Below are 53,779 nucleotides of genomic sequence, written 5' to 3' on the forward strand. Positions count from 1 at the left end.
CGGTTCCGGGTGCTGGAAAAGCACTACTGGCGGGGGCTCAACTTCCAGTTTCAGGCCCAGGAGATAGAGCGCATCGCCAAGAAGTTTCGGGTCACGTATCTGGGGGTCGATGTGTCCGGTATCGGTGCCGGGGTCTATGACCTCTTGAAGCCAGTCTTCAAAGGTGTGTGTCACCCCATCAACTACAGCATCGAGAGCAAGTCGCGGCTGGTACTCAAGATGATCGACGTAGTGGAGGCGAACCGCATCGAGTGGGACAGCTCGGACAGGGATATCCCGCTGGCGTTCTTGGCCATCAAGCGCAGTACCACCGGTGGTGGCCAGATGACGTTCCGCGCGGCGCGCGACAACGTGACCGGACACGCCGACGTGTTCTTTGCCATCGCCCACGCCGTGGCCAACGAGCCGCTCGATACCCACCGCAGACGCAAATCCACCTGGGCAACCAGTCAAGAGAAGAAGGCCGTATGACCAAACAACGCAAACAGCCACAGGCCCAGGTGGCCGCCTCATCCAACCGCGGCGCCGTGGCATTCAGCATGCCCGAAGCCATCGACCCCACGGCCTGGATGACCAATTACACCGGGGTGTTCTACAACCCCTATGGCGAGTATTACCAGCCACCCATCGACCGCAAGGGGCTGGCCAAGGTGGCCCGGGCCAATGCCCACCACGGGGCCATCCTGATGGCGCGGCGCAACATGGTGGCGGGGCGCTTTACCAACCAGCGCGCCACCATCACGGCGTTCGTGCACAACTACCTGCAGTTTGGCGATGCGGGGCTGCTTAAAATTCGCAATGGTTTTGGCCAGGTGGTGGGGCTGCACCCGCTCTCGAGTGTTTATCTACGCCGCCGGGAAGATGACTGCTTTGTCTACCTGCAGCAGGGCAAGCCGAACCTGATTTACCAACCGGAGGATGTCATCTGGCTGGCCCAGTACGACCCCGAGCAGCAGGTCTACGGAATGCCTGATTACCTGGGAGGCCTGCAGTCGGCCCTGCTCAACCAGGATGCCACCCTGTTTCGGCGCAAATACTTCCTTAACGGCGCCCACATGGGCTTCATCTTCTACGCCACCGACCCGAACATGGACGACGACACCGAGGCCGAGATGAAGGAGATGATCGCCAGTAGCAAGGGGGTGGGGAACTTCCGCTCCATGTTCGTGAACATCCCTGACGGCAAGCCGGATGGCATCAAGCTGATCCCGGTGGGGGACATAGCGACCAAGGATGAGTTTGCGGCCATCAAGGGGATCACCGCCCAGGACGTATTGACCAGCCACCGGTTTCCGGCGGCGCTGGCGGGTATCATCCCGACCAATGGCGGCGGTGGTTTGGGTGACCCCGAGAAGTACGACGCCACCTATGCCAGGAACGAGGTGTTGCCGTTGTGCGAGCTTATCCAGGATGCCATCAACAGCGCGGGACTCCCTCGCTCCCTTATGGTCGATTTTCGGGAAACAATGGGCGTGACTGTATAAACAAACAGTGTTTGATATGGCAAAATAGTACGTTGATTTTTATGGGGAAGGGGGACGTGATGCGGGTTTATTGCAAAGTGTGTGGCCAGCGGGGCCGCATAACCAAGACCAACAAGCTGAGCGATGATGTCTCCGATCTCTATTGCCAGTGCACAGATGCAGAATGTGGCCACAGCTGGGTGGCCACCTTGTCGTTCGCCCACACCTTGAGCCCCTCGGCCAAGACCACAAACCAGCTGGTGTTGAGCCTGATGGGGTCGCTGACGCCAGAGGGGCGGCAGATGGTATTGAAAGGTATTGGGGTTCAATAAAACTCATAGAGGAAGCATATGAGCATACAAGGCCACTCATATGCATCTCCACAATTCGAGTAATCTCGCTGTAGCGAAAGCCACAGGTTACAGGCGGATAAAATCTGGGCCGATTATCGCAATGGTGCGACTGGAGCTTGATCTATCCGTGACTCTTATTATGTGGCCATTTTCTAAATTGCGAAGAAGATGTTTAACACTGCGACGAGCGTTGAGTCGTTTTGGTATGTGTGTACGCCCGATAAAGCTTAGTAGTCCATGTTTCGTGGCTAGAGTCTCGAATCGCTTGTGGTGTCCTTCAGACAAAAACGCAGCGTGGCGTGTGGGACTAACCCAGCTCAACGCTTCTAGCATGTCGTCCCATGCTCTCTTAAGTAATCCCAATGAAGAGCTAAGACCATAAACTGGGTTTGTGTAATCAGGCTTTCCTGTAGCCGGATCCTCAAATTGAAACTTCCAGATAGCTTCATGGTGTGCCAAGCGGTTACGAATCTCACGAATACGCTCGAATTTTTTTTCGATCACATGTCGACCAGTCCCAGCAGGCAAGCCTGGGAAAACATATGGTAACAAATGGGGCCAAAGAAGGGAGTTGTTACGGGGCTCTTGATACGCCGGTGTTAACAGGTTTGACCAAAAGCCAAAGTCAAGCCCTGAGATAACCCTGGCTGCGTCAGGTGTTTTTCCTGCTTTTTTGATTCGCTGACTAACTTTACGGACAGAGTCTTCTTCCCATGCTGTTCTGTCGTAGTTTAAGCTGCGTCCACCTTTACCATCCAGTAGATTGCCATATCTGTCTTTCTTGTATCGTTTGTTCTGGCGAATGAAAGATTGATCTCCCATATACCGTGGAAGGTCAAAAATCCAGTTGCTATCAGTACGCCAGCCTGATACCCCTGAATGAGAGTTTGAGCGAACAGCATGGTCTATACTGTTACGTAAGGTAACTTCTAGGCAGTGCATCAGTGGTTGCATGGCGCTACATAGCGCTTTGTTCCAGTTGTAACCACCAAGTGCTTCGTCAGGTCTCAGCTTGAGAATATCAGTGTAGATTCTTAGCCGTTCAGTCGATATGTAGTCTTCCAGAATCACTTAAGCCTCACATTTATTAAAATTTTGCTGATCAGTTGACACCGGTGTCAACTATACAATATATTTATCCCATCAAGGCTCAGACTTCTTCGGACCTGAGCGCAAAAGTTAGTATGGAAAAGCCACCTTAGGGTGGCTTTTCTCATTGTGGTTATCTTGCTTTACATGCGTGAGTGACTCCCTATCCGTAGTTTGTCTCATTCCGCTCTTTTCTGACTTGACGATGGTCAGCCACCACTTGGTGCCGCGATGGCTTGTACAGTGGATTACGCTGGTCGGCAGCGCCCGGGTTTGCTCGGTCAATGAGGCTACCTGGTGCTATCCAGAGAGTGCGGCCCGAGCTGACACAGCGAATGGTGCCGTCGACGTCGATCACGACGGGGGTTAGGCCTGGTACAGCATGGACCTTGGTCAAGAGGCGGCCATCGGCAGAGGTGACCGGCACTGTCGGCCGGTTGACCTGAAACAGATCCGGAACCTCTTCACCGGCTGCCAGCAGGTTCAGTTGTGCGGGCCGTGGATGACGGCGGCGCAAGATGGAACAGGCTATCTGCTGCTGGTGACCCTGCAGCATCTGCACCCAGGCGCTGATTTCATGGGGTGGCCATGCCAGCAGGCAGGTGACGCGATTGTCCAGGGTTCGGTATTCCGTCTTGCTGATCGTGGCTTGTCGGTGGTTCAAAAGTACTCCTCCCTCGTCAGTTCGTCAGTGCGCAACTCGGCGATAAGTTGGTCCAGGCTGCGCAACAGTGGATCGTTGGCGTAGGTATCAGGTGCTCCTCTGGCCTCAGCCGTGAGTATTTTCTCCAATGTCTGCGTGGCCAGCGGCAGATCTGCATCCGCTATGCTGTCAAACCACTCATCGATGCCGACTTTTCCGCAGAGTAACCCCGCCTTGATGCTGGATTTCCAGTGAGTTAGCCGCTCTTGCAGGTTAGCCGCCTCTTCCCGTTGCCACTCCTGCTCTTGCCTGGCGCTCGCATCGTTGGGCCTGCCCTCTCTGCTCGCCTGCAGCTGGCCGTTCTCAAGCCAAAGAGTGAAGCCGTCTGCCGTGACGCTGGCACCGGCCCGCAGACGGTCGATGGAGAAGGGCGATAATCCCCATTGCTCTGCCATCAACTGATCCGCAAACGCCGCAGCGTCTGGCTGCGTACAGTTATTGTCAGAGCTCCAAGGAGCCGGGCTGTCGCCCGACTGAACACCTACACCCCAAGACGAACCCCCGGCGGCCTTGGCTGCCTCATAGGTGCCTGCTGGCACCACTTCCCAACCGGTAAGGCGAGTACGCACACCAAGGCGAGCTGAGTGCAGGCCCATCAGGCGTTTGATGTCCTCGCCGTAAACGTTGGCTTTCTCCTCGATGAGGTGGGCCAGTTTGATAGGATGTTCTATGCGGGTGGCCAGGGCTCCCCCCATGGCGTGGAGGTAGCAGCGAAAGATGCCGTTATCCGCAGCAAAGCGGGCGGCCTCAAAGACAGGGTCTTGCAGCACGGGTTTGGGGGGCCCCACCAGATCACCATTTTTCTTGGCGTTACTGATGCGGCGTAGCTCACGCCAGACGCCGACCGGGGCGCCACCGATCTGTTGGAAGGTGCGAATGCCCCACCAACTGGCCCAAGCGCAAGCATGTTGCGCACCCACATCTGCATCGGTTCCTGCCTCTTCGTCATCACCCACATAGGCGCCGTCGATGTTCTTGGCGATATATTTGGCGATGTAGCCGGTTGCATCGCCCTTGGCCGGGTCGATCAGCTTCCAGTCAAAGCGGGGGGTAAAATCGGTAAAGGTGGGGGCCGCGACTGGTGTTCTCACTAGCTCCTCACGGTCATGGCTCAGGGCGTAGTGCTGCATGATGCCGATCACCCGTGCCCTATCCTTTGGACGCATAAAGAGCAGCATGTGCCAGTGTGGTGTCCCGTCGTGGTGTGGTTCACACACCCGAAAGCCATAGACAGGGGCATCGTTGCGCTTGAGCGCAGCGCGAGTCAGGCTCCACAGTTTGGCCAGATAGGCGCACGTCTCTCGCGGAGTGGCGCCTTTATACCGCTTGTTTTCAATCGCTCGGCCATTACGCTTCTGTGCCCAGGCATGAAATTGGCTTGGTGCCGTCCAGGTGAAAAACACCCCCACATGGCCCTTTTCGATGGAGTAGTCCTCAAAGCCACGCATCCGGGTCATCATCTCATTGCGACGATTGACCGGGTTGGAGGTGCTGGCTTCCCAGCAGTCCTTCATCGAGACCACCAGGTCGTGCTGTTCGTTCATCACTTCCGATTCGGCTAACCAGCGCATCATGGCCCGCTTGCGCTCACGCACCACTTTCATGGTGGCGTTCGAGATGTAGGCAGAGACCCCCTTGCGCACCTTACCGAGCAGGATGTTGATGTGTTCCTGCAGACGATCCCAGGTGCGGTTGATGCGCTTTTCCCACCACTTGGCTGAGAGCAGGCGCACCATCACGCTCAAGATCCAGTTATCACGCACCTCGTCGGTCTTGAACTTGGGCATCACACCGACAAACCCCCACTGATCGGCAGGCTGGCGAATCGCCTCCCAGGTCTGCATCAGATCGGGTTCTTCCTCATCCTTGATACGCCGCTCGACGTGGCTCCAGATAGCGGCTGTCTGGTTGGCAAACTGATGAGCCACCCGCTTGCGGCCATCCTCATCACGGAGGTGATGGGTATCGACCGGGATCACCATGATCAAGCTGCGCACCCACTTGGTTCGCTCACGCAGCCAGATGTTGGCGCTGCGGCAGTTGCTGGCCGAGCCATCCTTGCGGCGACGTACATATGACTTGAACAGCGATTGGGTGAGTAAAGGTGACAAGCCATCGAGCAGCTGCACCGCCCACACCAGGTCATATTGACCGGGGGCACCAATGAATGCGGCGTCAAGATTGACGCCGGGCAGGGAGTTGGAGAGGGTGTCGATACGCTGCCGCAGTGTCCGTTTGGACAGCGGCAGCTTTGCTATGGTGCGGGTCATTGGGGGAACGTTCCGGACAAATCTCTGATGTTGCGTGTGCAGCTAATCACTGTGCTGGCGGCGTGACGTTTCATCTTGCGGGCTGCCGCGCACTGACGTAGCAGCAGCTTGATGCTGGCATGGGGGCGGGCAGGCAGTTGGCGCGTGTTGGCCAACTCCCGCTGGTAGAAGCGCAGCCGGGCTGCGTCTTCACGATGGGTGTCTTGCCAGCGATGAAGCCGGTGAGACATCTCCTGTTGCAGGCGATAGTTCATCGGATGTGCTCCCCCTGGCCATGTAGCGGGGCGCACTCTTGCCACCACTGCCCAATCTCCCGGGCCAGTGCAGTTTCTCCCTGGCCCAGAGCCAACCAGTAGACAGAGCGCACGGCGCCGAGTGCCAGCAGCTCCCGGGAAATATCCCGATCTCCTCTGGCCTCACCACCGGCAGTGATGAACTCGCCCCGGGCAGCCAGCCAGTGGGTGGTCAGTTGGTTGTTAGCGGGGGTCATCGCTGACCCCACGTTTTCTTCATCCTCCTCGTTACCGTCATCACCCAGCAGTGCCGCCGGGTTACTGGTGGCAACCAGCTGGATCTGAATGTATTGCTGACCGGAATAGACGCCGCCGAGACTGATGCGGTTATCCTCTGCGTTGGCGGCGAACATGTCGGCCAGCAGCCCTTCGACCAGCTTGGGAGCTTGGCGAGCAATGGTGATGGCGTCGCTCATTAGTGAGCCCTCCGGTTAAGGCGGATGAACAGCAGATGCCAGCGTTGATGCAGTTGGGCTTGAGCCCGCAAGCCCGGGGCTTCGTTACCGCGATAGGCATTAGCGCGGTGGGCTCTGGCTGCGAGCTGCTTGGGTAGGTCGGCGACTGCTTTTGCGGCCGCCTGCTGGCTGATGGGATGGAAGATTTTGCTCATGCCACCCCCTCGACAATGCGAACGCGGCCAGAGCAGAGGTTTTCCAGGCGAGCATAGTGGCGCTGGCCACGTAGCCAGGTGGTGCCGCAGTTGCTGTATCCCTGTTTGACCAGGTAAGCGCTTGCCTCGGCGATGCTGGGTACGGTATGACGAGTCAAAATGGCGGCCATGGTCATGCCTCCTCTTGGACGGTGGTCGCCGGGGCTTGCCCGGTCAGCAACCAGTCGGTGTGCTGTTTCAACTCGGGGTGCTGAGCCATCAGCAAGAACAGGCCGCCACCAATCTCGCGGTATCCCAGCTCGTAGTTCTTGAGTGTGGTGGGCGGGATCCCCAACTGATCGGCAAACTTCGGACGACTCAGGGCCAGCCGCTCCCGCAATTGGCGCAGACGCTTGGCGGCATGGTGGTTGAGCAGGTTGATCTGGGTAGGTTGTGCATTCATGGTCAGGCTCCTTGTTGAGGGCAGGGATTGATACGGCTGAACAGAGAGACCCAAGCCAACGCGGTGGGGCGCTCGGCGGCTGCAATCCAGTCAGGGTTTCGGATAAGACGGGCGCCATACCGGCCCGCCAGCTTGCGTTGTTGGATGCGAAGGTTGCGCAAGGCGCAGGGGATAGCTAAAGTTGTCATGTCGACTTCCTTGAGAGTTGTTGATACCGGCCCGCTTGGAGTTACCGCTCCTAATGCGGGCTTTTTTATTGCCCGATTGGCCGTGGGCCCTGGACATGACTGATGTTTCGCATGGTGCGGGCTTGTTGCCGCAGGCGCGCTGCAGAGAGCAGTTCACGTTTGTTCTTCTCCGGCGTGGCCTGATCAGCTGCACAGCGAAAGGCGGCTTGCCAGCTGATGGCATCACACCCACCTGAGAACAGGCTCTGCATCCCAAGCGCAATCACGCTTTGGCGAATGCTTTCTCGCTCTGCTGGCTGCATCTCCTCTAGGGTCATTTCGGCATAGGTAGAGGGGCGCAGCTGAGCATCGAAGCAGATGGCGCGGCGCTGGCGCACTGACACTGCCGACCACTCACGGCCAACACTCTTCTTACTGATCTCGAACTGTTCATGCAGATGGTCCAGCCAAGCTGTATTGCGGATGATCTGCTCTTCTTGCGGGGTTAATGGCATCTCGCTCTCCTCACATACTCATGGTTTGCAACAGGATGTCTGACGCGCAGGCCAGAGCCGGTACTGCCTGGAAGCGGGCTTCGACGTCATGGATCAGGATGGCCAGCGAACCCATGGCCGAGGTGGCCACGCTCACCAAAGTGTTGCGCTCGGAGCGGGTGATCCGGCCCCGGTCGGTCAGCTCCAGCGCCCGCTGGCCTATGTTGGCAATCTTGGCGTTCAGATCGATGGCCTGATGGGGCAGGGAAGGGGCCCGGTCTGCATGAGGGATCGCAACAGCCGTCAGGCCACAATCCAGCAGCATGCCGTCCAACAGGGTTTCGTCCCCTTCGGTGGCGTGATACAGCGCTATGAGGTCAGCTGCCGTCAGTTGATGCGGTTGGTCAGGGTTGAGCTTGTTCCTCAACACCTGGGCATCAATACCAGCAGATGGGGCAATCGCGCTTATTTCGTGATTGGATTTGAATCTGCTGCATGCAGATTCGAAGTGCGGATGTTTGCAGTCGCCACTAATAAACATGGTTCTCGCTCCGTGGAGTGCCATAGTAATCAGGAAGTTGCAGGGAGGTAGGCTGCGGTGGCGGCTTTGTGGTAGAGCGCGACCATGTTTATCAGGACGCGATGCTTGGGGCCGGGCTTCGGCATGATCTGCAGCTCACCGTTGGAGATCATCTTCTTAACGGTGCCAACAGGAATGCCGGTATCGGCGCTGTAGCGCTCGATGGTTTTGACTGGTGTGTCGATCTTGAGTGCAATCTCTGACATGATAGATCCCCTTAAACGTTGCTCAATACGGCTCGATATAGCTCTAAAGCTTCAATTCAATCTCACAAAGTGAATTGTTGATCTAAAAAGCTAACAGGTCAAGCGGTAGGGGGTTTAATAGCTTGATAAAGTTCTATGAGGTGCTTTATGACTACGGAGAAAGCTTTTAAGGTTGATTTTGATCAGTCATCCTTCTCAGAACGACTTAATAAGGTGATAGGCAACGAACCACTGCGCGCTTTTGCTCGACGAGCAGACATGAGCGATAGCGGCCTCAAGCGCTATTTGTATGAAGGAACCATTCCCCCTATTGATCGAGCTTTAAACTTGGCGCGCGCAGGAGGAGTCACCTTTGACTGGCTGGTGTTTGGCATCGACGAAGCTTCTAGCGGCACGCGAACGAATTGGCCAATTTCGCCCGCCTTTTATGCTCAAAGCGTTCAATTGACCGACGAGTTCACTACGATCCCCGCATATCAGGTTGAGGCCAGCGCTGGGCATGGCTCACAAATAACAGATGAGCCGATGGCCGAACCGATGGCATTCCGCTCTGACTGGTTGCGCCGTGAGGGGTTTGACCCGGCCAAGATGGTGGTCATCCGCGCTAAGGGTGACAGCATGGAGCCGACTATCAATGACGGCGATGTGATCCTGGTGCGTTTGAAGAATGGAGAAGCCCCACGCGATGGCCTCTATGTGCTGCGTCTCGATGGTGGCTTGTTCGTCAAGCGCCTGCAGTTTGACCTGGGCGGGGTGCGCATCATCTCTGACAACCCCCTGTATAAATCCCGTGACCTGAGCAAAGCCGAGCTGGCCGAACTGGATCTGGTTGGTCGGGTGGTCTGGGCTGGCAAGAAGTTCTGAGGAGTTCACATGCTTTCGTTGATGGCTGCTTTGGCGGCCCTTTTGTGTTTGTTGCTGACTGTGGCTGGTTTGTTTAAACCTGCGTTGCTTGGCCAGACACGCCGCCTGAATGCGTTTTTTATCGGCCTCTATGGAGCCCTCGGGTTCTTTATTCTCGGCATGGTACTGGATGGCAAAATCGAGCTGTCTGGCGGGCTGGTGTTGTTGGCCTTGCTGGCGGCTGCTCATAGCATCTTGCTGTTCATCAGCCATGCGCTGGCCGTGCTCAAGATGAGCAAAGAGGAACGGGCGCAGGTTCGCCCAGGCAAAGCAGCGGCTGGTGTAGTGCTGTTGTTCCTTGCTGCTGGCGCAGGCGCTTGGCTGTCCCGGCCTGCTCCGCTTGATGCCCCCATGCCGCCGATAGAGAGTGCTAAGGAGCAAAGCGTCCAACAACCAGCCCAGGCTATGCGGGTGCTTTCCCTCACTGAACAGTGCCGACTGGAGCAGGATATCTATCAGCAGATGAACCAGGTCACGGATGGAGTGATGGCGCGCTTTGGTGGCCTGCTCGATGGCCAGCAGATCGACTATCACCAGTTCGCAGAGTACCGGTTCAGCACTGTTAATCCGGCGATATCTGCGGTCAGCGATTCGATGAACGGCCTTCGCACCAGCCATATGGATGATGATGTGGTTATCCGGCAGGCGGCTAGCATGGTGCAACGCACTTATGCGTTTGTTGGCCAGCTCTATGCCGCCGCCAGAACTGGCGATGATGTAGCGTTGAAGTCTGCCCGTGATCTGTTGGCACAGGCTATTGCATCTCACAAGCAAGCCCGGGCGGTGTGTGATGACAGTCAAAAAGATTGATGGGCAAGCCAAGCCCTGGCGGGCAGACGTTCGTCCTGACGGAGTGACCGGTCCTCGACTGCGCAAATCCTTCATGACCAAGGGGGAGGCGTTGGCGTGGGAGCGGCACCAGCTGACGAACAAGCCCTGGCTAAAAGAACCTGAACCAGATAGTGAGCAGCAAGAGCAACAACGCCTGCTTGACCTGGTTCGACTCTGGTTTGGTCGCCATGGTCAGACGTTGGCTGATGGGGCGCGGCGGCGGGATAAGTTGATATGGCTATGTGAAGCACTGGATAACCCGGTTGCTACCGAGTTCACCTCTGAGCACTTCTCGGCCTATCGTGAACGTCGACTCGCGGGCGATCTCTATATCCCAGGTCGAAGCAAGCAGGTTACTCCGACCACTATCAACCGAGAGCAGCTTTATCTGCAGGCGGTATTCAACGAACTGGCCCGCCTTGGGGTGTGGAGTGGCGGCAACCCGCTGGCCGACCTGCGCCAGTACAAGGTACAGGAGAGCGAGCTGGCCTATCTCTCCCAGGATGAGATCGAGCAGTTGCTCGATACCTGCAAGGAGCAGCGGGATCTGTGGCTGATAGTGATGCTCTGTCTTTCTACTGGGGCCCGTTGGTCAGAGATCGAAAAAGTCAGCCGCTCCCAAGTCGGCTTGGGTCGGATCACGTTCACTCGTACCAAGGGAAAACGAAACCGGACAGTACCAGTAGCACCCTGGTTACTGGCCATGCTGCCCAAACGCCCTGGGCGTCTATTCAACGATTGCTATGCCGAGTTTGAGAAAGCTATCAAGCGGGCCAACATCACGTTGCCATCCGGGCAGAGCACCCACGTTCTGCGCCACACCTTCGCCAGTCACTTCATGATGAATGGCGGCAACATTCTAGTGCTGCAACGTATCCTCGGCCATACAGATATAAAGATGACAATGCGCTATGCCCACTTTGCCCCCGATCACCTGGAAGATGCCGTGCGGCTGAACCCCATCACGGCCTTGAAAGATGTCCACAAACAGTCCATCCAGCCGCTCCACATTGACTTATAAAGCGTGATATTGAACTTTTCCAACCCTTATGAATCAGTAACTTATTGATTTATAAGGTTGCTTTGCGGATTCAAAATCCGCCGTTGCAAGACGTGTCGGTTCGAGTCCGACCCCGGGCACCATTCCAGAATTCAGTGACAAAAGGCCATCCTCGCGGATGGCCTTTTGTTGTTCTGGATCCCGTTGCGGGGTCCTGGCGATGGGCATCGACAGCGGGATGTCTGGCGGCAGGCTGCCCTGACGCCAGGTTTGATCTTGTGTCTTCATCTGTGATGCCTCTTCTGGCTTACGCCATGCAACCACGCCAGAGGCGCTCTCTTTCGCAGTCAACAAACCCCCGGCAGTCAACAGAGCCTCCACGTCACAAGCGGACAGTGCCGCCTCCCCGCAGCCATGCCCCGTGGCTGCTGAGTGGGCGTCAAGCCCGCCTGGTCTTTTCCCCTCGTAGCCAGTGCGACTGGGTTCCCCTGGTCCTCCCGGCGCCCGTAGCCAAGGCTTGCGCCATTTAAGTGCATCCCCGGATGCTGCCCGGTCGAGGTGCAATCCTGAATGGGTTGGCGCGCCCAGCGCACCATCATGGTGCTAGTATTTCTCTTTATCTTTTTAATGCACTGATAGTAAAGAAGTTTATTAACTGGCCTGTTTTATGCTTCCGTCCATCAGCTTGCCATGTTGCCGCACCAATAAGGGCACAGCAGTCAAGACGGCGATGGAAGGGATGGCCGGGTATGTTTTATATGAGCCACCGGATCCACATGTTCATCAGCAAGGCGAACCGATCCGGTGCAGGAAAGACAGGGAAGGAGATGGCGATATGCTCAAGAGATTCATGATGACAGGCCCGCTGGCGTTGACCGCCTTGCTGGCCGCCCCAAGCTGGGCACAGGATGCGGTCGTGGCCACAGCCCCAGTCGCTGCCATGACCATCAACAAAGGGGATAATGTCTGGATGCTGCTGTCGGCGGCGCTGGTGATCCTGATGTCGATCCCGGGCCTGGCACTGTTTTACGGTGGATTGGTGCGCAGCAAGAACATGTTGAGCGTGTTGATGCAGGTATTTGCCCTGTTTTCCCTTATTTGTGTGCTGTGGGTGGTGTATGGCTACTCGCTCGCCTTCACCGAGGGCAACAGCTTCTATGGCTCCTTCGACAAACTGCTGCTCAAAGGGGTGACCCCTGACTCCATCGCTGCCACCTTCAGCAAGGGAGTGGGCATCAGCGAATTCATCTATGTCGTGTTCCAGGGGGCCTTCGCAGCCATCACCTGCGGTCTGATCGTGGGGGCCTTCGCCGAGCGCATCAAGTTTGCCGCGGTGCTGCTGTTTTCCGTGCTCTGGTTCACCTTCTCCTACATACCGCTGGCGCACATGGTGTGGTACTGGGCAGGTCCTGACGCTTATACCACTCTTGAAGCCGCCAGCGCTGCCACCGCCACCGCGGGTTACCTGTTCCAGCATGGGGACCTCGATTTCGCTGGCGGCACAGTGGTGCACATCAACGCGGCCGTGGCCGGGTTGGTCGGGGCCTTCATGGTCGGCAAACGCCTTGGTTATGGCCGTGACGCCATGACCCCCCATAGCCTCACCATGACCATGATCGGGGTCTCCCTGCTCTGGTTTGGCTGGTTTGGTTTCAACGCAGGCTCTGCCCTTGAGGCCAATGGCACGGCCGCCCTGGCCTTTATCAACACCTGGCTGGCCCCGGCGGCGGCGGCGCTCTCCTGGACCCTGGCCGAGTGGCTGATGAAGGGCCGTCCCTCCTTGCTGGGTGCGGCCTCTGGTGCCGTTGCCGGACTCGTCGTGATCACCCCGGCCGCCGGTTTTGTCGGTGTGGGCGGCGCCCTCATCATGGGGTTGCTGAGCGGGGTCGCTGGCCTCTGGGGTGTACATGGTCTCAAGCGACTGCTGGGTGCCGATGACAGCCTGGATGTGTTTGGCCTGCACGGGGTGTGCGGCATCCTGGGGGCGCTCTTGACCGGGGTCTTCGCCAGCCCGGATCTGGGCGGTACCGGGGTATGGGACTATGTCACCAATCAGGTGGCGCCAGATTACTCCATCCTGACCCAGGTCAAGATCCAGGCCATAGGCGTTGGCGTGACCATCCTCTGGTCCGGTGTCGTCGCCTTCCTGGCCTACAAGCTGGTGGATATGACCATCGGGCTGCGGGTAAAAGAGGATGCGGAGCGCGAAGGGCTGGATGTCACCAGCCATGGCGAGAAGGCCTACAGCCAGTAAAAACATCAAGCCACAGGATCTCCATGCCGCCGCCGGTCCTATCCGGCGGCTTTTTTATGGCCGCCAAGGGGCAGCAGCTCGGCCCAGCGTTTGCTGATGGCGCTGCTTTATGCCTGGCGATCTGCCCGGTTCACCGCTCAGCTATTTCCGCTATGGCAACGTTTTATGCCTGCAATTTGGCCGGATCTCCGCTAAACTCTGCCACCCTTTATTTGGGGTAGCCGGGCCAGCCCTGCTTCCACCCTTTCTTCTATGCCTTCGGAGCCGCTCATGCCGTTAGTGGGACACCAACATCAGATCGATATTCTGGAACTGACCGACAAAGGGGATGGCAAGGGTCGCCTGTTCGATCGCCCCCTGTTCGTCGAGGGTCTGCTGCCCGGTGAGCAGGCGCTGGTCGAGTTGACCGAGGTCAAGCCGAACTATCTGCACGGCAAGCTGGTCGAGCTGACCCAGGCTTCCGCCGACAGGGTTCCCGACTTCTGCCCCAATACCGAGTGCGGCGGCTGCCAGGTCAGACCGCTGGCCTATCCGGCCCAGCTCAAGCTGAAGCAATCCCTGGTGCAGAGCGCACTGGATCAGGCCGGGCTTGCTACCCAGGTCAACCCCATCCTCGGCATGGACAACCCCTTCGCCTATCGCAACAAGGCGCAGTACGCGGTGCGTGGCAGCGAGGCGGGGGCCGAGATCGGTTTCTATCGCAAGCACTCCCACACACTCATCACCGCCGACGACTGCGCGGTGCAGGACTCCCTGCACGTGGAACTCAATGCCCGGGTGCGTGGCTGGATGCGCGCGCACGATATCGCCGCCTATGACGAAGTGGCCCACACCGGCTGCGTGCGCAACCTGATGACCCGCAAGGGCTTCAAGAGCGGCGAGCTGATGGTGGTGCTGGTGACCCTGGGTGAGGCGCTGCCCTTCGAGGCCGAACTGCTGGCTATCTTAAGCGATCTGCCCATCACCACCCTGGTGCAGAACATCAATGACGAGCGCACCAACCGCATCCTGGGAACGAGCAACCGCGTGCTGCTGGGGGAAGGGGTGATCCGCGACAAGATCCACGAGCTCGCGTTCGAGATCTCGCCGCTCTCCTTCTTCCAGAACAACCCGAGCCAGACCGATGTGCTCTACTCCAAGGCGCTGGAATACAGCGAGTTGACCGGCAACGAGACTGTGTTCGACATCTATTGCGGCATCGGCACCATCTCCCTGTTCCTGGCAGCCAAGGCCGCCAAGGTAGTCGGCATCGAATCGGTGGAGAGCGCCATCAGCGATGCCCGTCGCAACGCCGCCCTGAACGGCATAGAGCACACCGAATTCCACGTGGGCAAGGCCGAGCAGCTGATGCCCGAGCTGCACGCCCAGGGCGTGAGCGCCGATGTGGTGGTGATGGATCCCCCCCGCAAGGGTTGTGACAAGGCGGTGCTGCAGACCCTGGTCGCCATGGCGCCGCGTCGCCTGGTGTATGTCTCCTGCAACCCGCAGACCCTGGCCCGGGATCTCGCCTATCTGGTCAAGCAGGGCTTCGTGCTGGACGAGGTGCAACCGGTGGACATGTTCCCGCACTCCATGCACGTGGAAGCGGTTGCCCGCCTGAGCCTGCCAGCCAAGGGCTGATCGGCGAAGGGTTGATAGCCCATCGGTACATGTTCCACCCATGGGCCATGCAGATGGATGCCGTCACACGCTTGAGCCTGCTGGCCAAGGCATGATTTGAATTAGCCAGATGGCTCTGATAAAAACGACTCCACATGGAGTCGTTTTTTATGGCCGCTCGCAAGCGGGTTAAAGGGCAGGGAGCCTGAGATGAGCATTCGTTTGGCCGAGGCGGAAGATGCCGCCGCCCTGGATCACTTCTTCCAGCAACTGGATCGGGAGACCCGTTTCATGCTGTTCGAGGCGGGGGAGCGCCCATCCGATATCGAGGGGCAGCGCCAGCGGCTCGAGGCCATGGCGGCGGCCCCCAATCAGGCCATGTGGCTGCTGGTGCTGGACGGGGAGGTGGAGGGATTTGCGCTGATGATCGGAGGCGGCTTGAGGCGCAATCGACACTGCGCCCTGGTGGTGATGGGGTTGCGGTCGAGTGCGCGCGGGCTGGGGTGGGGTGAGCGTTTGCTACGTACCCTGATCGCCGCCGCGCCAGGTTGTGGCATCAGCCGGCTGGAGTTGGGAGTGATGGCCCATAACGAGGCGGCTCATGGGCTCTATCGCAAATGCGGCTTTATCGACGAAGGCATTCGGCGCAACGCCTATCGACTGGATGATCGCGATGTCGACGAGATCAGCATGGGTCTTTTATTGCCGCCAGACGCGCCATGACGCCATCTATTTAGGAGCGCCAGGCGTTAAGCGCATGGCAACAGCGTGTTAAGAGTGGACAGAGACAAGGAATCGATCATGAAAGCTATCTTGTTGCGTTGGCTGGCCCGTTACGATGCCTGGAGCCAGCGCTGGGGCTTATCCCCTGAGTATCGCCGTTGCTGTACGCCTCAGCGCAGGGAGGCCAGAGCCGATTGTCCCAAGCCGCTGCCGGTTGAAAAGCAGTCAGCGCCATGAGTGGCCCAGGCTGAACGGCATGTGGCGGTTAATCGACTCCCCGGGGTCATGCGTTTGTGGCCTGCTGGGCCGGGGGGATCCCCCGAGCTAAGCTCAGATTAAGAGTGTTCCGTCCCTCACTGGGTCGGTAACCCGTCTCCTTTCTTCTCTTTATATAGCGAGCCCTGTTCTATGCGGTCGTTTGACAGCCACTGCCACCTGGATTTCCCCGACTTTGATCAGGATCGTGCCGCTCTGCTGGCTGAGTGTCGCCTGCGGGGTGTGGCGGGCTTCATCATCCCCGCTATCGGTGCCGGCAACTGGCGCCGGGTGATGGCGCTGGCGGCGAGCGAGCCCGACATCTTCTTCGCTCTCGGTGTGCACCCATGCTTCGTGGCCGATCAGCCAGAGGATGTGATGGCGCAGCTAGCTGCCCTGGCCGCTGCACGACCGGCGGGTCTGGTTGCCATAGGGGAGTGCGGTCTGGATGGGCGATCCCATCTGGTCCAGGAGGGGCAGTTAGCCCTGTTTGAGGCACAAATCAGGTTGGCCATGGGGATGGATCTCCCCCTCATCGTCCATTCGGTGCGAGCCAACGACGATGTGCTCAAGCTATTGCGCCGTCACAAGCCGGCCAGGGGAGGGGTCATTCATGCCTTCAGCGGCTCTTTGCATCAGGCGGAGCGTTTCTGGCAACTGGGTTTCAAGTTGGGTATTGGCGGTACCATCACCTATGAGCGGGCCAATAAAACCAGAGAGGCGGTAGCGGCCATGCCGCTTGAGTCTCTATTGCTGGAAACGGACTCCCCAGACATGCCACTGTCGGGGGCGCAAGGGGAGCGTAATTCGCCACTCTCTCTATTAAGGGTGCTTGATGAATTGGCAAATATAAAACGTTTGCCTGTCGAATATGTTGCAAGGGTGTTGTGTGAATCCACATCCCGCAGTTTTCATCTCCATAAATAAACCATTAACATTAATTCAACCTGGCAATGCTTGTGGGTGAAAAAGCACGAGGATAAAAATCGTTTGCGGTCTAATTTAGCGCCAGTTAGTCGATTTGATGCTTACAAAATGTGACCGCCCTTATACTTTGTCGCGAGCCAGTTAGTATAATGCGCACCCTTGATTGATAAGTTTGGGACACAACTTATTAACAAGTTGGAAGGTGCTACTACGAGGAAGATAACAATGAGTTTGATCATGGGTCTGGTAGGGATGGCGACGCTCATCCTTATCGCGGTGCTGTTCTCCAGCAACCGCAAGGCAATCAACATCCGTACCGTGGCAGGTGCGTTTGTTATTCAAGCCGGTCTGGGGGCATTCGTTCTGTATGTTCCGGTTGGCCGCGATATTCTGGTCGGCGTCTCCAGTGCCGTTTCCAGCGTCATTAGCTATGGCCAGGATGGTATTAATTTCCTGTTTGGTGGCCTGGTCAGCGATAAGATGTTTGAAGTATTTGGTGGTGGTGGCTTTGTATTTGCCTTCCGCGTTCTGCCAGTCATCATCTTCTTCTCTTCCCTGATTGCCGTTCTCTATTACCTCGGCATCATGCAACTTGTCATCAAGGTGCTGGGTGGCGGACTGCAAAAAGTGCTGGGTACGTCCCGTACTGAATCTCTGTCTGCGACTGCCAACATTTTCGTTGGTCAGACCGAGGCCCCGCTGGTGGTACGTCCCTTCATCGGCAAGATGACCGACTCCGAGCTGTTTGCCGTCATGTGTGGTGGCCTGGCCTCCGTAGCCGGTTCCGTACTGGCCGGTTACGCCGCCATGGGCGTCAAAATGGAATACCTGATTGCTGCCTCCTTCATGGCTGCCCCGGGTGGTCTGTTGTTCGCCAAGTTGATCGTGCCTGAGACCCAGAGCCCGAACTATGACGAGAACAGCGCCGATGGCGACCTGGATGACAAGCCAGCCAACGTGATCGATGCCGCCGCAGCCGGTGCTTCCTCCGGTATGCAACTGGCCCTGAACGTCGGCGCCATGCTGCTGGCCTTCATCGGCTTGATCGCCATGATCAACGGTATCTTCTCCGGGATCGGTGGCTGGTTCGGCTATCCTCAGCTCTCTCTGGAACTGCTGCTGGGCTGGTTGTTCTCCCCGCTGGCCTTCCTGATTGGTGTGCCTTGGAGCGAAGCGACCGTCGCCGGTTCCTTCATCGGTCAGAAGCTGGTGGTGAACGAGTTCGTGGCCTATCTGAACTTTGCTCCTTACCTGAAGGATGAAGTGCTGATCAATGGTGTGGCCATGTCCGACCACACCAAGGCGATCATCTCCTTCGCCCTGTGCGGTTTCGCGAACCTCTCCTCCGTGGCTATCTTGCTGGGTGGCCTGGGTTCCATGGCACCGAACCGTCGTGGTGACATTGCGCGCTTTGGTCTGAAAGCCGTGTTGGCAGGTTCCCTGTCCAACCTGATGTCTGCAACCATTGCAGGCTTCTTCCTGGCCCTGTCCGCGATCTAAGTACGGCTGACAAGCCTTAAGCCGAACGCCACAGCATATGCTGTGGCGTTCGCATTTGGGGAGCTGACAACCGTTTTCCTCCCTAAACTCATCACAAGAAGTGAGTCAAACCGGAGGTTCTATGAACGAAGTGTTACTGGCCATGGTTGCCGGCTTCATCGTCGGCCTGTTGTTTTCTTTCCTCAAATTGCCGATCCCGGCACCACCGGTATTATCCGGGGTGATGGGTATCGTAGGAGTCTACCTTGGTGGTGTCGCCTACTCTTGGGTGTTGACTCGCTTCTTCTCCTGAGAAGGAGAAAGTGATGGATTTGCCTGGTGTGAGATACCTCTGGAATTGGCAAATCCGGCTTGCAAACAGGGGGTATCTCGGCTGAAATAGGCATTGCCAGCAGGGTGCTGGCATTGACTAATGCCCGATGGGATCGGGTGTTGGCGGTCAAATGGAATTGATTGGGAATCAGGGTCTGATGTGCATGACCTTTCTCAAGTCTTCATGGAACCAAGTCCGCACTTTTGTAAGAAAGTGACAGGGCTCTTGCCTTATTTACAGTCTATTGCCCGTGCAGTCGCACTGTATTTCCATGCCCGCATGCTGGGTGGAACCTGTCGGCCAACTGCGTCTTCGCAGCTGACTCGTTTGCCTCATGGGGCCCAATCAAAGACTTTGGAGAATTTCATGACCGATCTGAAACTGGCTGCCCAACGCGCCTTGAACCTGATGGACCTGACCACCCTGAACGATGACGACACCGATCAGAAGGTGATCGACCTGTGCCGCAAGGCCAAGTCTCCGGCCGGCCTCACCGCCGCCGTCTGTATCTATCCCCGCTTCATTCCCATCGCACGCAAGACCCTGCGTGAGATCGGCGCTGCCGACGTGCGCATCGCCACCGTGACCAACTTCCCCCATGGCAACGACGACATCGAGATCGCCGTGGCCGAGACCCGCGCCGCCGTGGCTTACGGTGCCGATGAGGTGGACGTGGTGTTCCCCTACCGCGCCTTCATGGCTGGCAATGAACAGGTCGGCTTCGATCTGGTCAAAGCTTGTAAGGAAGCCTGTGGTGACAAGGCGCTGCTGAAAGTGATCATCGAGACCGGCGAGCTGAAAGAAGAAGCGCTGATCCGTCGCGCCTCCGAGATCTGCATCGATGCCGGTGCCGACTTCATCAAGACTTCCACCGGCAAGGTGCCGGTCAATGCGACCCCGGAAGCGGCTCGCATCATGATGGAAGTGATCAAGGCCAAGAACCCGAAGGTGGGCTTCAAGCCGGCCGGTGGCGTAAAAGATGCAGCCGTGGCCGGTCAGTACCTGGCCATGGCCGAAGAGATCCTGGGCAAGGAGTGGGTCTCACCGCGCACCTTCCGCTTCGGCGCCTCCAGCCTGCTGGCCAGCCTGCTGGCGACCCTGGGCCATGGCGACAAGCCTGCCAATACCAGCGGTTACTAAGTTGCACAAAGGGCGAGCGCGGCTCGCCCTGTTATGCCCCTGCCCAGCCATGTGCGGGCAGGGATAACGGCTTATGTGACGCCTGCAATGGCGGAGGGAATGAAAGATGTTTTTGCCTCAAGAAATTATTCGCAAGAAGCGCAACGGTGAAGCGCTCACTACCCAGGAGATTCAATTCTTCGTCCAGGGCATTACCAACAACAGCATCGGTGAAGGCCAGATCGCGGCCCTGGCCATGGCGGTCTACTTCAAAGACATGACCATGGACGAGCGGGTCGCACTGACCTGTGCCATGCGCGACTCCGGCATGGTGCTGAACTGGGAGAGCCTGAACCTGGGTGGCCCCATCGTCGACAAGCACTCCACCGGTGGCGTGGGTGATGTGGTCTCCTTGATGCTGGGTCCCATGGTCGCCGCCTGCGGTGGCTTCGTGCCGATGATCTCCGGCCGCGGTCTGGGTCATACCGGTGGTACTCTGGACAAGCTGGATGCCATTCCCGGCTACCAGACCTCGGTCGACAACGATCGCTTCCTGAAAGTGGTGAAAGAGGCGGGTGTGGCTATCATCGGCCAGACCGGCGATCTGGCCCCGGCCGACAAGCGCATCTACGCGGTGCGTGACATCACGGCCACCGTCGAATCCATCGCCATGATCACCGGCTCCATCCTCTCCAAGAAGCTCGCCTCCGGGCTCGAAGCGCTGGTGATGGACGTCAAGGTGGGTTCAGGCGCCTTCATGCCGACGTTTGAGGCATCTGAGGAACTGGCAAAAAGCATAGTGGCCGTGGCCAACGGTGCCGGTTGCCGCACCTCCGCCCTGCTGACCGACATGAACCAGGTGCTGGCCTCCAGTGCAGGCAATGGGGTGGAAGTGCGCGAGGCGGTGCGCTACCTGACCGGTGAGTACCGCAACCCGCGCATCCACGAAGTGACCATGGCGCTCTGTGCCGAGATGCTGATCTCCGCCAAGCTTGCGAGCGACGAGCAAGACGCCCGTGCCAAGCTGCAGGCGGTGTTGGACAACGGCAAGGCCGCCGAGATCTTCGGTCGCATGGTGACCGGCCTCGGTGGTCCGGCGGACTTCATGGAGCGTTACGACAGCTACCTGCCCAAGGCTGGCATCGTACGCCCCGTGTATGCGGCGCAGAGCGGTTTCGTGACCGCCATGGATACCCGTGAACTGGGTCTGGCCGTGGTCGCCATGGGCGGTGGTCGCCGCGCCGCCGGTGACAAGCTCGACTATGCGGTTGGTCTGACCGACTTTATCCGCCTGGGGCAGCGCATCGAGGCTGACAAGCCGCTTGCCCTGATCCACGCTCAAACAGAAGCTCAATTTGCCGAGGCTGCCCGCATGGTGCAGGCTGCCATCAAGATCGGCGACACCCAGCCAGAGGCACTGCCCGAGGTTTACCGTCGCATCGGTCTGGCCGATTTGTAACAGGGGGAACACCCATGAAACGTACCTTTATTCTGATGATGGACTCTTTCGGTATTGGTGCCGCCGCCGATGCCGACAAATTCGGAGATATCGGCGCCAACACCCTTGGCCATATCGCCAAGGCCTGCGCCGCCGGTGAGATAGAAGGCCGTGGCGCCCTCAACCTGCCCAACCTCAACAAGCTGGGCCTGGGCCACGCAGGGGAGCAAGCTTCCGGCTACTTCCCGGCGGGCTTGAAGAAGGATATCGAGGTGGTCGGTGCCTACGGCTTCGCTCAGGAGCTCTCCTCCGGCAAGGACACCCCGTCCGGCCACTGGGAGATCGCCGGCGTGCCCGTATTGTTCGAGTGGGGCTACTTCAAGGATCACCACAACAGCTTCCCCCAGGAGCTGCTGGACGCCATCGTCGAGAAGGCGGGCCTGTCCGGTTATCTGGGCAACTGCCACGCCTCCGGCACCCAGGTGCTTGATGACTTGGGTGAGGAGCATATGCGCACCGGCAAGCCTATTCTCTACACCTCTGCCGACTCCGTGTTCCAGATCGCCTGTCACGAAGAGACCTATGGCCTAGAGAAGCTCTACGAGCTGTGCCACATAGTGCGCGAGCTGCTGGAGCCCTACAACATAGGCCGGGTCATCGCCCGTCCGTTCGTGGGCAGCGGCAAGGGCAACTTCAAGCGTACCGGCAACCGTCACGACTACTCGGTACTGCCGCCGGCGCCGACGGTGCTGGACTACATGAAAGAGGCGGGTGGCCAGGTGGTCTCCATCGGCAAGATAGCCGACATCTATGCCAACCAGGGCATCACCAAGCAAGTGAAAGGCACCGGTCTGGCCGAGCTGTGGGACAGAACCCTGGAAGAGGTGAAAGCCGCCGATGACAACACCATCGTCTTCACCAACTTCGTCGATTTCGACTCCTCCTACGGCCACCGCCGTGACGTCAAGGGCTACGCCGATGCGCTGGAGTATTTCGACGCCCGTCTGCCGGAGTTGTTCGAGATACTGCAAGATGGCGATGTGGTGGTGCTGACCGCCGACCACGGCTGCGACCCTACCTGGGGCGGTACCGATCACACCCGTGAATACATTCCGGTGCTGTTCTACGGCAAGCCGGTCAAGGCCGGTTCCGTCGGTCGCCGCGAGACCTTCGCCGACATCGGTCAGAGCATCGCGGCCTACCACGGTCTGCCCAAGCTACAATACGGCACCAGCTTCCTGTGATGCCGCCCCTGGGCCGGGCCGTGGGGCTGATCCTGCATGGCCTGCCCAGGGTGCAGCAGGGTATCTGCTTCCTGTAATTTACGCGCCCGCCGCCTCGGTGGCGGGCAACCAATAAAGACAATAAAACTCAACCTAGTGTGAAGGAATCAAGAGAATGGCAACTCCTCATATCAATGCGAAAGATGGCGCCTTTGCTGACACAGTACTGATGCCAGGGGATCCCCTGCGCGCCAAGTACATCGCCGAAACCTTCCTGGAGAACGTCGAGCAGGTATGTGACGTGCGCAGCATGCTCGGCTTCACCGGCACCTACAAGGGCCGTCGCATCTCCGTCATGGGTCACGGCATGGGTATCCCGTCCTGCTCCATTTACGCCACCGAGCTCATCAAGGACTATGGCGTGAAGACCATTATCCGTGTCGGTTCCTGTGGCGCCGTGCGTGAAGACGTGAAACTGCGTGACGTGGTGATCGGCATGGGTGCTTGCACCGATTCCAAGGTCAACCGTCTGCGCTTCAAGGATCACGACTTTGCCGCCATCGCCGACTTCGACCTGGTAGCCAATGCCGTGCAAGCCGCCAAGAACAAGGGCGTACCGGTGCGCGTGGGTAACATCTTCTCCGCCGATCTGTTCTACACCCCGGATCCTTCCATGTTCGACGTCATGGAAAAATACGGCATCCTGGGTGTCGAGATGGAAGCCGCCGGTATCTACGGCGTGGCCGCAGAGTACGGTGCCAAGGCACTGACCATCTGTACCGTCTCCGATCACATCCGTACCGGTGAGCAAACTACCTCCGAAGAGCGTCAACTGACCTTCAACGACATGATCGAAATCGCGCTGGACTCCGTGCTGCTGGGCGACTGATCCCGCGGCTTCGGCTCCATGCAAAACGGCGACCTCAGGGTCGCCGTTTTTTTATGATATCGAGCCGCTGATCGACAACAGCAATGCCATGTCTGTTGGCCGATGACGAGACTGGCTGGCCTAAACGCCAGAGCGCAACGCGGGGCCAAAAGGCCCCGCATCATCTCCTGTGCTCTCAATCACGTCGCTCTGGGCCCATGCTATTTGCCAAGATCCGATAGTAGATAAAGCGCCCTAATCACCCTCTTGGCTCACCACCAGCGACCAGCTCTTATCGGGATCGAACAGCTGGATCGCCTCAGCGGCCGTTGCCGTGTCTGCCCCCAGATCCTTTTGATAAACCCGCCCCTCGTGATTCACCATGAAGCTCATCACCCCGCTGTTGGCATAGTCGGCCGGCCAGGCGATCAGGGCGACACCGTCTCTTAATTGCCCTTCGACAAAGTACTCTTTGCTGCCCCCATTGGCTGCGGCTCCTTGGGCATACAAGATACGGTAGTAGTAGCCATGATAGGGAGTGCGTTGACCGACCACGGCCTTGTAGCCCTCTGCCGCGGCACTGACGACCTCCTCTCCGGCCGGGCTTGCTGGTTCACCCTCGGCCACAGGCCAATAGAGTCCATTTTGTTGCCCTGCATCACTGCGTAGTTTTGCCGCAAAGATCCCCGCTGTTTGGCCATCATGCCCCATGGTGGCGTACTCTATCTGCGCGTCGATAAAGCCACGGCACACCGCAATCGCCCCCAACTCATTCCGACCGATGCGGCGATAGGCGATCTCTTTGGCGCCTGCTGCGCCATCGAGATACCACTTGCCATCTGCGGCCACGAGGGGGATGGGCAGTGGCCATTCCGACTCCCCCACGACCAGCAGCATTTTATCCTTACCTTCGGCCACCAATTGGTGCTTGCTCTTGAAGCTCGCGACGAAGGCGGTGCGATCATTGGCATCGGCCACCTCATCCCCCGAGGTGATGGCCTCCTCACTATTTTCGCCGAGCAACAGCGTCAGTGCGGTGACATCGTTCCTGTCCAGGGCCGTGATCAGGGCCTGTACCGCCTCATCCGGGGTGGCGAAGGTGCGCGGTGCCATGGCGCTTGCATTGCTGGCAACGGTCAGGGCCAGCAGGGCCAACCCCCATGAGGGGGCCCAACTCCATTTCAACAAACGCTTCATTATCGCGTACTCCGTCTGGGTTGAGTGTTGCGCCCGGCATGAGCGCTACTAGCCACACTTTCGCGCCCACGTTGGCTGGCGGCGCGCTCGGTTCTGCCCGTATTATGCACCCCTTGGAAGGCACTCCTTGAGGTGGAGGCCGCAGGTGCTCTGCGTGTTGCAGTCTGCGCCGTGCTCTTGTGGTGAATGGCGCGTGCTTGGACATAGCCGCGATCACGGGCTCCTGCGGTCTGTGGCGTGATTTGCTGCCGCTTGACCTTGTCTCCTGCATAGCTGCCCTGGCGCGGCGTGCGCTGGACCACATTCGCCTCCCTACTCACCTGTCTAGCGTCGCGCGTCGCCTTGGCACTTTCGCTGTTGAGCTGGCGGTTGGCTCCCGCATAGGTGCCCTTGGGCGCGGTTACGCGGGCCTCCCTGTTCACCTCATTGACTACGCGGGGTGCGCCAGCGTATTCGCTTTTAGGTTGGCGATTGGCCCCCGCATAACTCCCCTTCGGTGTGGCATCCCGTGCCGCGTTATTCAGCGAGCGTGGCGCCAGGGTAGCCAACTCAGCACGCTGGGGACGCGCCGCCGTGATGGGGCTGTCGGCTTGGCGCAGGTAGTTATTGGGGCCGCGCTCAAACTTGTTGAAGTAATCGTCCCCCTTGGTGTTGATATAAATATTGTTGTTAGAGCCCCGCTGATAGTTGACCGGACGGTTGTACCCGCTGGCGGGACGGAATCCATTGCCATAGTTGGGGTTATAACGATAGGGAGCGTAACCGCCGGGATAATCGGATCCCCACCGCGGGTAATAATAATCGCCCTCATCATCGTCGTTGAAGACCTCGTTGACCAACATGCCCGCACCAAAGGCGAGCAAGCCCGTCACGACCATATCACCACGGTCGTATTCATCATCGTTGTCGTCCACCACTGTCGTGGTCGTTGTCGCAGGCACGGTCGTGGTGGTGGTTGCTGTGGTCACCGGTGCTGGTGCTGGCCCGGCAGCTGGCGCGCTATAGACGGCGGTTGGGTCGTATTGCGGGACGTAAACGACGTCAGGGTTGGCAGGTGCAATGGTGACGATCTGCTGATTGTTCTGTTCATCCTTGGCCACTTTCATCTGTTCTGAGTCTTTCAGGTTGCCCACCTCCAGCGCCTGTTGGCGCAGGCGCTGAACGGCTGCCAGCACGCCCGGCTCATCGGCCAGGAAGGCACTGCCCAGCTCTGTCGTCCACTCCATCTTCAAGCACATCATGTCCATGACGGTTGGGAAGTGCATCAGCGACATGGTGGGCGGCGTAAAGCCCAGCGGCGCAATGGCGGTGGTCAGCTCTTTCTCCTTGAGATCGGGGTGGGCGACCAGCCAGTTGCCGGCATCGAGCACCTCTTGCGGATTGGTGGCGCTGGCTAGCACCTGAGCCAATACCGCATCCGGGTAAAGCGCTACGGGGGCAAGCAGAGTCTCGAGCGCCTCCGGGGTATATTTCGATGCTGGCGTGTTAATAGGCTGAGGCTGCGCTTGCGGTGCGATCGCAGCGCTGGCTGCGCTGGCCACGCTGGGCTGGACATTTTGCGTGACAGCAGGCGACTCCTCCTTGCAGGCAGCCAATACCGTGCTGAGGGCGATCAGGGCCGCCAACGCGCTACGGCGAAATAGGGGTTGCTTCATTACCTTGTTTCCTTCTGCTGGAGTGGCTGATGCGCCTCTTGCCTGATGATTTCCACACATGTTGTATCTCAATGCATTCAATGCGGGCGTTTCATACCGAAAACATAAACCACGAATCGAGATCACACCCAACACCGGCTGGAAAGGCGTGAAAAATTCGTATGCTCCTGTCTCACTCTACGCCTGAACACCTTAACCTGACCAAAATCAGATGGACACGAGAAGTGAAGGGCGATGGGATACCGCCTTCGAGGGTGATCGAGATTCAATCAATGCACGTTGGGATGGAGATGATCTAGGCGCAGCACAGTTGGACACCGATGCGGCGCAAATGGCTGGACAGGCTGGTCAAGGCACTGCGGCATGAAGTGATGGTGGATCGTCACTTCGTCAACGAGCGCTTCAGCGACGACGGCGAATCCAAGCGACTCGATCAGCTACTCGAACCGCCGGGGGTAATAACAAGCTCACGGGTTTCGCGAACGGCGCCTTATTCGATGCCGGGTGGCGGGGCGTTGTCGGCGGAGGCCTGGCTCTGCACCGATCTCTTCTTGTGCTTGCGGACCCGCATATAGTTGCGGCGCACCCCGTAGGAGATGAGCAATCCCGCCAGCAGCATCACCAGCAGCATCAGCCGCTGTTTCTCCTGATTGACCTTGAGCTGGTTGTCTTGCTTGGCCAGCATCTGCTGCTCTTCCAGGGTGATCCTCAGGTAGCCGAGGGTCTTGTCACCGTCGAGGATCTCCTCGACATAGGGCAAGCGCCCCTTGCCCTGCTTGGGTTGCGTCGCATTATCCGTGCCTATGGGGAGCAGGCTGTCGATAGGCAGGGCTTGGTCCGATTGGGCCAGTGGCACGCCACGAGCATCATAGAGGGTGACATCAAGGATCTCGGGGGATTGCGCCAGCTCCTCGGCGAGGCGCTCCAGTTCGTTCTCGTTGTCCTCCTTCAGCCAGCGGCGCATGTCGCGGCTGGCATAGTTGACCAGAGCCTGGGCCCGGGTGCGGGCCTCGTCATGCAGGGCAGCCTGGCTGGCACTTTGCATGTGGATCAGCAGTGCCAGGACCCAGGCGCCGAGGGCGATACCGGCGCCGAGACTCAGCAGACGTTTGACTGGCATATGACGCAAGGGGCTCTCCTGATTGCGGGTGCTGGCGGGATCTTGGCGCTTGCCTGTATAAAAAGCAATACGCTACTCTGGCCCGCACTGCTTATGTCCCCGACATCCAAGGAAGGTTTTTTGCTCATGTTGTTGTCCCACTTACCTCAAGCCCCCACCGATTGGGCAGCCCAGCTTGCCTCTTTTCCCCTGTGGGAACTGCGTCTCGATAGCCTGGTTGGCACTCGCCATCCCTTGACGGGGGGCTGGCTGGTACTGTTCGGCCATGATCTTGGCGCCCGCCACCTGCAGCAACTGGCGCCCCTGCTGGCCCTGGAGGGAGTGCCTGCCTGCCTCTATCCTGTGACCCGGATTGCCGGTGTGCCTTTGTTGCTGATCGGTACCGACAGCTTCTCCACCGCCCTGGCCGACGTCATCCGGCAGGAAGCCTGGACCATAGACATCTGTCATCTGGAAGCCTTGCCGACCTTGAGCGAACCGGGCCTGCTGGTGATGGACATGGACTCCACCGCCATACAGATGGAGTGCATCGACGAGATTGCCCGCCTGGCCGGGGTGGGGGAGCAGGTGGCTGCGGTGACCGCTGCCGCCATGCAGGGCAAGCTGGAGTTTGTCGACAGCCTGCGCAGCCGGGTGGCGCTGCTGGCTGGCGCCCCGGTCAGCATACTGGATGAGGTCGCCGTGAACATGCCCTGGATGCCGGGGCTCAAACTGATGGTCGATACCCTCAAGCAGGCGGGTTGGACCCTGGCCATCGCATCGGGCGGCTTTACCCGCTTCGCCGGCGAGTTGCAAGGGGCTCTGGGTCTGGACGCGATTTTCGCCAACGAGCTGGAGGTCGCGAATGGTCATCTGACCGGTCAGGTAGCCGGAGCCATTGTGGATGCGCAGGCCAAGGCCCGGGTGCTCAGCCAGCTCGCCACCGAACGCGGTATCGCCACGGCCCAGACGGTGGCGGTGGGGGATGGCGCCAACGATCTCAAGATGATGGCGGTCGCCGGACTCGGCATTGCCATCCACGCCAAGCCTCTGGTGCGTGCCCAGGCGAGCGCCAGCCTGGATCATCACGACCTGGAGGGGGTCATCTGCCTGCTGGGGGCTCGCGCCTGCGCCACGACACGCTGGGATGGCTGAGTCCACACCAGGGAGGATGTCATGATGGAACTGCTGCAAGACTCTCATTACGTCGCTTGCGGGGCGCACAGCCTGCACCTGCGCCAGATAGGCTCCACGCTGGTTAGCCAGGCCGAGCCTGTGCTCATGGTCCATGGGGCCATCGAGAATGGTCGCATCTTCTATACCGAATCGGGCAAGGGGCTGGCTTGCTTCCTGGCCCGGCACGGTTATCAGGTCTATGTGGCCGATTTGCGAGGCCGTGGCCAGAGTGAGCCCAGTATCGCCAAGGTGCAGGATCATGGTCAGCATGAACTGATCACCGAAGATCTGCCCACCCTGCAGGCCTGGATAGCGGCCCGTCACCCCGGTCACAAGGTGCACTGGGTGGCGCACTCCTGGGGTGGGGTCTTGATGGCCTCGACCCTGGTGCGGTTTCCCGACTTGGCCGCGGGGATAGCCAGCCTGCTGTTCTTTGGCAGCAAGCGCGGAGTCTCGGTGCAGAACCCCGAACGCTGGTTGAAGGTGGATCTTTTCTGGAACAGGCTTGCGCCCTGGCTGGCGCGCAGTCGTGGTTTTCTGGCTGCACGGCGCTTGAAGATAGGTGCCGACGATGAGCCGCTGCGCTACCTGGAGGAGACGATCCCCTGGGTCAAGTGCGGCCCCTGGCAGGATCCTTATGATGGCTTTGCCTATGATGAGGCCGCCGAGCGGGTCCCTTGGCCGCCGCTCTGGCTCATCTCGGCCAAGGCGGATCGGGTGCTGGGTCATCCCGAGGATGTGCATCGTTTCGGCGCTGAACTGGGCGTCCGAGCCCGGCCCCGTCATACTCGCCTTGGCCGGGACAGGGGAAATCGGCTCGATTACGACCACATCAACATGTTGACGGCGCCCCAGGCCATCGACGATCACTTCCCCGAGATCCTCCGCTGGCTGAGTCACCCGGCGGCCAGCTAAGTGGCGTACGTGAATTGACAGAAGATATCCCAAGGACCACCTGACAAGACGCGGATCAGCCAGCTGATCCGCGTCTTGTTATCTCATCATCGAAAGCGGGCCACCTGCCCCGGCTCCCTCACGGCTTGGCGGGTTCCAGCCCCAGGCGCAGCAGGGTTGCCTGGGTGGTATCGGTCAGCTCGCCGACTCCGACCACGCTCCACAGCTCGTCCTCCAGCCGCTTGGCTTTATGAATGGCGAACTTGGCGATGTAGTCCAGCTCGCTGGCGATGAAGTTGGTGTCCGGTCGGCCGGTGCGCGACAGCCCCATCTGCACCGAGTAGAACTCTCCCTTGAGCCTGGCATGGCGAATAAAGTCCCGCTTGGCCCCAATGTCGACCAGGGTGCTGGCCGCCACACTGTGGAACTGGGGGGCGCCATTGGCCAGCCGCTGCCAGCTGATATAGATCTCGACCTCCCTGGGCAAATCTTCCCGCGCCATGGCGCGCAGGGGATCCAGCATCAGCTGGCGCAGCAGATCGCCCTGGAGCAGGGGGTAGAGATTGCCCTGCTCGGGGGCCTCTGCGCAGGCTTGCAGCAGGCGAGCCAGGGAGCGGGGCCGAGGGGCCAGCGCCAGGGTCGCGGGTTTGATGCTGTTTTTGCCCTTGTTGATATAGATGGGGTTGCTGAACACGTGGTGGCTGTAAATGTTGCGCAGGGCCCGGGCCAGGCCACGATACCGACGCAGCCCCTGTGCGGTTTTCAGCTTGGTGCGGTTGCTCTCGATCAGCAGGCTGAAAAACTGGCGACCACTGTGGCGCTCGGGTTCCCCCTCGATGCAGAGGTGCAGCACAGTACGGCTCTGATTGAGGTTGACCAGCCGATAGCGCAGGGTCTGCAGATCCAGGTTCTTGGTGAGGGGTTGCAGCCTGGGCAGGGAGACAGTGACCAGATCACCCTTGCTGCCGGGGAAGGGGCTCTCCAGCTCGACTTGCATGCCGTGGGCCGAGATATCGCGGGTCCAGCCGACACAGGCTTGCTCGTCCAGGCGCAGGGCGACCGCAGTCTTGTGCAGGTAGCGAGCCTCGCGCCTGAGCTGGACATAGTGCAGGGTCTCCACCTCGAAGAGGGCCGGGTTTGGCTCGTGGCCGAAGCGCTGTAAGGCATTGGCATTGTGTTGATGTTGGGGTTGAGCCAGGTATTCATCCCGCACCGGTTCGCTCGGGATCTCCTGTAATAGCCCGACATAGCCGAGCCGCTCTAACCGGGTGCGCAGCAGCTTGTCCTGGCTCAGGGGGATCTCCTGGGTCGGCAGGCTACTGATGTCGGCCTCGGTCAGGGTGCAGGGGTCGAGGGAGAATTTGTAAACCCGGAAGCTGGGCCTCTTGGCCGCCACTTGAAAGAAGAGGTCACGCAGCCCGCTTTCGGCCAGCTCCTCGGCGGTGGCGGAGAAGAAATAGAGGTGGCTGCGCACCGCGTGGGTGAAGCTGTAGATCAGGGTCTCGCGGCACTCATCGCCACTGGGCAGCAGAGCGTTCAGACGACGGGGGGGAAACAGGCCCGCCAGGGTCCCTTGGTTCTTCTCGTCGCGCCAATATTCGAGCAGGTGCAGGTTGTTCTCGCTCTTGAGCACCACCTCGAGCCGTGGCGCCTCACCGGGACTCTGTTTGCTGAAGAAGAGCGGCAAGCCGCTCATCCGGGGCAGGAAGAACTGCTCGTAACCCTTGATGATGGCCGCCGACAGCAGGTGATCCACGCTGACTCTATAACGGCCCTTGTTGCTCTCAATGAAGCGAGCCAGGTACTCATCGAAGCGCGCATTATCCCCCTCGCGGATCAGCCGCAGCCAATATCTGTCATCACGGCTCTCCTGACCCAGGATGCGATAACCCACCCCTTTGGCGAGGCTGGGGTGGGGGGACTCCTTGTCCAGGCCATGGAAAAACACCTGGACCTTGTCCCCAGATTCGAAGCGCGGCAGATAGGGCACCGAGACCCGGATGCCGCCGATGGAGAGATCCGAGCTCTTGGCATTGACTCGCTCACCGCTGACCAACGCCAGTTCCAGGGGGGAGCTGAAGTGCATCCTGTCCTGGCTGCGTCCGACGTAGCTGGCGAAGGTGATGAGGTTGACATCGAGTTGGCGCAGCTGACCCGGCTGATGCTGGCTCGGGGGCAGGCTCCGGTTGTGGGCCCTGCGCTGCCACGCCTGCATCGCCTCATAGACCCCCAGGGTGTAGCGATCCCGGTAGAGATAGCAGTGGGACTGGAACTGGGCGATGGCCTCATCGGGCATGAAGTGGGTAACCCCGGCAAACTCGAATACCCGGCAGGCCTGCGGCCAGTCGGGGCGCATGTCGAGCACCCGGCGACTGTCGGCGCCGCGTCGGTTGAGTTCCATCTTCAGGAGAAAGCGGGTATTGCTGCTCTGTTCGGCGGTGAGACGCAAGAAGATCTCTTCAAAATCGGCTTCCCGCTGCAGGGTAATGAGTTGATCGATGAGCGGTTGTTGTTCGGCTAGGTCCATGTGTTCCTGCTACGGAAAGTCAATTTTCCGGTTCCGGGTTTGATCTGTCGGGCTGAACCGAGTATATCAAGCAGGCATTCATCCTGTCCCCGAGTTATCCATGGCCAAAAATAAAACAGCTTACGTCTGCTCCGAGTGTGGCGCCGCTTTCAGCCGCTGGCAGGGCCAGTGCGGCGAGTGCAAGGAGTGGAACACCATCACAGAGGTGCGTCTTGGCACCGCGACCCCGGGCGCAGGGGCTCGCTACGGCGGCTATGCCGGTGCCATCGGCAGCAAGGTACAGACCCTGGCCGAGATCGCCACCACCGAGATCCCCCGTTTCAGTACAGGTTTCAAGGAGCTGGATCGGGTGTTGGGGAGCGGCGTGGTGCCGGGATCGGCGGTATTGATCGGCGGCAGCCCCGGAGCGGGCAAGTCGACCCTGCTGCTGCAAGTCATGTGCGGGCTGGCCGAGCGGATGAAGACCCTCTATGTGACCGGGGAAGAGTCCCTGCAGCAGGTCGCGATGCGGGCCAGTCGCCTGGGCTTGCCCACCGACAAGCTGCGCATGTTGTCGGAGACCAGCGTCGAGCAGATCTGCCTCATCGCCCAGCAGGAGCAGCCCCAGTTGATGGTCATCGACTCCATCCAGGTGATGCATGTGGCGGACGTGCAATCCGCGCCCGGCTCGGTCTCCCAGGTGCGCGAATCCGCAGCCCTGCTGACCCGCTACGCCAAGCAGAATCACGTGGCCATCTTCATGGTGGGTCATGTCACCAAAGATGGCACTCTGGCGGGTCCCAAGGTGCTCGAACACTGCATCGACTGCTCCATCATGCTCGATGGTGGCCACGACTCGCGTTTTCGCACCCTGCGCTCCCACAAGAACCGCTTCGGTGCCGTCAATGAACTCGGGGTGTTCGCCATGACGGGGCAGGGGATGAAGGAGGTGAGCAACCCTTCCGCCATCTTCCTGAGTCGGGGTGAGGAGCAGGCACCTGGCTCTATCGTCATGGTGATCTGGGAGGGCACAAGGCCGCTGCTGGTGGAGCTGCAGGCGCTGGTGGATTACTCCCAGCTCTCCAACCCGCGCCGGGTGGCCGTGGGCATGGATCACAACCGTCTCGCCATGCTGCTGGCGGTGTTGCACCGTCATGGCGGTTTGCAGATGGCGGATCAGGACGTCTTCATCAACGTGGTGGGCGGCGTCAAGGTCGAGGAGACCAGTGCGGATCTGGCCCTGCTACTGGCCATGGTGTCGAGTTTTCGCGATCAGGCTCTCCCCAAGGATCTGGTGGTGTTCGGCGAGGTGGGGCTCTCTGGGGAAATTCGTCCGGTACCCTCGGGTCAGGAGCGGTTGCAAGAGGCGGTCAAACACGGTTTTCGCCGCGCCATAGTGCCCTTTGCCAATGCGCCCAAGCACCCTATCGAGGGGATGGAAGTGGTGCCGGTCAAGAAGCTGGCGGATGCGCTGGAGGCGCTCTGAGCGAGAGTGGGGCGATGAAAAAAGGGCGCAGGCGCCCTTTTTTCATCTGAATGGCGGGTGATTGATCCCAGCGGCGCGAGACGCCGGTCAGGGGTGGGGATGCGCGAGGTGCTCGGCCAGCAACTGCTCCAGCTCTCGATGGAGCAGGGCTTCGTCTCCCACATTGAGTTCGATCATGCGCTTGAGGTGGCTGGCGCTGTCGATGTCGATATGGTGGCAGTAAAAGCCGAGGCGATGGTCATCCTCATGACTCAGTTCGACTTCCATGGTCAGCATGATGTCACTGTCGGCCAAGGTAAAACTGAGTCGATAGTCTAGATCCTCGCCGGGATGCCAGACGCTGGGACGTTCCAGCAAGGCCCCCTGCAGGGAGACATCGACCAACTGGGTCGTCCAAGTCTGTGAGCCCTGACTCAGGCTGGCCTGGGCCGCATAGAGTACGCGTGAGAAGCGGCGACGCTCTGTCATTATCAATTCCTGCCTTGTGGTATCCCGCGCCTGAGTGTAATCCAGTCAACCTCTCTTGAATTTGCGCTGGCTCCGATATTGCGACTCAATCGGGTTGAGAGCTCAGAGTTTCGACCACCTGCAGGGCGGAGATCAACCTGTCTTCGTACTTGAACCTGTCTTCCAGTACCGGTCCCAGCTTGTTGAGATCCTCATCCAGACTCAGGAGCTGGGCTTCGTCGGCATCGCTGTATTTGTCGTTGAACTCGAGGGCAAATTCGGTGCAGCTGCGAATATGAGGGTAGATTCGTTTGGCTAGCTCCAGGCTGTCGCCACTGGCTTGCTCGAAGGCGTTGACCACATGGTGATAAATCTCGAAGTGGCCGGCACTGACATAGTCGACGAGCTGTTCGCAAAATTGCTGCAGTTCGGGACAACCGGGCAGGCAGCGCTGCTGTTTGCTGCGTGAAGGGCTGAGCCCGGCAAGACGGATATATTCAACCAGCAGGGCCTGCCTCGCCTCGAGCCAGTCATCGATCGCCTTGTGCTTTCCTGCCAGCGCGTCTTTGGTCTTTTCCAGTTCAGTTAACATAGTCCCTCCATGGGGCATTAGCTGGGAGCACTCTGGCTCCGGCCTCCTGAGTGACGACAGCAACGGCCATCAGGAAAGTAGATCTAAGCTCAACCTCAATGTAAGGATATTGTTACCTCATCCGGGGGGACTGTGACAAGCACCTTCCATGGTCTGCTCATCTTTGGTGCTGCTGTGGTCAGAATAAGCCGTACCCTGGCTGGATCTGTGACTTTTTTCGCACTTCTTGATGAAAAGCCCAGCATTTGAGTCCGCCGTCTGGATAAAGCCTTTGCCTGAGTCTTTTTTTTTGCATAGAGTGACCAAGTGCTAAATGCCCGATCATAAAGGAAATGTTATGAACAAAGCTCAACTTGTCGATGCAATTGCCGCCAAAGCGGATCTGAGCAAAGCTCAGGCTAAAGTGGCCCTGGAAGAGATCATCAACGGTATCACCCAGAGCCTGAAAGAAGGTGATGCAGTCCAGTTGGTAGGTTTTGGTACCTTCAAGGTGAACCATCGCGCTGGCCGTACCGGTCGCAACCCGCAAACCGGTAAAGAGATCCAGATTGCTGCCGCGAACGTGCCCTCCTTTGTGGCCGGCAAGGCGCTCAAAGACGCCGTCAAGTAATCTCCCAAAACCCGGCGCTCGCCGGGTTTTTTCTTCCCGCTGTCACCGCTTTTCGTTTCGGATACACTCAAGTTATACAGCTCGCTGTAGTGGAGGTAGACGATGGAACAGAAAAACGCCATTCGGCAGGTTGCCGTCCCCTGGGCTCCGTCCCGTCAACTTCCCCCGGGTCTTGTGGTTGCCGAACTGCATCAGGATATTTGGGGTGACTCCTTGACCGTGGTGCTGGGCCGCGCGCGCAGTATCGACTTGCCTCCTCTGATCCTGTGCCGCGTGCACTTTCGCCATATCCTGGCGGTGCGGGTGATGGAGGATTGCGATCTGGCGGAGGGGAAAGAGAGTCACAGCATCGAAGAGCAGATCCAGCTCATCACGCCGTCGCGCTTTGCCAGCTGGTTCCATCAGGAATCCGATGGCCTGCATCTGGATGATGACATTCAGCACTACCGTATCTCGACCTGGGACTACTGCGCCGATGTGCTCACCTCCCACTCCCCCGAGCTGCAGTTCGTCGATCCCGAGCCTTGATGGCAGGAGCATGATAGAAAAAGGGGCATCAACTGATGCCCCTTTTGTTGTCCGTCATCTGTGGCCAGCGGGTCAGTCCACGTAGAAGGTCTGCTGGAACTTGAGCGTTTCCTGCCGACCGTCCGCCATGATATTGATGGTGAACTGGTAGGTGTCTTCATTGCGATAAGGCAGCACGGCCAGATAGTAGATGGCATCCCCCTCCTTCACTTGCTGGAAGCTGAGGGTGCGAAGGGTGCCAGTCAGGTTCTTGGCCTCACCGGTCAGGCCCGCCGCCAGCGCCTTGCCGTTCTTGTCCTGCACCGCAATGTTGAGGATGCCGTTGTAACGGCTGCGCTCCAAGCCATAAGCCTTGGCGACCTCAGGAGTGAGGAAGCTGGAGTTGAAGGCGTTGTAGTGAACCTGCCAGGGACCGAGAGCCTGCATCTGCTCAGCTCGCAGCGGCAGCGTCATCAGGAGGGCCAACAGGCAAACCCATGCTGTTTTCATCGTGTCATCCTTCTCATCGAATTAGCGTGGAGCCGCAGGGATCAGCGCGGCTATCTCGGCCGGGATCTGCCTGGGCGCGTCGATCGCCACCGTCTTGTGGCGACCCAGTTCGCCCCGCAGCAGCCGTATCTGCCCCTTGGCGACCCTGAACTGCTTGGCCAGAAACTTGATGAGATGGGCATTGGCCTGTCCATCGACTGGCGGTGCCGTAATGGCCACCTTCAGCTCCTCACCATGCAGGCCCACTATCTGATCCCGGCTCGCCTTGGGTTGAATGACCAGGTGCAGCACCAGTGCATCATTCTGCCAGGCGACGGCAGGCATCAGATCATCCACCACAGCTGACCAAACAGATCCCCCAACAGATAGTTTACGGCCTGCAAGCCGATAAAGGCGACCAGGACGGAGAGATCCAGACCGCCGAGAGCCGGCAAGATGCGGCGAATGGGGGCGAGGAAGGGTTCGGTGAGCTGATGCATCACGTATTCGATGGGGTTGCGACCCTGGCTGACCCAGCTCAGGATGGCGCGGATCAACAGGATCCAGAAGATCATGGAGCCCGCTTTTTTCAACACGGTCAGCAGGGCGAACAGGCCGAGGGTCAACCAGTCGGCGACCATGACGTTCATGGCCTTGAGCAGGGCCAGCTTGGCGAAGGCTATCAGCAGAGCCAACACCACAGAGGCGAGATCCAGGCTACCCAGGCTCGGGATGAGGCGACGCATGGGTACCACCAGCGGGTTGGTCAGCTTGACCACCATCTGGCTCATGGGGTTGTAGAAATCGGCCCGCGCCCACTGCAACCAGACACGCAGCAGTACCACCATGAGGTAGAGATCGAAGACGGTGTTAATCAAAAAATAAGCAGTGTTCATCTGGACTCCTGATTTAGAAGAGGGTTTCCATCTCGGCGGCGCGGGTCACGGCAGCCTGCATGGCGTTGGCGGTGAGCGGCAGCAAGCCTTGCTCCTGGAAAGTGCGAATGGCCTCGGCCGTGGTGCCGCCCTTGCTGGTCACCTGTTCACGCAGGCTTTGCAGCGACAGCTGAGGATTTTGCTCTACCATGGCGGCGGCGCCAAGGGCAGTCTGCTGCACCAGCAAACGAGCCTGCTCCGGACTAAAGCCCATGACCTCGGCCTGTTCGGCAATGGCCTGCATAAACAGGAAGAAGTAGGCAGGGGCACTGCCAGCGGCGGCGATGACGCCATTGATGCCGGACTCTTGCTCGACCCAGAGGGTCTTGCCGACCGATTGCATCAACTGCTCGGCAAAGTGGCGATCCTCGGAGGCTATGGCGGCAGGGGCATAGAGGCCTGTCATGCCCAAGCCCAGTAGGGAGGGGGTGTTGGGCATGGTGCGGATGATGCGGTGATGACCGCCAGCCATCTCGCAGAGGCGATCGACCTTGATGCCGGCGGCAATGGAGATGAGCAGCTTGCCCTCCAATGAGCCCAATTCGCTGACCAGATTCGCCAGCATGGCAGCCATCAGCTGCGGCTTGACCGCCAGTACGATGACGTCGCTCATTCTGGCGACCTCGGCGTTATCCTGGCTGACACCGATACCAAATTGCTGGACCAGCGCATCGAGCTTGGGACGGCTGGGGTTGGCGGCCAGGATCCTGTCTGTCGGATAACCCGATTGATGAAGGCCGGCTATGATGCTGCGGCTCATGTTACCCGCCCCGATGAAGGCGATGGTTCTGTGTTGCATCAAGCTCTCCTGCTGATGATGTCTGTGGGCCTGACGCAGCAATGAGCCCCATTTTTCAGGTGACCAGGCGTCAGGCTCTCCGGTGAATGATGTTCCAGGGCGCCTGTCAGGGGTAGTCGCGGGCACCGAAGATGGCGGTGCCGACCCGGACCATGGTGCTGCCGTGCAAGATGGCGAGCGCCAGATCTTCTGTCATGCCCATCGAGAGGGTATCGACTGTGGGATATTGTTGCGCAAGCCGGGTGAACAGAGCCTGCATGCGCAGCATCTGTTGTGCCAAGACGGCGTGATCCTGAGTGTGCTGCGGTATGGCCATCAGACCGCGCAACACCAGGCGTTCGGATTGATTGACCAACTGGGCCAGCCGGAAAATCTCTTGTTCCGAAGTACCGGATTTGCTGCTCTCTCCGCTAATATTGATTTGCAGACAGATATTTAGCGGCGCAAGCTGCGCCGGTCTCTGCCGAGAGAGCCGCTCGATCAGCTTGTCTCGATCGACGCTTTGCACCCAATCGAATCGCTCTGCCACCTGCTTGGACTTGTTCGACTGCAAGGGGCCGATAAAGTGCCATTCTATATCGGCATAGCCCGCCTGGTCGCGCAGTGAGTCTATCTTGCTGCAAGCTTCCTGGGCATAGGATTCACCAAAACAGCGCTGTCCGGCACCATAGGCATCCTGGATGGCCGCGAGGGGTTTGGTCTTGCTGACCGCGAGCAGGCGGATCTGGTCAGGGTGCCGTCCGGCCGCGTCGGCGGCCAGCTGAATGCGTTTCCTGACCTGAATAAGCTGTTGGAAAATCTGGCTCATATTTCGTTAACGATCTTGTGATGGGAGAATGACAAGTCTATGGATATCACAGAGTTATTGGCCTTTAGTGTAAAACATAATGCCTCGGACCTACACCTCTCGGCCGGTGTGCCACCGATGATCAGGGTTGATGGCGAGGTGCGCAAGATCAATTTGCCAGCCCTGGATCAGCGGGAAGTGCACGCCCTTATCTATGACATCATGAACGACCATCAGCGCAAGGAACTGGAAGAGCATTTTGAGGTCGATTTCTCGTTTGAGGTACCCAACATGGCACGCTTCCGGGTCAACGCCTTCCAGCAATCCCGTGGCGCTGGCGCCGTGTTCCGCACCATCCCCAGCACGGTGTTGAGTCTGGAAGAGCTCGATGCCCCCGATATTTTCCAGAAGATTGCCGAATATCCACGGGGTCTGGTGCTGGTGACCGGGCCAACCGGCTCGGGCAAGTCCACCACCCTGGCGGCCATGGTCAATTACATCAACGAGAACTTCCATCACCATATCCTCACCATCGAGGATCCCATCGAATTCGTGCACGAAAACAAGCGCTGCCTGGTCAACCAGCGTGAGGTGCACAGGGACACCAAGAGTTTTTCCAATGCCCTGCGCTCAGCGCTGCGGGAGGATCCGGACATCATACTGGTGGGGGAGATGCGCGATCTGGAAACCATACGCCTCGCCATGACGGCGGCCGAGACCGGTCATCTGGTGTTCGGCACCCTGCACACCTCCTCGGCGGCCAAAACCATAGACCGCATCATCGATGTCTTCCCCGGTGCGGAGAAAGACATGGTGCGATCCATGCTGTCCGAGTCACTGCGAGCCGTTATCTCCCAGACGCTGCTCAAGCGCATTGGGGGCGGACGGGTCGCTGCCCACGAAATCATGCTGGGGATACCGGCGGTGCGTAACCTTATCCGTGAAGACAAGGTGGCCCAGCTCTACTCCGTTATCCAGACAGGGATGGTGCACGGCATGCAGACCATGGATCAGAGCCTCAAGCAGCTGGTGGGGCGCGGGACAGTGGCCTCCCTGGATGCCAAGGCCAAGGCGGTGGATCCCAATTCTATCTAGGAGCGCTTATGAAACTCGAGATGTTGTTGGTACAGCTGGTCGAGCGACAAGGCTCGGATTTGTTCATCACAGTGGGCAGTCGCCCCATGGTCAAGGTAGACGGTCACCTGCACCCCCTCGAAGATAGGGTGTTCGATGAGGAGCAGGTGCTTGCCTTGATCCGGGAGACCCTGAGCCCGGAACATCTCGCGCATTTCATGGCGACCCAGGAGGCAAACTACGCCATTCACCGACCTGAGCTGGGGCGATTTCGGGTCAGCGCCTTCTGGCAGCAGGCCCTGCCGGGCATGGTGCTGCGCCGTATCGAGACCCGGATCCCGACGTTTGAGGAGCTGGGCTTGCCCGATATCCTGAAAGAGATCGGCATGGCCAAGCGGGGGCTGGTGTTGTTTGTCGGGGCGACGGGAACCGGGAAAACCACTACCCAGGCGGCCATGATTGGTTATCGCAACCAGCACAGCGATGGGCATATCCTGACGGTGGAGGATCCGGTGGAGTTCGTGCACCAGCATGGCCGCAGCCTCATCACCCAGCGGGAGGTGGGTATTGATACGGCCTCTTTCGATGCCGCCCTCAAGAGTTCCTTGCGTCAGGCACCGGACGTCATCCTCATCGGCGAGATCCGCAGTCAGGAGACCATGGAGTTCGCACTGCAATTTGCCGAGACGGGTCATCTCTGCCTCGCGACCCTGCATGCCAACAATGCCAATCAGGCCATAGATCGCATCCTGCATCTGGTGCCGCCCGAGAAGCATCGTCAACTGCTGTTCGATCTCTCCTTCAACCTGAGAGGCATCATTGCCCAACAGCTGTTGCCTGCCCTCGATGGCCAGCGGCGCTGCCCTGTGTTCGAGGTGATGCTCAATACTCCCATCATCACCGACATCATCCGCAAGGGAGAAGTGCATCGCCTCAAGGAGGTGATGACCAAATCGACCGAGCTGGGCATGCAGACCTTCGATCAGGGGCTCTTCCAGCTATTCATGGCAGGCCGTATCGGCCTCGCCGAGGCGTTGGCCCACGCGGATTCCGCCAATGACTTGCGCCTGCAGATCAAGTTATCGGGCAAGGATCCTCTGGATTCTGGTACGCTGGAGGGCGTAACCGTAGATGATTAGGGGCCAGGGGCCCCTCCCTTGAGATAGGATCGTTATGCTGATTGTGGTTTCCCCGGCCAAGACGCTGGATTTCGAGTCGCCGCTGGCGACCTCCCGCTTCACCCAACCCGAATTGCTGGATCACTCCGCCCATCTGATCGAGCGGGCCCGGCAGTTGAGCCCGGCTCAGATAGCCAGCCTGATGAAGATCAGCGACAAGCTCTCCGGCCTCAACGCCGCTCGCTTTGCCGAGTGGCAGCCGGACTTCACGCCGGCCAATGCTCGCCAGGCGATTCTGGCGTTCAAGGGGGATGTCTATACCGGGCTGGCCGCGGAGGATTTCGAGGAGGGGGATTTCACGTTCGCGCAGGCGCATTTGCGCATGCTGTCCGGTCTGTACGGCGTGCTGCGTCCTCTGGATCTGATGATGGCGTACCGCCTCGAGATGGGGATACGGCTCGACAACGAGCGCGGTAAAGATCTCTACCAGTTTTGGGGCGACATCATTACCAGGCAGCTCAATGGTGCGCTGGCGGCGCAGGGGGATAACGTGCTCATCAACTTGGCGTCTGATGAGTATTTCAAGTCGGTGCGTCCCAAGGTGCTCAGCGGCCAGATAGTGACTCCCGTCTTCAAGGATGAGAAGAATGGCCAGTTCAAGATCATCAGTTTCTATGCCAAGAAGGCACGGGGCATGATGGCCCGCTACATCATCAAGCACCGCCTGACCCGGGTCGAACAGCTGACCGGTTTTGACAGCAATGGTTACCGCTTCGTGGCGGAGGAGTCGGACGAACGCACCCTGATGTTTAAACGTTCGGAAAATTAATTGAATTAAGGGGGAACCAATCACCAGACCCCGGGTCTGAATATGTGAATCCTCTGTTGTAAGCACTTTTTATTGGCCGACGTTTATGCGTCGGCTTTTTTCTGCCTGTTCGCCACCCATTGCAGCATGTTCCTGACACTGCACCCGGCAAGACCCGGTTCCTCGGGGCACAGAAAAACAAACGGCCATCCGAAGATGGCCGTTGTGAGCGGGCGCCTGGTTACTTCTTTTTCTTCTTCGCCGACTTCTTCTTGGCATCCTTGGGTTTTTTCTTCTTCACCGGCACCCGAGCTTCTTTGTGCTTGGGACGCAGTTCGTCGATCACCCGGCGCTTGAGGCGCTCCTCTGTGTAGCGTTCAATCTTGGCGACGATGGCCATGTCATGGGCTTCCACCAGGCTGATGGCGCAACCACGGTTGCCGGCGCGGCCGGTACGGCCGATGCGGTGGACATAGACGTCGGTGCCGTAGGGCATGTCGTAGTTGATGACATGGCTGACGTTGGGCAAGTCGATGCCGCGGGCGGCGACGTCGGTGGCGATAAGGAAGGGGACTTCCCCTGCGTGGAACTTGCGGATCGACTCGATGCGCTTGCTCTGCTCCATCTCACCACGGATCCAGGCACAGGAGATGCCAGCCGCCTGCAACTGGCCGGAGAGTTCGGCCAGGCGCTCGCGGGTGCGCACGAAGACGATGGCCTTCTGGGTTTCGGGATCTTTCAGAATGTGGATCAGCAGCGCCAGCTTGTGGTTGGCGTCATCGGCCAGATGCACCCACTGGGTGATGGGACGGCGCTCGCTGCGCGGCGGCTCGGCATGCAGCTCGACCGGATCCTTGAGGATCTCGTTGGCAAACTTGGTGAGACCGGCCCCTTCCAGGGTGGCGGAGAAGAGCATGCTGTGTTTGCGATAGCGGGCCTCTTCGACGATGCGGTTCACATCCTTGATGAAGCCCATGTCCAGCATGCGATCCGCTTCATCGAGCACCAGTATCTCGATGTCGTGCCCCTCGAACTCTTCCCGCTCAATATATTCGAGCAGGCGTCCCGGAGTGGCGACCACGATGTCGGTGGTCTTGGTCAGGGCAGGCAGCTGCTCGTCATGACTGACGCCACCGATAATGGTCTCGACACTGATGTGAGTGTGCACGGCCAGGGCCTTGGCGTGAGCGGTGATCTGCAAGGCCAGCTCGCGGGTCGGGGTCAGGATAAGCATGCGGCAGGGGCCCGGCTTGCGGCGCGGGAAGTCGAGCAGATGCTGCAGGGCAGGCAACAGGAAGGCGGCAGTTTTGCCGGTGCCAGTCGGTGCCGAGGCCAGGATGTCACGACCCTCCAGTGCGGGTTCCAGCACCATCTGCTGAATGGTGGTTGGGCGGGTAAACCCCATCTCGGCCAGGGCCCGGTTGAGGGCGGGATTCAGGTCGAAATCATCAAAGGATTGGCTCATGGCAATGCTCGGTCATTAAGGAAACGGCAGATTATAGGCGATTATGTCGTCGTCTCCTATGGCTGGCGACGGGAACTGGCTATAATCGCCGACCCTTTTTACCCAGAGTGGGGGGCCATATGGGCCGAAGCCGCGGTTTTACCTTCAAACAGTTTCATATCGACCATGACCGCTGCGCCATGAAGGTGGGGACGGATGGTATTTTGCTCGGTGCCTGGGCGCCCCTCGATGGGGTGAAACGGGCACTGGATATCGGCAGCGGTAGCGGCCTCATCGCCCTGATGCTGGCCCAGCGCAGTGACCCTGATTGCGAGATAACCGGGGTGGAGCTCGACAAGGAGGCGGTCATTCAGGCACGGGAGAATGTGCTGGCTTCGCCCTGGTCCGCCCGGGTGCAGATGCAAGGGGGCGCCATACAGCAGCATGAGGCAGAGCCCTATGACCTCATCGTCTCCAATCCCCCCTATTTTGGCGCGGGTCAGCCTTTTGTGGATCCCGCCAGGGCCCAGGCGAGGCACAGAGGAGCACTCGATAGTCGGGACCTGCTTGATGCCTGCTCCCGTTTGCTGTCACCCCGGGGACGAGTCGCCATGGTGCTGCCGACGGCGTTTGCTGATGAAATAATATCCGTTTTGCCGAACTATGATCTGCATGAACTTTGTTATGTAGCTGTTATCACCAGGGAGGGAAAAGCGGCAAATCGTGTTTTACTGCAACTAAGCAGAGAATTAAACAGGTGTGAGCGGGGTGAGATTGTGATCCATTCTGCTGATGGCGGCTATTCCAACAGATATATCCAACTGACCGCCCCCTTCTATTTGAAGATGTAAATTTCGTCTTGAACTATTTTTTCACATCATTATGCTGACACTTAAATGAGCACCCGCGCCAGACCAGCTAAAACCACTGGTCATGCTGAAAAAACAAGCGGGGCTCCTTTTTTTTGCCCAGGAACAACCCAGGCAATGACCAATAAAAAACTATAACAAGCAATAGTTTACAAGACAGACGAGGTTGAACTTGACGAAATCACTGACATTGTCCGATGTACTCGGATTAGGCTTTATGACCTTCGCCTTCTATCTGGGCGCCGGTAACATCATATTCCCGCCCCTGGCGGGCTTCCTCGCTGGCGAGAACATGACCCTGGCCATGTTCGGCTTCCTGGTCACCGCCGTTGGCCTGCCGCTGATCACCATCCTGGCCGTTGCCAAGGCTGGCAACGGTTGGGCCGGCATGACCAAGCTGCTGCCAGCGGGCATTGCCACCGCACTGGCGGTTGCCATCTACATCATCATTGGCCCGGCCTTCGCCGCGCCCCGCACCGGTCTGGTTGCCTACGAGATGGGTCTCAAGCCTTTCCTGGGTGAGATGGGCGCGCAAGGATTGATGGCCTATACCATCGCCTTCTTCGGTGTTGCCATCCTGGTCTCCCTCAATCAGGGCCGATTGATGGATGCCATCGGCAAGTTCCTGACCCCGGTGCTGATGCTGTTGCTGATCGTTCTGGCGGTCGGGGTATTCGTGGCGCCCCAGGGCAGCATGCCGAGCGCCGTTGCCGATTACCAGCATGATGCCTTCGTCAAGGGGATCCTGGAGGGTTACAACACCATGGATACCCTGGCCTCCCTGATGTTCGGTGCCCTGATCGTCGACATCTTGCGCAAGAAGGGCATCCATGACTACCAGAGCCAGTTCAAGTATCTGGCCATCGCCGGTGTCATCTCTGCCGTCGGTCTGTCCGTGGTCTATATCTCCTTGTTCCAGCTGGGTAATACGGCAGGCGGTATCGCCACAGATGCCAGCAACGGTGGCGCCATCGTCAGCGCCTATGTGCTGAGCCTGTTTGGTCAGCCCGGTCAGTACATTCTGGCTGGCATCATCACCCTGGCTTGCTTCACCACCGCGGTGGGCCTGATCTCTGCCTGTGCCGACTTCTTCCATAACCTCACCGGCATGAGCTACCGCAAGCTGGTGGTCATTCTGGGGGCTGCCTGTGCCCTGGTGGCCAACGTGGGTCTGGCTCAGCTGATCAGCCTCTCCATCCCTGTGCTGGTGGCTATCTACCCGGTCGCCGTTGCCCTGGTACTGGTGACTTTCCTGAAGGGTTACTTCGGTCGCCCCCGCCTGACATTCCGTCTGGTGCTGACCGTGGCCTTCGTGTTCGGTTGCCTGGATGGCCTGGGCGCCGCCGGCATGAAGATGGATGCCTTCGCCTTCCTGCCGCTGTTTGACAAGGGACTGGCCTGGTTGCTGCCAACCTTGGTTGCCTGCGGTCTGGGTGTCATGGTGCGTGGCAATGAGAAGCTGGTGGCAGACGCGGCTTGATTGCCCGGATGTGACCATTGAAAAAGGCCAGCTGCTGCTGGCCTTTTTGCTTTTCGCGGTATCACCGTCTTGAGCCTGCCGCAGCCCTGATCCCTGGCTTGCATCTCATGGAGACGCCTCGACGTGCGCATCAGGCGATGTCGTCGGGAGATACGGGTTAGAGGGCTGAGCATCCAGCCCGGGAGCGCAGGCTCTGCACCGCCGCGCACCATGAAAAAGGCCAGCGCGATGCTGGCCTTTGCTGTGATGCATGTTTGCTAGGACTGACCTGCTGGCCAGGGAGACTAGAGGCTATCTGCGGGCAGTGGTTTGCCATCCAACCCATACCAGTGGAACCGCGTCTCTCCGGCGTGCCAGGAGAAAGTGGCCCAGGGGTGCTTGCTCTCCCAGCGGGGGAAGGCGATGTCCACCTTGTTATCCTGGTAGCGATAGATGGAGGTGCTGAGCTCGATATCCGAGAGGATCAGCAGCAGAACCCAACCGATAAAAAACCACTTCAACAGTGTCCACATGGTCGTTACTCGAAGCAGATTTCGATGGTGGCCCGGCCATACTCAGATTCGAACGGCATCATGATCTTGCTGCCATCCGCCTTGTGGGTGATGGTGTGATTCGGGCCTGAAACGATCACCGGGGTGGCCATGTCGAACTCATAGCCTTTTTCGCCCAGCATCCGCTTGGCGCCACCAGTGACCATGTTGGTGATCTCGCCGACCATGTCGGTGACCTCTTCGTTGATATGGGTCGGGGCTTCCCCCAGCATGCGGCGCATGATCTCCAGTGCCAGTCCCTTCTCGAAGCTGATGGAGAGCGAGCCCCTTGTCTGGGGACCGACCATGCCAATGAGGCCGGAGACATCACCGCGGGCCAGCTCGTCGAGTTTGCGCTTGGGCTTGCCGGGGGTCAGCTCGAGCTGAGCCATGGTGGAGAGCACATTGAGCAGGGAGAGCAGGAACGGATTGACAAAATCAGCCTTCATGTTGACTTCCTACAGGAGGCACACAGCGGACGCACTGTCCGTGAGCCTCGATGGTCTTATTGGTAATAGTAAAGCCATGCTGGCGGGCCTGCTCGGAGAATGCATGGTCGATGGCATCATCATGCAATTCGACCACATCGCCGCAGCGATCGCAGATCAGCAACTGCATGGGGTGGGCATGGTCGAAATGGCAGCAGAAGATAAACGCATTGAGGGACTCAACCTTGTGGGCGAAGCCCTGATCGAGCAGGAAGTCGAGGGCTCGGTAGACGGTCGGCGGCTTGGCATTGGCCTCGGTCTTCTGCAACTGGGCCAGCAGATCATAGGCGCTGATGGCATTGCCATGGGCGGCCAGCAGGCGAAATACCTGGCGTCGGGTCGGAGTAAAGCGGATGCCTCGTTGTTGGCAGAGACGCTCGGCGGCTTGTAGGAGTTGGTCTTGATTCATGATCACGCTAATGCCCTGTATCGTCTGCGGATACTAACATAGGGCCTCTTCGCGCGTGGCGTCAAAATTGATTTTGTGATGAGTGCCACGTCCTGAGGATGGCGAGGTCAGCGTCACTTCGACTGGTCTGCGACAGGGCCAACTGGCGCAGGCCATCAGGGGTATCCGTCACTGACCCCGGCGGCCAGGCTTTTCGGGTGAGCGGACTCGGTTTGTTGGCTTTCCTGTGTGCCGAAAACAGCATCAACATGGGTTGCAAGCCGATGAAGCTGAACAACAATACCCCGATGATGATCTTGATCCAGCAGGCGCTGAGTGTGTCGTCGACGTGGATGCAGGTCTGGATCAAGCCCTGGATAAGGACGCCACACAGCGAGCCAAAGACGGTGCCGACGCTGCTATCTGCATTCTCCGGCTCTTGGCGTCGGACTGTCTGCCAAAGGTCCGGGATTCCCGGTATACTGCCGCTTCGCCCTTATGTTCCCTGACGGTACCGCGATAGCGTAATTCGCCTTTGCTGGTCTGAGGTTTTCTATTGTGTCGCCGGCCATAGATACTTCGTGGAGTACAGCTGCCCCATGACATGGTGGGGGCAGATAGGGGGCAGGTTCAATCAACAAATGTCTGGAAACACCCGTAAATGACGCAGCAACAAATCAGTGAAAACCTTGTGACATCAGGCTCTGAGGCCATATCTGGCAAGCCTGGCCACCGCCAGACATTCTCGATTGCCCCCATGCTGGACTGGACCGACCGGCACTGCCGTTATTTTCATCGCCTGATGAGCAGTCAGACCCTGCTCTACACCGAGATGGTGACCACGGGCGCCATCATTCATGGCAAGGGTGACTATCTGGGGTACAGCGAGCAGGAGCATCCGCTCTCCCTGCAGCTGGGAGGCAGCAACCCGACAGACTTGGCTCACTGCGCCAAACTCGCCCAGCAGCGTGGCTATGACGAGATCAACCTGAACGTGGGTTGCCCCTCGGATCGGGTGCAGAATGGCCGCTTCGGGGCCTGCCTGATGGGGGAACCGGCTCTGGTGGCTGACTGCGTCAAGGCGATGCGCGACGTGGTGGATATTCCGGTGACGGTGAAGACCCGGATCGGCATCGACGATCAGGACTCTTACGAGTTTTTGCAGGCCTTCATCGAACAGGTGCGGGATGCCGGTTGCGACACCTTCATCGTCCATGCCCGCAAGGCCTGGTTGAGCGGTCTGAGCCCGCGAGAGAACCGGGAGATCCCGCCTCTGGACTATGAGCGGGTCTATCGGGTCAAACGAGATTATCCCGCGCTGACCATCGCCCTCAACGGGGGGGTCAACGCCCTCGAGCAGACCCTCGATCATCTGCAGCAGGTGGACGGGGTCATGATGGGTCGCGAGGCTTACCAGAATCCCTACATCCTGGCCGACGTCGACCGCCAGCTGTTTGGCCAGACAGGCTCCGTGCCCTCCCGCCATGAAGTGGTGCACATGATGCTCCCCTACATAGAGCAGGAGCTGGCCAAGGGCAACTATCTCTCCCATGTGACCCGCCATATGCTGGGGCTGTTCCAGAACATGCCGGGTGCCCGGGCCTGGCGCCGCCATCTGAGCGAGAATGCCTGCAAGCCGGGAGCGGGTATTCAGGTGGTGCTGGATGCCATGGCCAAGGTACCGGAATATCGCGCCGAAGGGGTGCTGTGAAGATGAATGGCCCTCGCTTCACCGGATCCTGGCTGCACAAGGGGCTGGTACGCCTCTGTGTCGGCATGATGGCTATTCTCGGCATCAAGTTGAGCGCCCTCTACCTGCTCGGCGCCGCCCTGGTCTTTGGCTTGCACCGGGATCACTTCTTCGATTGAGTGCCAGCACGCAGACAAACCCCGCCTTGAGCGGGGTTTTTTATTGCCGCCAACCCAAGCGGGCGCGCTGCGATCAGTGCTGTATGGGGAGGAGGCAGGTCGGCGGTTAAATGGGCTCAGCCCTGATCGGGGATGAAGTCATGGATCTCGCCGCGTCTGGGTTTGAAGCGGGGGTCGGCGCCATTGCTCTGTTTGGCCAGGGCCATGCTCTGACAGAAACTCTCCCCCTTCTCATATTCGGCGCGGACCAAGTCGATGGCGCGCTCCGCCTGGCGGCGATCTTGCTTGCTCGCCTTGCGATCGCTGAACACTTGCTGTTGATTCAGCATCCAGTGCTGGAAGGCCTGACGGCACGCGTCTTCTTTATTCTCTTGGGGGGCGGCATGGGTGACAGCCAGCGCCAAGGGGCTGAACAGGGATAAAAGCAGGAGGATGCGTGGCATGTTGGCTGAGTAAACTATCACTAAGTGGCTGATTAGTACTTATTTTATGGGGTAATGTTGCCCGGGTACAGGACAAAGATGACGAGACCTGGCACCTGGGTCTGTCCCACCCGGTGGCCACGCTGTGGCGGCCACCGGGTTGGGCGGCTTAGTGGGCAAGCAGGTAGAGCTGGCGACTGTAGGCCACATCTTCCGGGTTGTTGATGGGGTACCCCTTGAGCCAGGGTTTGATCAGTCTGGCATTGGTGTACTGGTAGAGGGGGGCGATGGGGGCCTGCTCCTGCAACAGGGCCTCGGCCTGGTCGAACAGCTGGCTGCGGCTGGCCTGGACCGTATTGCGCGATGCCTGATCGAGCAGGGCATCGTAGTCGGGGCTGGCGAAGCGGGCCATGTTGCCGCTGTTGCTGCTGCGCCACAGTTCGAGGAAGGCGGAAGGGTCGTTGTAGTCGGCGACCCAGGAGGAGCGGATCACCTGGAACTGGCCATGCTGGCGACTGTCGAGATAGCTCTTCCACTCTTGATTGGTGAGTTGCACCTTGGCGCCGAGTTTCTGCTTCCACATGCTGGCGATGGCCAGGGCCAGCTTCTTGTGCAGTTCGGCGGTATTGTAGAGCAGGGTTAGCTCCAGAGGATGGGCCGGGCCATAACCCGCCTCGGCCAGCAGCCGTTTGGCCTCGGCGTCGAGTTCAGGCTGGCTCAGGGTCGAGAGCGTATTTGGCTTGGGGGTGAAGTGGGCAGTCACATCCGGGGTGAAGTGGTAGGCCGGTTTCTCCCCAGTACCCAGCACCTTGCTGGCGATGAGCTGCCTGTCGATGGCATAGGAGAGCGCCTTGCGGACCCGCACGTCATCGAGGGGCGCCTGGCGGGTATTGAAGGCGTAGTAGTAGGTGCCGAGCTGCTCCGGCGTGTATACCTCGGCCGGGATCTGCTTGATCAATCGGGCGTACTGCTCCTTGGGGAAGGATTCGGTGATGTCGATATCCCCGGCCAGATAGCGCTGGGTCGCCGCGCTTTCCTGATTGATGGGCAGGAAGGTCACCTTGGTCAGCACTGTGTGGGCCCTGTCCCAGTAGTGGGGATTGGGCCGCAGATCGAGCCGCTCGTTGACCACACGATCGGCCAGTATGAAGGCGCCATTGCCGACCAGCTTGCCGGGCTGGGTCCAAGCACTGCCCTCGCGCACTATGCTGGCCTCATGCAAGGGCGAGAGGCTGGGGTGGGTCAACAGATTGAGGAAGTAGGGCACCGGCTGAGACAGGGTCACCTTGAGTGTGTGGTCACCGACGGCCTCGACCCCGAGCTGGTCGGGGCTCAGTTCACCGGCCACTATCTTGTCCACATTCTCGAAATGGGCCAGCTGGGCGAACCAGGCGAAGGTGGCGGCCTCTTTGGGGCTGACCAGGCGGCGCCAGCTGTAGACAAAATCGCTGGCGGTGACCGGGTCCCCGTTTGACCAGGCGGCATCCTTGCGCAGCTCGAACAGGAAGTGCTGGTTATCATCGCTGCGCCAGTGCTGGGCCACCCCTGGCTGGACGCTGCCATCGGCCCCTTGGGTCAGCAATCCCTCGAACAAGTCCCGAACCACCTGCAACTCTGGCAAGCCGACCAGCTTGAGGGGGCTCAGGCTGCTGGGCTCATCCTTGAGGTGGCGTACCACCGTCTGCTCGGCGGCGAGCTTGGCTGCGGATGGCACATCGGCGGCCTGGGCTGTGCCCACGGTCAGCAGTAACAGCAAGGGGCGCCATAGCGTCATGGTCGGATCCTTAAATGTGAGGCGAGGAGAAAAGTCGGCGATAAATGCTCGCCTGTTGTTGGGGAAACATGATATCCCCAATGCTGGTCAGACCGCTAGCGGTCACCAAGGCTCTTATGGACCCTTTTCGGGGGTGAACAGTATGGGGTGGGGGAAGAGGATGAGACTAGGGTGGTTATTAGCGGGGTTGTTGAGCCAGGGCGCCTGGGCACTGGATAGCTGTCAGCCGAGCAGCCCGGTGGGAAGCTGGTGCCAGGTGAGCATAGCCAAGCTGCATCCGACCCAGGCGGGTGTCGGCCAGCTGCAGGTAGATGAGACAGAGCGCGAGCTGGTGGGCAAGTCAGCCAAACAGCTCGACAAGTTGATGAAGAAGAAGGAGATCCCCATCGTCATTGCCCCGGATGGCGGCTATTGGCTGGTGGACAGGCATCACCTCACCACGGCGCTGTGGCAGTCGGGGGTCAAGGAGGCGAGGGTCAAAGTCATTGCCCGCCTGCAAGACAAGGACTCCTTCTGGAGTCAGATGCAGAACAATCACTGGGCCTGGCTCAAGAATGAGCAGGGGCAACCCCTTACTCCCCAGCAGTTGCCGACCCGCATAGGTTCACTGCCTGACTACCCCTACCGTACCCTGGCGGGTTTGCTGCAGGATGCCGGCTATTTCCAGAAGGAGAAGCGGGTCTATTTCGTCGAGTTCGCCTGGGCGAGCTGGCTGGGTCAGCAGATGCAGTGGCAGCCCATCAATCAAGCCAACCTGGCGGCCAGCTTGCAGCAGGCCAAGCGGCTTGCCTGCAGTCGCGGCGCCGATGCGCTGCCCGGCTACCCTGGCAAGCAGTGCAGTACCAAGCCCGCACGTAGCTGAATTGCCCTGATCCACGCCTCGGGCAGATCCGCGTCGATAAAAAGCGCCACCTCAAGGGTGGCGCTTTGCATGGGGGCAAGCACGGCTATCAGGGGACCGGCAGACTGGGGCCATCCAGGTATTCGGGCAGGAACAGGCTGATCTGCGGCACATAGGTGATCAGCATGAGGAACAGCAGCAGGAAACCGACCCAGGGCAGGCAGGCGCGGATCACCCAGCCCATGCTCTGCCCCGTGATCCCCGCGGTCACGAACAGGTTGAGCCCCACAGGGGGCGTCAGCATGCCTATCTCCATGTTGATCACCATGATGATCCCCAGATGGATGGGGTCTATGCCCAGCTGCATGGCAATGGGGAACAGGATGGGCGCCATGATCAGCACGATGGCCGAGGGCTCCATGAAGTTACCCGCCAGCAGCAGCAAGATGTTGACCACGATGAGGAAGCCCCAGGCAGGCAGACCCCAGGCGATGATGGTCTCGGCGATGGCATGGGGGATCCGCTCGGAGGTGAGCACGTGGGCGAACAGCATGGCATTGCTGATGATGAACAGCAGCATGATGCTCACCTTGGCGGCATCGCGCACCACATGGCCCACCTCCCCGTTGAAGGGAGACTTGAGCAGGGAGAGCGGCAACAGCACCAGATTGCGCAGGCTGGCGGCAGCCAGAGACTCTCCCTCGTTGCGCCAGGCCACCCCCTTGAGCGGTCCTATGTCGCGATAGCCATAAACGGCAATGAAGAAGGCGTAGACTGCCGCCACCGCAGCGGCCTCGGTCGGGCTGGCAACCCCACCGTAGATGGATCCCAGCACCAATATGATGAGGAAGAGGCCGCCGAGGGCCTTGCCACCGCTGCCGAGCAGGGTGATGAGCCCCGGGAAGGGCTGGCTCGGCAGGCCCTTGATGCGAGCCACCACATAGATGACCACCATGATGAGACCTCCCATCATGAGCCCGGGCAGGAAGCCCGCCATGAACATGCGCGATGCCGATACCTCGGTCGCCGCCGCATAGACCAGCATGACGATGGAGGGGGGGATCAAGATCCCCAGGGTGCCTGCGTTGGCGATCACCCCGGCGGCAAAGGCCTGGGGATAGCCGGAGCGCACCATGCCGGCGATGACGATGCTGCCGATGGCGGCCACGGTCGCCGGGCTGGAGCCGCACACGGCGGCAAACAGCATGCAGGCCATGACGGAGGCCATGGCAAGGCCACCACGGATGTGACCGACGGAGTCCATGGCGAAGTTGATGATCCGCTTGGCCACGCCACCGGTCGACAGGAAGGCCGACGACAGCACGAAGAAGGGGATGGCGAGCAGGGTGTAGTGCTCGGACGTCGCCTCGAACAACTTGAGCGCCAGGGAGGCGAGGGAGTCGTTGGAGAAGAGCAATATGGTGGCCACGCTGGAGAGGCCGAGGGCCACCGCGATGGGCATGCCGAGCAACATGGTGAGGATCAGCAGGGTAAACAGGGTCAGGGTTGCCATGGTGCTTATACCTTCTGATTCGGATCGTTGTCGATGAGGTGCATGCTCTCGCGCGCCTCATCGGCCAGGGCAAAGCCCTGCATCTGGCCGCGCCATACCATGACACCGACCCCGAGGAAGCGGAAAAACAGCAAAGCCAGGCCTATGGGCAGAATGCTCATGGCCTGCCAGCGCAGAATGGGCAGATCCTCCATCTCTATGCCGATCATCTTGAGCTTTGTCAGATAGATCCAGGCGCCATAGAAGTAGAAACCGCAGTAGAGCAGACACAGACCAACGGCCAGCAGGGTGAGGCGGCGTTGCCAATGGCCGGGCAGCACCTTGATGAAGGCATCTACCCCGATATGGGCGCCGACTCT

At 59.3% G+C, this 53,779-nt stretch carries 61 protein-coding genes and 1 pseudogene (1 of these 62 cut by a window edge); 30 read left to right on the plus strand and 32 right to left on the minus strand.

Going from position 1 to position 53,779, the window contains the following annotated elements:
- From M2367_RS18880 to M2367_RS18890, 3 genes and pseudogenes are all read left to right on the plus strand, one after another.
- A pseudogene (locus M2367_RS18880) lies at positions 1–471 on the plus strand (terminase); the annotation flags it as partial.
- A complete protein-coding gene (locus M2367_RS18885; RefSeq protein ID WP_259237855.1) occupies positions 468–1,484 on the plus strand; it encodes a phage portal protein in 1,017 nt (338 codons plus the stop codon). The pseudogene M2367_RS18880 and the gene M2367_RS18885, both read left to right, overlap by 4 nt.
- A gap of 59 nt (positions 1,485–1,543) precedes the next feature.
- On the plus strand, positions 1,544–1,795 hold the full coding sequence (locus tag M2367_RS18890; protein ID WP_259237856.1) for an ogr/Delta-like zinc finger family protein: 252 nt from the start codon (positions 1,544–1,546) through the stop codon (positions 1,793–1,795).
- 87 nt (positions 1,796–1,882) lie between these two features.
- Here the strand turns inward: M2367_RS18890 and M2367_RS18895 are convergent, their stop codons facing one another.
- The 12 genes from M2367_RS18895 to M2367_RS18950 form a co-directional block, all read right to left on the minus strand.
- On the minus strand, positions 1,883–2,887 hold the full coding sequence (locus M2367_RS18895; protein WP_259237857.1) for an Abi family protein: 1,005 nt from the start codon (positions 2,885–2,887) through the stop codon (positions 1,883–1,885).
- A 181-nt stretch (positions 2,888–3,068) separates the two neighbouring features.
- A complete protein-coding gene (locus M2367_RS18900) occupies positions 3,069–3,569 on the minus strand; it encodes a hypothetical protein (protein ID WP_259237860.1) in 501 nt (166 codons plus the stop codon).
- Complete coding sequence (locus tag M2367_RS18905) at positions 3,566–5,878, minus strand: replication endonuclease (RefSeq protein ID WP_259237863.1); 2,313 nt, start codon at positions 5,876–5,878, stop codon at positions 3,566–3,568. The genes M2367_RS18900 and M2367_RS18905 overlap by 4 nt, the downstream gene beginning before the upstream one ends.
- Positions 5,875–6,132, minus strand: a complete 258-nt coding sequence (locus tag M2367_RS18910) for a hypothetical protein (RefSeq protein WP_259237864.1) — start codon at positions 6,130–6,132, stop codon at positions 5,875–5,877. Before M2367_RS18910 ends, M2367_RS18905 begins: the two co-directional genes overlap by 4 nt.
- Positions 6,129–6,587 carry a hypothetical protein gene (locus M2367_RS18915; RefSeq protein WP_259237865.1) on the minus strand — a complete coding sequence of 153 codons (459 nt, stop codon included), beginning with the start codon at positions 6,585–6,587 and terminating at the stop codon, positions 6,129–6,131. The genes M2367_RS18910 and M2367_RS18915 overlap by 4 nt, the downstream gene beginning before the upstream one ends.
- Positions 6,587–6,781 (minus strand): hypothetical protein, encoded by a 195-nt coding sequence (locus tag M2367_RS18920; RefSeq protein WP_259236787.1) that lies wholly within the window; start codon positions 6,779–6,781, stop codon positions 6,587–6,589. The genes M2367_RS18915 and M2367_RS18920 overlap by 1 nt, the downstream gene beginning before the upstream one ends.
- Positions 6,778–6,951, minus strand: a complete 174-nt coding sequence (locus tag M2367_RS18925; protein ID WP_259237866.1) for a hypothetical protein — start codon at positions 6,949–6,951, stop codon at positions 6,778–6,780. The genes M2367_RS18920 and M2367_RS18925 overlap by 4 nt, the downstream gene beginning before the upstream one ends.
- Before the next feature lie 2 nt (positions 6,952–6,953).
- Positions 6,954–7,223, minus strand: coding sequence for a DNA-binding transcriptional regulator (locus M2367_RS18930; RefSeq protein WP_259237869.1), 270 nt, complete (start codon positions 7,221–7,223; stop codon positions 6,954–6,956).
- Positions 7,224–7,225: 2 nt separating this feature from the next.
- Positions 7,226–7,411, minus strand: coding sequence for a hypothetical protein (locus M2367_RS18935; RefSeq protein ID WP_259237871.1), 186 nt, complete (start codon positions 7,409–7,411; stop codon positions 7,226–7,228).
- Positions 7,412–7,476: 65 nt separating this feature from the next.
- Positions 7,477–7,905 carry a hypothetical protein gene (locus tag M2367_RS18940; RefSeq protein ID WP_259237873.1) on the minus strand — a complete coding sequence of 143 codons (429 nt, stop codon included), beginning with the start codon at positions 7,903–7,905 and terminating at the stop codon, positions 7,477–7,479.
- A 10-nt stretch (positions 7,906–7,915) separates the two neighbouring features.
- Entirely contained in the window at positions 7,916–8,425 is a 510-nt protein-coding gene (locus M2367_RS18945) for a phage regulatory CII family protein (protein ID WP_259237874.1), read from the minus strand.
- Positions 8,426–8,454: 29 nt separating this feature from the next.
- Positions 8,455–8,670, minus strand: coding sequence for a hypothetical protein (locus M2367_RS18950; protein ID WP_259237876.1), 216 nt, complete (start codon positions 8,668–8,670; stop codon positions 8,455–8,457).
- Between the two features lie 147 nt (positions 8,671–8,817).
- Between M2367_RS18950 and M2367_RS18955 the strand changes: the two genes are divergently transcribed.
- The 3 genes from M2367_RS18955 to M2367_RS18965 are packed head-to-tail and all read left to right on the plus strand — an operon-like array spanning position 8,818 to position 11,425.
- Complete coding sequence (locus M2367_RS18955) at positions 8,818–9,534, plus strand: XRE family transcriptional regulator (protein WP_259237879.1); 717 nt, start codon at positions 8,818–8,820, stop codon at positions 9,532–9,534.
- Positions 9,535–9,543: 9 nt separating this feature from the next.
- Positions 9,544–10,383 carry a hypothetical protein gene (locus tag M2367_RS18960; RefSeq protein ID WP_259237880.1) on the plus strand — a complete coding sequence of 280 codons (840 nt, stop codon included), beginning with the start codon at positions 9,544–9,546 and terminating at the stop codon, positions 10,381–10,383.
- The gene (locus tag M2367_RS18965; RefSeq protein WP_259237881.1) at positions 10,364–11,425 is read left to right on the plus strand and encodes a tyrosine-type recombinase/integrase; all 1,062 of its coding nucleotides are present in this window, start codon (positions 10,364–10,366) and stop codon (positions 11,423–11,425) included. Before M2367_RS18960 ends, M2367_RS18965 begins: the two co-directional genes overlap by 20 nt.
- Before the next feature lie 33 nt (positions 11,426–11,458).
- On the opposite strand, the gene M2367_RS18970 is transcribed toward M2367_RS18965, so the two are convergent.
- Positions 11,459–11,692 carry a hypothetical protein gene (locus M2367_RS18970; protein WP_259237882.1) on the minus strand — a complete coding sequence of 78 codons (234 nt, stop codon included), beginning with the start codon at positions 11,690–11,692 and terminating at the stop codon, positions 11,459–11,461.
- A gap of 547 nt (positions 11,693–12,239) precedes the next feature.
- Here M2367_RS18970 and amt point away from each other — a divergent pair.
- The 11 genes from amt to deoD all read left to right on the plus strand — a co-directional run bounded on the left by amt (position 12,240) and on the right by deoD (position 23,644).
- A complete protein-coding gene (gene amt, locus M2367_RS18975; protein WP_042041629.1) occupies positions 12,240–13,658 on the plus strand; it encodes an ammonium transporter in 1,419 nt (472 codons plus the stop codon).
- Positions 13,659–13,928: 270 nt separating this feature from the next.
- On the plus strand, positions 13,929–15,278 hold the full coding sequence (gene rlmD / locus M2367_RS18980; protein WP_259237884.1) for a 23S rRNA (uracil(1939)-C(5))-methyltransferase RlmD: 1,350 nt from the start codon (positions 13,929–13,931) through the stop codon (positions 15,276–15,278).
- A 189-nt stretch (positions 15,279–15,467) separates the two neighbouring features.
- Positions 15,468–15,980 (plus strand): GNAT family N-acetyltransferase, encoded by a 513-nt coding sequence (locus M2367_RS18985; RefSeq protein WP_259237886.1) that lies wholly within the window; start codon positions 15,468–15,470, stop codon positions 15,978–15,980.
- A 78-nt stretch (positions 15,981–16,058) separates the two neighbouring features.
- Positions 16,059–16,217, plus strand: coding sequence for a hypothetical protein (locus M2367_RS18990; RefSeq protein ID WP_259237887.1), 159 nt, complete (start codon positions 16,059–16,061; stop codon positions 16,215–16,217).
- Between the two features lie 171 nt (positions 16,218–16,388).
- The gene (locus M2367_RS18995; protein ID WP_259237890.1) at positions 16,389–17,162 is read left to right on the plus strand and encodes a TatD family hydrolase; all 774 of its coding nucleotides are present in this window, start codon (positions 16,389–16,391) and stop codon (positions 17,160–17,162) included.
- Positions 17,163–17,387: 225 nt separating this feature from the next.
- Positions 17,388–18,662 (plus strand): NupC/NupG family nucleoside CNT transporter, encoded by a 1,275-nt coding sequence (locus M2367_RS19000; protein WP_042041624.1) that lies wholly within the window; start codon positions 17,388–17,390, stop codon positions 18,660–18,662.
- Positions 18,663–18,783: 121 nt separating this feature from the next.
- Positions 18,784–18,954: a XapX domain-containing protein gene (locus M2367_RS19005; protein ID WP_042041623.1), complete on the plus strand. Its 171-nt coding sequence runs from the start codon at positions 18,784–18,786 to the stop codon at positions 18,952–18,954.
- A 387-nt stretch (positions 18,955–19,341) separates the two neighbouring features.
- Entirely contained in the window at positions 19,342–20,115 is a 774-nt protein-coding gene (gene deoC, locus M2367_RS19010; protein WP_259237893.1) for a deoxyribose-phosphate aldolase, read from the plus strand.
- A gap of 106 nt (positions 20,116–20,221) precedes the next feature.
- The gene (gene deoA / locus M2367_RS19015; protein ID WP_259237897.1) at positions 20,222–21,553 is read left to right on the plus strand and encodes a thymidine phosphorylase; all 1,332 of its coding nucleotides are present in this window, start codon (positions 20,222–20,224) and stop codon (positions 21,551–21,553) included.
- A 14-nt stretch (positions 21,554–21,567) separates the two neighbouring features.
- Positions 21,568–22,776 (plus strand): phosphopentomutase, encoded by a 1,209-nt coding sequence (locus tag M2367_RS19020; protein WP_259237900.1) that lies wholly within the window; start codon positions 21,568–21,570, stop codon positions 22,774–22,776.
- A gap of 154 nt (positions 22,777–22,930) precedes the next feature.
- Positions 22,931–23,644, plus strand: a complete 714-nt coding sequence (gene deoD / locus M2367_RS19025) for a purine-nucleoside phosphorylase (RefSeq protein WP_042041615.1) — start codon at positions 22,931–22,933, stop codon at positions 23,642–23,644.
- A gap of 234 nt (positions 23,645–23,878) precedes the next feature.
- Here deoD and M2367_RS19030 read toward each other — a convergent pair whose 3' ends face one another.
- The 3 genes from M2367_RS19030 to M2367_RS19040 form a co-directional block, all read right to left on the minus strand.
- Positions 23,879–24,820, minus strand: a complete 942-nt coding sequence (locus M2367_RS19030; RefSeq protein ID WP_259237905.1) for a DUF2950 domain-containing protein — start codon at positions 24,818–24,820, stop codon at positions 23,879–23,881.
- Positions 24,820–26,475, minus strand: a complete 1,656-nt coding sequence (locus M2367_RS19035) for a DUF3300 domain-containing protein (RefSeq protein WP_259237907.1) — start codon at positions 26,473–26,475, stop codon at positions 24,820–24,822. Before M2367_RS19035 ends, M2367_RS19030 begins: the two co-directional genes overlap by 1 nt.
- Positions 26,476–26,965: 490 nt before the next feature.
- Positions 26,966–27,604, minus strand: coding sequence for a YtjB family periplasmic protein (locus M2367_RS19040; protein WP_259237908.1), 639 nt, complete (start codon positions 27,602–27,604; stop codon positions 26,966–26,968).
- A gap of 117 nt (positions 27,605–27,721) precedes the next feature.
- On the opposite strand from M2367_RS19040, the gene serB reads away from it, so the two are divergent.
- Both serB and M2367_RS19050 read left to right on the plus strand, forming a co-directional pair.
- Positions 27,722–28,729, plus strand: a complete 1,008-nt coding sequence (gene serB / locus M2367_RS19045; RefSeq protein WP_259237909.1) for a phosphoserine phosphatase SerB — start codon at positions 27,722–27,724, stop codon at positions 28,727–28,729.
- Between the two features lie 24 nt (positions 28,730–28,753).
- Positions 28,754–29,665 carry an alpha/beta hydrolase gene (locus M2367_RS19050; RefSeq protein WP_259237967.1) on the plus strand — a complete coding sequence of 304 codons (912 nt, stop codon included), beginning with the start codon at positions 28,754–28,756 and terminating at the stop codon, positions 29,663–29,665.
- Between the two features lie 118 nt (positions 29,666–29,783).
- Here M2367_RS19050 and M2367_RS19055 read toward each other — a convergent pair whose 3' ends face one another.
- Positions 29,784–32,171 carry a PilZ domain-containing protein gene (locus M2367_RS19055; protein WP_259237910.1) on the minus strand — a complete coding sequence of 796 codons (2,388 nt, stop codon included), beginning with the start codon at positions 32,169–32,171 and terminating at the stop codon, positions 29,784–29,786.
- 100 nt (positions 32,172–32,271) lie between these two features.
- Between M2367_RS19055 and radA the strand changes: the two genes are divergently transcribed.
- The gene (gene radA, locus M2367_RS19060) at positions 32,272–33,636 is read left to right on the plus strand and encodes a DNA repair protein RadA (protein ID WP_042041609.1); all 1,365 of its coding nucleotides are present in this window, start codon (positions 32,272–32,274) and stop codon (positions 33,634–33,636) included.
- Between the two features lie 87 nt (positions 33,637–33,723).
- On the opposite strand, the gene M2367_RS19065 is transcribed toward radA, so the two are convergent.
- Both M2367_RS19065 and M2367_RS19070 read right to left on the minus strand, forming a co-directional pair.
- Positions 33,724–34,104, minus strand: a complete 381-nt coding sequence (locus M2367_RS19065; RefSeq protein ID WP_042041608.1) for a PilZ domain-containing protein — start codon at positions 34,102–34,104, stop codon at positions 33,724–33,726.
- 85 nt (positions 34,105–34,189) lie between these two features.
- On the minus strand, positions 34,190–34,675 hold the full coding sequence (locus M2367_RS19070; protein ID WP_042041607.1) for an Rsd/AlgQ family anti-sigma factor: 486 nt from the start codon (positions 34,673–34,675) through the stop codon (positions 34,190–34,192).
- 337 nt (positions 34,676–35,012) lie between these two features.
- On the opposite strand from M2367_RS19070, the gene hupA reads away from it, so the two are divergent.
- Both hupA and M2367_RS19080 read left to right on the plus strand, forming a co-directional pair.
- On the plus strand, positions 35,013–35,285 hold the full coding sequence (gene hupA / locus M2367_RS19075) for a nucleoid-associated protein HU-alpha (RefSeq protein WP_005305063.1): 273 nt from the start codon (positions 35,013–35,015) through the stop codon (positions 35,283–35,285).
- Between the two features lie 102 nt (positions 35,286–35,387).
- On the plus strand, positions 35,388–35,813 hold the full coding sequence (locus M2367_RS19080) for a hypothetical protein (RefSeq protein WP_042041606.1): 426 nt from the start codon (positions 35,388–35,390) through the stop codon (positions 35,811–35,813).
- A gap of 72 nt (positions 35,814–35,885) precedes the next feature.
- Here the strand turns inward: M2367_RS19080 and M2367_RS19085 are convergent, their stop codons facing one another.
- From M2367_RS19085 to M2367_RS19105, 5 genes are all read right to left on the minus strand, one after another.
- Complete coding sequence (locus M2367_RS19085) at positions 35,886–36,302, minus strand: DUF4426 domain-containing protein (protein WP_042041605.1); 417 nt, start codon at positions 36,300–36,302, stop codon at positions 35,886–35,888.
- 21 nt (positions 36,303–36,323) lie between these two features.
- Complete coding sequence (gene yggU, locus M2367_RS19090) at positions 36,324–36,626, minus strand: DUF167 family protein YggU (RefSeq protein ID WP_259237916.1); 303 nt, start codon at positions 36,624–36,626, stop codon at positions 36,324–36,326.
- Positions 36,626–37,177 (minus strand): YggT family protein, encoded by a 552-nt coding sequence (locus M2367_RS19095; protein ID WP_042041603.1) that lies wholly within the window; start codon positions 37,175–37,177, stop codon positions 36,626–36,628. The genes yggU and M2367_RS19095 overlap by 1 nt, the downstream gene beginning before the upstream one ends.
- A 13-nt stretch (positions 37,178–37,190) precedes the next feature.
- Positions 37,191–38,015 (minus strand): pyrroline-5-carboxylate reductase, encoded by an 825-nt coding sequence (gene proC / locus M2367_RS19100; protein WP_224432032.1) that lies wholly within the window; start codon positions 38,013–38,015, stop codon positions 37,191–37,193.
- Between the two features lie 106 nt (positions 38,016–38,121).
- Positions 38,122–38,823 (minus strand): YggS family pyridoxal phosphate-dependent enzyme, encoded by a 702-nt coding sequence (locus M2367_RS19105; RefSeq protein ID WP_042041600.1) that lies wholly within the window; start codon positions 38,821–38,823, stop codon positions 38,122–38,124.
- 39 nt (positions 38,824–38,862) lie between these two features.
- Between M2367_RS19105 and tapT the strand changes: the two genes are divergently transcribed.
- The 3 genes from tapT to yaaA are packed head-to-tail and all read left to right on the plus strand — an operon-like array spanning position 38,863 to position 41,823.
- Positions 38,863–39,897 carry a type IVa pilus ATPase TapT gene (gene tapT, locus M2367_RS19110; RefSeq protein ID WP_224432034.1) on the plus strand — a complete coding sequence of 345 codons (1,035 nt, stop codon included), beginning with the start codon at positions 38,863–38,865 and terminating at the stop codon, positions 39,895–39,897.
- Positions 39,898–39,905: 8 nt separating this feature from the next.
- Positions 39,906–41,015, plus strand: coding sequence for a PilT/PilU family type 4a pilus ATPase (locus M2367_RS19115; protein ID WP_259237923.1), 1,110 nt, complete (start codon positions 39,906–39,908; stop codon positions 41,013–41,015).
- 34 nt (positions 41,016–41,049) lie between these two features.
- Positions 41,050–41,823: a peroxide stress protein YaaA gene (gene yaaA, locus M2367_RS19120; RefSeq protein WP_259237924.1), complete on the plus strand. Its 774-nt coding sequence runs from the start codon at positions 41,050–41,052 to the stop codon at positions 41,821–41,823.
- Positions 41,824–42,043: 220 nt separating this feature from the next.
- Here the strand turns inward: yaaA and srmB are convergent, their stop codons facing one another.
- The gene (gene srmB / locus M2367_RS19125; RefSeq protein ID WP_259237926.1) at positions 42,044–43,267 is read right to left on the minus strand and encodes an ATP-dependent RNA helicase SrmB; all 1,224 of its coding nucleotides are present in this window, start codon (positions 43,265–43,267) and stop codon (positions 42,044–42,046) included.
- A gap of 119 nt (positions 43,268–43,386) precedes the next feature.
- Here srmB and M2367_RS19130 point away from each other — a divergent pair, with 119 nt between their 5' ends.
- Positions 43,387–44,097 carry a tRNA1(Val) (adenine(37)-N6)-methyltransferase gene (locus tag M2367_RS19130; protein ID WP_259237928.1) on the plus strand — a complete coding sequence of 237 codons (711 nt, stop codon included), beginning with the start codon at positions 43,387–43,389 and terminating at the stop codon, positions 44,095–44,097.
- A 190-nt stretch (positions 44,098–44,287) separates the two neighbouring features.
- Entirely contained in the window at positions 44,288–45,595 is a 1,308-nt protein-coding gene (gene brnQ, locus M2367_RS19135; RefSeq protein ID WP_084218182.1) for a branched-chain amino acid transport system II carrier protein, read from the plus strand.
- Positions 45,596–45,879: 284 nt separating this feature from the next.
- On the opposite strand, the gene M2367_RS19140 is transcribed toward brnQ, so the two are convergent.
- The 3 genes from M2367_RS19140 to zur are packed head-to-tail and all read right to left on the minus strand — an operon-like array spanning position 45,880 to position 47,022.
- Positions 45,880–46,107 (minus strand): hypothetical protein, encoded by a 228-nt coding sequence (locus tag M2367_RS19140; protein WP_042041591.1) that lies wholly within the window; start codon positions 46,105–46,107, stop codon positions 45,880–45,882.
- Positions 46,108–46,112: 5 nt separating this feature from the next.
- Positions 46,113–46,574, minus strand: coding sequence for a chemotaxis protein CheX (locus tag M2367_RS19145; RefSeq protein WP_042041590.1), 462 nt, complete (start codon positions 46,572–46,574; stop codon positions 46,113–46,115).
- A complete protein-coding gene (zur, locus tag M2367_RS19150; protein ID WP_042041928.1) occupies positions 46,564–47,022 on the minus strand; it encodes a zinc uptake transcriptional repressor Zur in 459 nt (152 codons plus the stop codon). Before zur ends, M2367_RS19145 begins: the two co-directional genes overlap by 11 nt.
- Before the next feature lie 640 nt (positions 47,023–47,662).
- Here zur and dusA point away from each other — a divergent pair.
- Together dusA and M2367_RS19160 are read left to right on the plus strand one after the other, a co-directional pair.
- Positions 47,663–48,712: a tRNA dihydrouridine(20/20a) synthase DusA gene (dusA, locus tag M2367_RS19155; RefSeq protein WP_259237932.1), complete on the plus strand. Its 1,050-nt coding sequence runs from the start codon at positions 47,663–47,665 to the stop codon at positions 48,710–48,712.
- Between the two features lie 2 nt (positions 48,713–48,714).
- On the plus strand, positions 48,715–48,870 hold the full coding sequence (locus tag M2367_RS19160; protein WP_198135254.1) for a hypothetical protein: 156 nt from the start codon (positions 48,715–48,717) through the stop codon (positions 48,868–48,870).
- Between the two features lie 116 nt (positions 48,871–48,986).
- Here the strand turns inward: M2367_RS19160 and M2367_RS19165 are convergent, their stop codons facing one another.
- Positions 48,987–49,313: a hypothetical protein gene (locus M2367_RS19165; RefSeq protein ID WP_259237934.1), complete on the minus strand. Its 327-nt coding sequence runs from the start codon at positions 49,311–49,313 to the stop codon at positions 48,987–48,989.
- 148 nt (positions 49,314–49,461) lie between these two features.
- Positions 49,462–51,066 carry an ABC transporter substrate-binding protein gene (locus tag M2367_RS19170; protein ID WP_259237936.1) on the minus strand — a complete coding sequence of 535 codons (1,605 nt, stop codon included), beginning with the start codon at positions 51,064–51,066 and terminating at the stop codon, positions 49,462–49,464.
- A gap of 160 nt (positions 51,067–51,226) precedes the next feature.
- On the opposite strand from M2367_RS19170, the gene M2367_RS19175 reads away from it, so the two are divergent.
- Positions 51,227–51,928 carry a ParB-like protein gene (locus tag M2367_RS19175; protein ID WP_224432042.1) on the plus strand — a complete coding sequence of 234 codons (702 nt, stop codon included), beginning with the start codon at positions 51,227–51,229 and terminating at the stop codon, positions 51,926–51,928.
- Between the two features lie 88 nt (positions 51,929–52,016).
- On the opposite strand, the gene M2367_RS19180 is transcribed toward M2367_RS19175, so the two are convergent.
- Positions 52,017–53,420: a TRAP transporter large permease gene (locus M2367_RS19180; RefSeq protein WP_259237938.1), complete on the minus strand. Its 1,404-nt coding sequence runs from the start codon at positions 53,418–53,420 to the stop codon at positions 52,017–52,019.
- Between the two features lie 5 nt (positions 53,421–53,425).
- On the minus strand, positions 53,426–53,779 hold the 3' portion of the coding sequence (locus tag M2367_RS19185; protein ID WP_224432044.1) for a TRAP transporter small permease. The gene runs 183 nt beyond the window's last position; only the last 354 of its 537 coding nucleotides appear in the window; its start codon lies beyond the right edge, outside the window; it ends in the stop codon at positions 53,426–53,428.

The organism is Aeromonas sp. BIGb0445 (assembly GCF_024809075.1).
GTDB lineage: Bacteria > Pseudomonadota > Gammaproteobacteria > Enterobacterales > Aeromonadaceae > Aeromonas > Aeromonas rivuli.

What these genes read in the sequence shown, in the direction of transcription:
- M2367_RS18885 (WP_259237855.1), top strand. Translation starts at nt 468, where the DNA reads ATGACCAAACAACGCAAACAGCCACAGGCCCAGGTGGCCGCCTCATCC.
- M2367_RS18890 (WP_259237856.1), top strand. Translation starts at nt 1,544, where the DNA reads ATGCGGGTTTATTGCAAAGTGTGTGGCCAGCGGGGCCGCATAACCAAG.
- M2367_RS18905 (WP_259237863.1), bottom strand. Translation starts at nt 5,878, where the DNA reads ATGACCCGCACCATAGCAAAGCTGCCGCTGTCCAAACGGACACTGCGG.
- M2367_RS18910 (WP_259237864.1), bottom strand. Translation starts at nt 6,132, where the DNA reads ATGAACTATCGCCTGCAACAGGAGATGTCTCACCGGCTTCATCGCTGG.
- M2367_RS18915 (WP_259237865.1), bottom strand. Translation starts at nt 6,587, where the DNA reads ATGAGCGACGCCATCACCATTGCTCGCCAAGCTCCCAAGCTGGTCGAA.
- M2367_RS18920 (WP_259236787.1), bottom strand. Translation starts at nt 6,781, where the DNA reads ATGAGCAAAATCTTCCATCCCATCAGCCAGCAGGCGGCCGCAAAAGCA.
- M2367_RS18925 (WP_259237866.1), bottom strand. Translation starts at nt 6,951, where the DNA reads ATGGCCGCCATTTTGACTCGTCATACCGTACCCAGCATCGCCGAGGCA.
- M2367_RS18930 (WP_259237869.1), bottom strand. Translation starts at nt 7,223, where the DNA reads ATGAATGCACAACCTACCCAGATCAACCTGCTCAACCACCATGCCGCC.
- M2367_RS18935 (WP_259237871.1), bottom strand. Translation starts at nt 7,411, where the DNA reads ATGACAACTTTAGCTATCCCCTGCGCCTTGCGCAACCTTCGCATCCAA.
- M2367_RS18940 (WP_259237873.1), bottom strand. Translation starts at nt 7,905, where the DNA reads ATGCCATTAACCCCGCAAGAAGAGCAGATCATCCGCAATACAGCTTGG.
- M2367_RS18945 (WP_259237874.1), bottom strand. Translation starts at nt 8,425, where the DNA reads ATGTTTATTAGTGGCGACTGCAAACATCCGCACTTCGAATCTGCATGC.
- M2367_RS18950 (WP_259237876.1), bottom strand. Translation starts at nt 8,670, where the DNA reads ATGTCAGAGATTGCACTCAAGATCGACACACCAGTCAAAACCATCGAG.
- M2367_RS18955 (WP_259237879.1), top strand. Translation starts at nt 8,818, where the DNA reads ATGACTACGGAGAAAGCTTTTAAGGTTGATTTTGATCAGTCATCCTTC.
- M2367_RS18960 (WP_259237880.1), top strand. Translation starts at nt 9,544, where the DNA reads ATGCTTTCGTTGATGGCTGCTTTGGCGGCCCTTTTGTGTTTGTTGCTG.
- M2367_RS18965 (WP_259237881.1), top strand. Translation starts at nt 10,364, where the DNA reads ATGACAGTCAAAAAGATTGATGGGCAAGCCAAGCCCTGGCGGGCAGAC.
- M2367_RS18970 (WP_259237882.1), bottom strand. Translation starts at nt 11,692, where the DNA reads ATGAAGACACAAGATCAAACCTGGCGTCAGGGCAGCCTGCCGCCAGAC.
- amt (WP_042041629.1), top strand. Translation starts at nt 12,240, where the DNA reads ATGCTCAAGAGATTCATGATGACAGGCCCGCTGGCGTTGACCGCCTTG.
- rlmD (WP_259237884.1), top strand. Translation starts at nt 13,929, where the DNA reads ATGCCGTTAGTGGGACACCAACATCAGATCGATATTCTGGAACTGACC.
- M2367_RS18985 (WP_259237886.1), top strand. Translation starts at nt 15,468, where the DNA reads ATGAGCATTCGTTTGGCCGAGGCGGAAGATGCCGCCGCCCTGGATCAC.
- M2367_RS18990 (WP_259237887.1), top strand. Translation starts at nt 16,059, where the DNA reads ATGAAAGCTATCTTGTTGCGTTGGCTGGCCCGTTACGATGCCTGGAGC.
- M2367_RS18995 (WP_259237890.1), top strand. Translation starts at nt 16,389, where the DNA reads ATGCGGTCGTTTGACAGCCACTGCCACCTGGATTTCCCCGACTTTGAT.
- M2367_RS19000 (WP_042041624.1), top strand. Translation starts at nt 17,388, where the DNA reads ATGAGTTTGATCATGGGTCTGGTAGGGATGGCGACGCTCATCCTTATC.
- M2367_RS19005 (WP_042041623.1), top strand. Translation starts at nt 18,784, where the DNA reads ATGAACGAAGTGTTACTGGCCATGGTTGCCGGCTTCATCGTCGGCCTG.
- deoC (WP_259237893.1), top strand. Translation starts at nt 19,342, where the DNA reads ATGACCGATCTGAAACTGGCTGCCCAACGCGCCTTGAACCTGATGGAC.
- deoA (WP_259237897.1), top strand. Translation starts at nt 20,222, where the DNA reads ATGTTTTTGCCTCAAGAAATTATTCGCAAGAAGCGCAACGGTGAAGCG.
- M2367_RS19020 (WP_259237900.1), top strand. Translation starts at nt 21,568, where the DNA reads ATGAAACGTACCTTTATTCTGATGATGGACTCTTTCGGTATTGGTGCC.
- deoD (WP_042041615.1), top strand. Translation starts at nt 22,931, where the DNA reads ATGGCAACTCCTCATATCAATGCGAAAGATGGCGCCTTTGCTGACACA.
- M2367_RS19030 (WP_259237905.1), bottom strand. Translation starts at nt 24,820, where the DNA reads ATGAAGCGTTTGTTGAAATGGAGTTGGGCCCCCTCATGGGGGTTGGCC.
- M2367_RS19035 (WP_259237907.1), bottom strand. Translation starts at nt 26,475, where the DNA reads ATGAAGCAACCCCTATTTCGCCGTAGCGCGTTGGCGGCCCTGATCGCC.
- serB (WP_259237909.1), top strand. Translation starts at nt 27,722, where the DNA reads ATGTTGTTGTCCCACTTACCTCAAGCCCCCACCGATTGGGCAGCCCAG.
- M2367_RS19050 (WP_259237967.1), top strand. Translation starts at nt 28,754, where the DNA reads ATGGAACTGCTGCAAGACTCTCATTACGTCGCTTGCGGGGCGCACAGC.
- M2367_RS19055 (WP_259237910.1), bottom strand. Translation starts at nt 32,171, where the DNA reads ATGGACCTAGCCGAACAACAACCGCTCATCGATCAACTCATTACCCTG.
- radA (WP_042041609.1), top strand. Translation starts at nt 32,272, where the DNA reads ATGGCCAAAAATAAAACAGCTTACGTCTGCTCCGAGTGTGGCGCCGCT.
- M2367_RS19065 (WP_042041608.1), bottom strand. Translation starts at nt 34,104, where the DNA reads ATGACAGAGCGTCGCCGCTTCTCACGCGTACTCTATGCGGCCCAGGCC.
- M2367_RS19070 (WP_042041607.1), bottom strand. Translation starts at nt 34,675, where the DNA reads ATGTTAACTGAACTGGAAAAGACCAAAGACGCGCTGGCAGGAAAGCAC.
- hupA (WP_005305063.1), top strand. Translation starts at nt 35,013, where the DNA reads ATGAACAAAGCTCAACTTGTCGATGCAATTGCCGCCAAAGCGGATCTG.
- M2367_RS19080 (WP_042041606.1), top strand. Translation starts at nt 35,388, where the DNA reads ATGGAACAGAAAAACGCCATTCGGCAGGTTGCCGTCCCCTGGGCTCCG.
- M2367_RS19085 (WP_042041605.1), bottom strand. Translation starts at nt 36,302, where the DNA reads ATGAAAACAGCATGGGTTTGCCTGTTGGCCCTCCTGATGACGCTGCCG.
- yggU (WP_259237916.1), bottom strand. Translation starts at nt 36,626, where the DNA reads ATGCCTGCCGTCGCCTGGCAGAATGATGCACTGGTGCTGCACCTGGTC.
- M2367_RS19095 (WP_042041603.1), bottom strand. Translation starts at nt 37,177, where the DNA reads ATGAACACTGCTTATTTTTTGATTAACACCGTCTTCGATCTCTACCTC.
- proC (WP_224432032.1), bottom strand. Translation starts at nt 38,015, where the DNA reads ATGCAACACAGAACCATCGCCTTCATCGGGGCGGGTAACATGAGCCGC.
- M2367_RS19105 (WP_042041600.1), bottom strand. Translation starts at nt 38,823, where the DNA reads ATGAGCCAGATTTTCCAACAGCTTATTCAGGTCAGGAAACGCATTCAG.
- tapT (WP_224432034.1), top strand. Translation starts at nt 38,863, where the DNA reads ATGGATATCACAGAGTTATTGGCCTTTAGTGTAAAACATAATGCCTCG.
- M2367_RS19115 (WP_259237923.1), top strand. Translation starts at nt 39,906, where the DNA reads ATGAAACTCGAGATGTTGTTGGTACAGCTGGTCGAGCGACAAGGCTCG.
- yaaA (WP_259237924.1), top strand. Translation starts at nt 41,050, where the DNA reads ATGCTGATTGTGGTTTCCCCGGCCAAGACGCTGGATTTCGAGTCGCCG.
- srmB (WP_259237926.1), bottom strand. Translation starts at nt 43,267, where the DNA reads ATGAGCCAATCCTTTGATGATTTCGACCTGAATCCCGCCCTCAACCGG.
- M2367_RS19130 (WP_259237928.1), top strand. Translation starts at nt 43,387, where the DNA reads ATGGGCCGAAGCCGCGGTTTTACCTTCAAACAGTTTCATATCGACCAT.
- M2367_RS19140 (WP_042041591.1), bottom strand. Translation starts at nt 46,107, where the DNA reads ATGTGGACACTGTTGAAGTGGTTTTTTATCGGTTGGGTTCTGCTGCTG.
- M2367_RS19145 (WP_042041590.1), bottom strand. Translation starts at nt 46,574, where the DNA reads ATGAAGGCTGATTTTGTCAATCCGTTCCTGCTCTCCCTGCTCAATGTG.
- zur (WP_042041928.1), bottom strand. Translation starts at nt 47,022, where the DNA reads ATGAATCAAGACCAACTCCTACAAGCCGCCGAGCGTCTCTGCCAACAA.
- dusA (WP_259237932.1), top strand. Translation starts at nt 47,663, where the DNA reads ATGACGCAGCAACAAATCAGTGAAAACCTTGTGACATCAGGCTCTGAG.
- M2367_RS19160 (WP_198135254.1), top strand. Translation starts at nt 48,715, where the DNA reads ATGAATGGCCCTCGCTTCACCGGATCCTGGCTGCACAAGGGGCTGGTA.
- M2367_RS19165 (WP_259237934.1), bottom strand. Translation starts at nt 49,313, where the DNA reads ATGCCACGCATCCTCCTGCTTTTATCCCTGTTCAGCCCCTTGGCGCTG.
- M2367_RS19170 (WP_259237936.1), bottom strand. Translation starts at nt 51,066, where the DNA reads ATGACGCTATGGCGCCCCTTGCTGTTACTGCTGACCGTGGGCACAGCC.
- M2367_RS19175 (WP_224432042.1), top strand. Translation starts at nt 51,227, where the DNA reads ATGAGACTAGGGTGGTTATTAGCGGGGTTGTTGAGCCAGGGCGCCTGG.
- M2367_RS19180 (WP_259237938.1), bottom strand. Translation starts at nt 53,420, where the DNA reads ATGGCAACCCTGACCCTGTTTACCCTGCTGATCCTCACCATGTTGCTC.